Here is a 55,876-nt window from a genome sequence, read left to right as displayed (position 1 = left end):
CGCATCATACAAATCCCCAGCTAGTAATACGAAATCAACGCGCTCTTGAATCGCTTTATCAACAATACGCTCAAATGATTCAAACGTACTTTGCTTCATTCTCTCCCAAACAGACTGCGCAACATTCATCTCCATTCCTTTAAACGGACTATCCAAATGCAAATCAGCCGCATGTATAAACTTTACTTGTTTCACAAATAACGATCCTTTCTATCTTTCAAAAGTTTCATTTTATTAAAATTAACATCGCTGAAAACTAATCATCATCGAGAATGAAAATATTCTCGATGATTAAAGTTTCATTCTATTTTACCACGCAATGTCATATATTTCTTTGCATATTGTAGCGTTTTATGTCAAAATAATTATAAGATTCTGATTTTAATTATTGGAGGGAATTTTCATGGGAGTATACGTTCTAACAGTCTTTGAAAAAGATGGTTCAAAAGCATTAGACGAATCATTCGAGGCGACAACTGAAAAAGAAGCAAAAGCAAAAGGTGAATCTATTTTACAAGAAAAAGGATTGTATGAAAAAACACATCGCTGTACATCTACTGCAGGTAAGCTCGTTTTATTCCAGCGCTAAAAAAAAGAAGCGTCATCCGCTTCTTTTTCACTCTACTATATCTTCGTCACACCACGTAAACACCACATCTAGAATGCGATTACCAATACGTACGCGTTTATTCCATTTACCTGTTTGGATCTGATGTTGCAATTCAGCTTTCATCTTTTCCGTCCAGTCGTGAATCGTTTCACTACCGTCGTACGGATATACGCCTGGAAACTCTTCCTGCAGTAGATGCAAGCTCTCTGCATCAAAATGAAAATGGAAGAAGTAGTTTGCTGTAAGCGATGGTTCTTGCAATCGTAAAAAATGATCATCAATTTGCTTTCTATTTCTATAGAAAGTAAAGATATTCACTTTACCGCTAGTAATTTGGTCAATTTGAATTTCGTGCTTCTCTATAATCACGTCTTGTCCACCTCGTTGTATACTATCTTTAGTATATATGTCTTTTGCAACAAAGTTAACCATTTTCGCGCGAAATTCATTTCCTTCATTATATTACCTGTACCTCCATATGCAATCAGAACAAATAAAAACAAAGTTGAAGGGGAGCGATCACATGTATTTCGGAAGCAAAGGTTGGTATGTAAAAGAACTTAAAAAATTAGGTATCCGTACTTATGAAGGTAAAAAACTAGAATCGTATCGTACGCATGTGTTATCTAGTTTACTTGAGAGAATGAAGAAGGCTTCGGCTTAATAGAAAAACACCTCCCGAATTCGCATACTAAGTATGCAAATTCAATGGAGGTGTTTTTATCAGTTTTCATAAAAGATTTTTTGCTTCCGCTGGAACGGATACGTTTTAATCTCAACTGTATCTAAATTTTCATTGAATAAATGAATGGCTATAATTTGTCTACAATCGTAAGTATGGTAATAATATGTTCCAGACTCCATACACATTGCACTTGTATAGATAGTATTATCTAATATACCGTCTTCTGTTATTACTGCCCCCTTAGGAACCTCACAATTTGATAAGATATGAAAAATAGCCGATATCCCGTCTTCTTCGTTCTCTATACCTTGAATGTTTTGTTTGCCATATGCTGCCCGCACGAATCTTGATGGCGGGGTGAAATCTCCAGGAAGTCCCATCGATCCGGAACCTTGGCCAAAAGCACTTAATGGTACGTCTCCCCACTCGGTTGGTGCAAATGGCTGCGATTTAAGTCCAATATATTGTCTTAAATTTTGTAAATGCCAATTAAACTCCGGGCTATTAGTCATCACTCCTATTGGATTGTCATACATTTTTATTCCATCAGTTGTCGGCTCAAGTACAATACACTCTCCCCATTTATCTGCTAAAATCCAATGTAGTGGCGGAGTAATCCCTAAAACTGGTAATGGTACATCTATAAGGGAAATGTTATCAACAGATTTTTTTAACTCTTCAACAGAATTAAACTGCGTCAAGCTCCAAGCCACAAAATCAAATGGTGCTAAATTCGTTTTATGGTCATCTATGCTGTTACTATAAGTAGCGAATCCCGGGAAATAGAGAGTGGCACATGTCATACCAGCTTCATTTACTCCGTCCGCCATAATAACCCTTCCTTCATGATTAATTCCCATTCCGACAACAGCCTTTTTCGCTCGGATCGTTTCACCAGTTATATTTTTCCACTGATAACGCCGAGGAATGATTATTACTTCCTGATTCATATCTAATGTGAAATCCATTGTTCTCGCAAAAAGATGCTGGAAATTTTTTGTTTGTAACGTCAAACTAGTACACATGAAGAAATCCCCCCATTTTATAGTTATATACACATTTTATAAAATTCTGATAAATACGCAAATTAAAAAACCTATTTATCACTAACAAAATAACCACCTAAACCAAAAATGCTATAATAAACCCAATCAAACTAAGGGGGCAAATTACTTTGCTTGGAACATGCATTCAATTTCATAAGTTTGGCAATCCAAAAGACGTATTACAAGTTGAATATAAAAATATAGAACCACTGAAAGATAATGAAGTTTTCGTTCGTATGCTAGTTAGACCGATTAATCCATCTGACTTAATTCCCATCACTGGAGCATACGCACATAGAATCCCTTTGCCTAACATACCTGGTTATGAAGGTGTTGGTATTGTAGAAGATGTTGGCGCAGGCGTTACTCGAGACCTTATCGGTAAACGTGTGTTACCTTTACGCGGGGAAGGTACTTGGCAAGAGTATGTGAAGACGTCAGCTGATTTTGTAGTCCCTATCCCTGATTCCATCGATGATTTTACAGCAGCGCAAATGTATATTAACCCTCTTACGGCGTGGGTTACTTGTACAGAAACGTTAAACTTACAACGTAATGACGTTTTATTAGTGAATGCTTGTGGATCTGCTATTGGACATCTATTTGCGCAGTTATCACAAATTTTAAACTTCCAATTCATTGCCGTTACAAGAAATAATAAGCATACAGAAGAATTACTACGCCTTGGTGCTGCATATGTAATTGATACTTCCACTGCCCCGCTTTATGAAACAGTTATGACATTAACAAACGGCAGAGGTGCAGATGCTGCGATTGATTCTATCGGGGGGCCGGCTGGAAATGAATTAGCTTTCTCCTTACGTCCAAACGGGCATTTTTTAACGATCGGTCTTCTATCAGGAATACAAGTGAACTGGGCCGAGATTGTCACGAAAGCAAAAGTACACGCAAACATATTTCATTTACGACATTGGAATAAAGAGGTATCACCATATAAATGGCAAGAAACGTTTCGTCACTTAATTTGTTTAGTAGAAAATAAGCAATTACGTTTTATGAAAGTCCATTCTACATATGACTTAGCGGATGTGAAAGCGGCAGTTGATGTTGTGCAGTCCGCTGAGAAAACGAAAGGGTAACTAACTGTTACGATTTATTTAACCAATTATAACGAAAGTTAATTAAATATATCAGTAAGCCCTGCTAGTCAAGTGATTGGCTAGTAGTGAGGGTTAACTGCGGGCAATCCCTAAAGCTGATTGAACTACAACGTGGCTAGAAATGGCGAGCGTGAATGTTGCGAAAGCAGAAAAAATCAATCAGATGGTGCAAGGTTAAATCCTAAACACTAGAACAATGGGTCTTCCGCCTCGAATCATCTAAGTCAAAAGCGATAAGATGAACGTTCAACGACTATCTCGTATAACTGACGAGAGTACATCACAAGCCTATGGTGGTGGAAAAATCCTCTATCTCTAAAGAGATAAACATATAGTCTGCGCTCATGTGAAAACATGAGAAGTTCATAAGAGAACTGGCTAAGGAATTGCGCCCTTAGTTGAACAAGATAAATTTTATTGAATCTATCAAACTTTATTGATTTTATCGAACGTATGTTCTATGTTTAGTTCGATGAGGTGAGAATAATAATGAAATTTTCACGAGTTAGTCAAGTATCGGAATTAACAGGTTTGCATCCGAGTAGTCTTACGAGAATGCTGGTGGAACACGCTACGATTCAGAAGAACAAATCTTTCATTAAAGGAGTTACATTCTGATGATATTGGCGAAGAAAGTCAGACTAATTCCAACGCTTGAACAAGAAAAAGTGCTTAGAAACCATGCTGGAGCTGCAAGATTCGCTTATAACTATTGTAAAAGAATGAGTGATAGATACTATAAGCTATTTGGAAAATCTGTTTCACAGTTAGCTTTACAGAAACGATTTACAAAGATCAAGAAGCGAAAGAAATATGAGTGGTTAAAAGACATTAATGCACAAGTTCCTAAACAGGCTTCAAGAGATTTTGATGCGGCGAGAAAAAATTCGTTCAAAAAGTACAAAAATGGTTCTCACACTTCTTATAAATCCAAAAAAGATGTAATCCAAGGATTTTATGCTAATTATGAAAGACTGATTATAGGAAAGAAAGTAGTTCACATTCAGTCTATTGGAGAAGTGAAAACAAGCCAACAACTACCAAAAAATAAAAAACCATCCAATCCAAGAGTTACCTTTGATGGTCGTCACTGGTGGATTAGTGTAGGGTTCCAAGAAGACTTTGAATTACAAGAACTAACGAATGAGTCGATTGGTGTGGATGTTGGTTTAAAAGAGCTTTTTGTAGCTTCTAATGGTATGAAAGAACGAAATATAAACAAAGATGCCAAGGTTAAAAAACTTTTGAAAAGGAAAAAGTCAGCACAAAGAGATATGTCTAGGAGATTTAAAAAAGGTGCAAAAATTCAATCTGCCGGATATGAAAAAGCGAAAGCTGAGCACCTGCGATTATCTAGGAAAATTACGAATATCCGAACTAACCATATCCATCAAGCAACAGCTAAATTGGTGAAAACCAAACCAATGAGGATTGTTGTGGAAGACTTATCTATCTCAAACCTGTTAAAAAACAAAAAACTATCGAAATCATTTTCATTTCAAAAATTAAACTTCTTCTTTCAATGTTTATCATACAAGTGCGAGAAGTACGGCATTGCGTATGTAAAAGCTGATAAATGGTTCGCTTCAAGCAAGATTTGCTCATGTTGCGGCGTAAAATACGACCATTCAGTTCAACCAGAAGGACAGTGGAGTTTAAAAATACGTGAGTGGTGTTGTGTTTCATGTAATAGCCATCACGATAGGGATGTAAATGCTGCGATAAATTTATCAAGATGGGTAAAATAAATGCTTGATAATAGGAGGTAACAATACTGCCTCGTGTGGAGTGTTCTCGCAGCCCCTCGTCCCTTTGGGGCTGCGAGAACACTTTGAAGCACTAACTTGTGTAAATTTGATTGAATTGTATAGATTTAGTTAAGTTTATCGTATCGGAAAGTGTTTTTGACGAGTTATTAAATGCAAAAGAAGAAGTCTTTTGCATTTACCTTTTAAATAGACTAGATAGTACATTTAGCAGTCTATAATTGTAATTTTTTGGTACAATTATATTGAAAGGTGAAAGGAGCTTCTAACATGTGGCTAATTTCGGCAATTTGGCCTGTTATACTAGTTGGTGGAATTGTAGTATTTGTAATAAAAAGACTGGAACATAAATATAAGCATGGCAAATTGGGTAAGAAAAAATCAAAAGAGGCTCAACTGTTATTAGATAGTTTCATACCTGTAGGAATGCTTTTTGGCTGTATAATCGGTTTGGTTTTCGGCATGTTTTTCCCAGATTTCTCACTGCTTTCCATTAGTTTAGGATCCGGAATAGGCTATTTATTTGGTTTTTTTGCCTATGAAATTTATAGCAAGACAGGAAACAATTTTTGTTAATCCAAAAGGAATAAGCGGGACAGTACATAGTAATCATATAAAATATGTAACTGTCCTTTATTTTTGCATCAATGTTATCAATTTTTCTTCCACATCCTATACGCCTTTTTTATTGATTTTTCTCCCCTCTTTCTTTCGCATATTCGCTTTTTTGTTTTTCTCGGCTCTATACCCAAAGTAAAGTATCGCACATGTAGTAATAGAACCTACAATGTATCCTAAAAAGCCTCCTAACCAAAACATAATATAAATTGCCCCCAATCCATTATAAATTTTATGTAACAGACATCTGTAAAACGTTCTCGGTACCTCCGTTTTTTATTACAGATTGGAAAATCCCCTTAACCATTCCATCTATGAACACTCTGTCTTCTCTATTTTGATTATTATCTATAAAGTTATTTATACCACTAATTCTTCCATTATCTCAAATAACAATTTTATTATAAAATTCGCACTTACGTTACATATATGTAGCATTACTGTTTCTTTTTCATTTAGCCCTTAAAACTGTTCTATAATTTGAACGAGTTCGCTCTTTTGTACGAAATACCATTTATGCTACTGGCACTTCTATTTTTCTAAGAAATACAATCCCATTCTTTTTACTTTTACAACTTAAAAACAAAAAACCCCCTCAAAGCATGAACTTCAAGGGGTGAGCCTGTTTTTTATTTACTTATATACGTACAGCTGTACCACTGACAGCTACCATTAACATTCCATCACGAACAACCTCGTAATCTACGTCAATACCAACGATAGCGTTCGCACCTTTTTGTTTTGCAAGTTCTTTCATTTCGCCCATTGCGATATCACGAGCTTCTTTAAGCTTACTTTCATAAGAACCAGCACGACCACCGACAACATCACGAACAGAAGCGAATAAATCGCGGACAATGTTTGCACCCATAATAGCTTCACCATTTACAATATCAATATACTCAATAATCTCTTTACCTTGAATTCCAGAAGTTGTTGTTACAATCATGACTGACACTCTCCTAATAAGTTGTAGTTTTGATAAGCTTTCTTATGACTTTATTATGACATGGAAAAAGTATCTAATCTATTGAATTACCTTACAGGAATGTGACAGTTTTGTAATAATAAAACGCGCATTATGTTCCATTTTAATAAAGCGCTTTAATATTGGGATACATAAACGATTCTCTATTTTCTTTCCAATCTTTTTCTACTTCTTTAAAAGTTGGTCGTCCTAATTCTTTATTATTTTCATGTTTACTAAACCACTTTTTCACATACTGGTCTCCATTTTTATTTTGAACTGTACAAAGGAAGCTATTACTGCTATCCTTTAATATTTTTACAATCACGAAAAGGCACCTCTTCCCTTTTAAATAACATGATAGAACTTGATCTTTTACTATAAGCCCTTCCTCTCTTATAGTCATACGACTCCTCGGCCGCGCCAAAGTTGTAAGATCAAAAAAACGATATTCACTATGTTTATATTTTGCATAATTGATATGTGAAGTAAATATTATTTAAAGAAATCAGAGTTATAAGCATTATGCTTATCAAATATTTTATAAATTTCTAACTTATCATCTAATGTTGCATCTACTAAAATTAATATATTTCCATCGTAAATATATTCTTCATACTTTTTAGCATGTTCTTCTGGAATTCCTAATCCTATAAATGCTCCTATTAAACTTCCAGCTCCTCCGCCAATACCAGCTCCACCAATAGCTGCTGCGATTGGTCCTGCTGCTACAATTGGACCCATTCCAGAAATGGCAAGTATACCAAGGCCAGTTAATAAACCACCTAGTCCCCCTGCTACTCCTCCTGCTACAAGCCCTGTCGCTGAAAAGATATCTGCTTTATGTGCAGTTTCATTCTTAACTTTTTCACCCGATTTTTCTTCCAGGTGTTCAATTTCCTTTTGATCCTTCGCAATAGCTGAAATGTTATCTGCTGGGTATCCTTTATCATTTAATTCATTAATAACGAGTGCCGCATCATCAATTGTTCTAAAAACACCTACTATTTTTCTATATACATTCATAACTATTAACCTCCTAAAGTTTTATATAATGTATCTTTATTTTTCTTCATTTCTGTATACACTAACCTTCTTATTAACATAACCATTTACGAAAAATGCGAATAGTAAAAGCACTACAAGTGAACTACTTAACAAGTAAATTAAATCAAATGTAATATCAATCATCATTTCATTCATGTATACCAGGCTCCTTTTTATTTAAAGTAAAAGTATATTTTGATAGACTAATCTACTAAACATAGACATCTTACAATTCATCTTCAGTCAATCTCTTTATAGTATATGTATACCCTTCCTAACTCTTTCTAAACGTAAAAAACTTTAATTATATTTTTCTTATTTATACGTTTAACATCTTCTAAAACGGGTATGTTTATATTGTTATGCTCACTATATGGAAAGGAATATTACGATGAACGCCATTCACTCTACTACTATTTCTTATAATGAAACACCTACAATAACTCAGATTCATCATTTTTATGCTTTAATGACAACATTTCAAGCTAATTTGTTTATAAGTAAACATGGAACAATGACATCAATCAAAAATTTAAGCACTCTAGTATCCTTTTTCCTTACTGTAAAAAAGAAAGATCTTGTATTATTTATTTTTGAAGGAATAGATGCAAAAAAAGCTTTAAGAACACTCTTTCCTTCTTAGAATGTTTGTTATCCTCTATTCCCCCGTTTACTACCTTTCATATATGTTTTTATATTTCAAAATGATTTCCTCTATGAAAAAAGAACCCCCTAATACAGTAGGGGGATTTCTAGTTTGGCCTTATGAAAACTGATATAATATATATTACGTTTTTTATTCTTTAAAATAGAAAACTTTTAATAATCTTGAAGGTAGGAATTTTTGATGAAATCGAAAGCAAAATTTAGTATTCGTTACAAAATTATGGCTGGTTATTTAGTTATCATTTTGTTCTTGCTTATTTCTTTCATTATGTTAAACAATGGGATTTCCAGTTTACAAAAATCTCGTAATTTTATTATTGATCACGATTTTAAAGTTCTTAATTTAACGAATCAAGTGGAGAAAGATTTACTAACAATTGAAAATAAAGCAAAAGGATTTATCACTTCTAATGATGCAAATTACGTTCAATCCCTTAACGCTGCAGAAAAGGATTACGAAAAACATTATCAAGATCTTTTTTCTTTATTAGAGGATAACCCCTCTCAGCAAGAAAAATTAAAACAGATTAACGAAAACATTACTAGTTGGATTAATAAAGAGATTCACCCACTCATTACAAATAATAATAGTAATAATGTACAAACAATCGACACGACTCAAATTCAGTCATTACAGTCGCAGCTAACTAACTTCCGTAGCACTGAGGAGCAACTAACGAAAAAAAGAGCTGCACAATTAGATATTGAAAATAATAAATTAGAGATTTGGTTATACAGTTTATTGTTCTTACTTTCTTGTATTTCCATTATCGTTTCACTCTATATTTCGAATTCCATTACAAAAACGATTAAAAATGTAATTCAAGCTATTAAATCCATTTCTTCCAAAGAAAAAATTACGGAAAGAATTCATGTAAATACACATGATGAAATAAAAGATCTTGCTCATACAACAAATCACCTACTAGACGAAATATCGAAAAGAGAGTGGTTACAAACTGAGCTTGCAGAATTAATTTTAATGTATCAAGGTGTATCTTCTATTGAGATGTTAGGTAAAAAAATTCTGAGTGGAATTATACAAAAAACGCAAACTTCTTGCGGTGCATTTTATGTTCGTGAAGAAATTGAAGACACTGTCTACTATGTGAAGAAAGCTTCTTTCGCCGGTCAAGGTCCTGATGTTGGAAAACAGTCTATTAAAATGGGTGAAGGTTTCATTGGACAGTCTGCTTTAGAAAAGAAAAGTTTTATTCTCAGGGACATACCTGAAGAATTCCGTTACGTTACTACTGGATTATTAGAAATACGCCCTAAAAACCTACTAGTCATCCCTATCTTATTTGAGGATGAAGTGATCGCAGTAATGGAGTTAGTAAGTGTAACTGAGATTTCAGACTTACATCAAGATTTAATTCAACAAACCGTTGATAATCTAGGTTTAACAATCCATAGCATTATGGGACGTATGCGAATTCAAACTCTTTTACATGAATCACAAGCAATGACAGAAGAGTTACAAGTTCAATCAGAAGAATTGCAAACGCAAGCGGAAGAACTACAAATGCAAGCAGAAGAATTACGAACAACGAATGAACAATTAGAGTCTAGAACGGAAGAAGCTGAACAAAAGACAGCCGACTTACAAATTACTAAATTAGAATTAGAAGAAAAAGCAAGCGAGTTGTTACGCAGCTCAAAATACAAATCAGAGTTCCTAGCAAATATGTCACATGAATTACGCACACCGTTAAATAGTATTTTACTATTATCTGAAATGTTAAGAGAAAATCATGATAACAATTTATCCGACGATGAAATTGAATTAGCAACCGTCATTCATTCATCAGGGAAAGACTTACTTACTTTAATTAATGACATACTAGATTTATCTAAAGTAGAAGCAGGCAAACTAGACATCATTTTTGAAGCAACGAACATAAGTGACATGGCAGCCAATATGCATCAAAACTTTTTACATATAGCTGCACAAAAAAATGTCGAATTTACTATTGAAGACAGTGATACGATTCCTGATTTGTTTTATACAGATGCAAAACGGATTGAGCAAATTATTAAAAACTTATTATCCAATGCATTTAAATTCACGGAAAAAGGATCCGTTTCTTTACATTTCGATTCAATAGAAACAACCAATTTAAGTCATGATATGCAGTCTATAAGTAAAGATTGGATTACAATTTCAGTAAAAGATACTGGTATTGGTATCGCTAAAGAACAGCATCAACTTATCTTCGAAGCCTTTCAACAGGCAGATGGAGCAACGATTCGAAAGTATGGTGGTACAGGATTAGGTTTATCTATTTGTAAAGAGTTTGCTAGATTGTTAGGTGGTTGGATTACGTTAGAGAGTAATGTAGGAGAAGGTAGTACTTTCACGGTATATATTCCTAACCTTCCAAATGGATTACATGATATACAGTTCTCCAATTTAGAAGTCGCAGCAACGATAGAAGATGTTATTCCTGCTGAAGTTGTTGAAGAAACTATCGTTACTACCGAAACAAATAACGTCTTCCAAGAGAAAACCATTTTAATTGTCGATGATGATCATCGAAATATATTTGCGTTACAAAATGCATTAAAAAAACAAAACGCCAACATTATTACTGCCCAAAACGGCATAGAGTGTTTAGAAATACTAAAAAGCAATACAAATATTGACCTTATTTTAATGGATATTATGATGCCTAATATGGACGGTTATGAAACGATGGAAAATATCCGAATGAACTTAGGGTTACATGAAATACCTATTATCGCATTAACTGCTAAAGCAATGCCAAATGATAAGGAAAAATGTTTATCTGCTGGCGCTTCAGATTATATAAGTAAACCATTAAACCTACATCAACTCTATTCGGTAATGAGTGTATGGTTAATAAAATAAGTGAGGTTTAGTTGGAGTGGAAAATAAGTATTATAATTTTGATCCATCAGTAGATACGGATGAGCGCACGAACTTAGAAATTGAATTACTATTGGAAGCGGTATTTAAACTATCAGGATTTGATTTTCGCCAATATGCTCGCACATCTATTTATAGAAGGATTTGTAATCGAATGCAGCTCTCTAATATCCCAACCATTTCAAAATTAATTGAAAAAGTAATTCACGAGGAAGGGGTTTTAGAACAGTTATTAAATGATTTCTCGATTAATGTAACTGAGATGTTCCGTAACCCTGCCTTTTTTAAAGCGCTAAGAGAGCATGTTATTCCTGAATTGAAAAAGCAACCTGAAATTAGAATTTGGCATGCTGGATGCGCAACTGGTGAAGAAGTATTATCGATGTCCATCTTACTTCACGAAGAAGGATTAAGTGAAAAGTCGGTTATTTACGCAACAGATATGAATACAAATGTGTTAGAAAAAGCAAAACAAGCTATCCTCCCGTTAAATAAAATGCAAACTTACACGAAAAACTATTTACAAGCTGGCGGTACACAAGCATTTTCTAACTATTATTCAACAGATAATCGTTTTGCTTATTTTAATCCTTCACTGTTACAAAACATTATTTTTGCACAGCATAATTTAGTAACCGATCAATCTTTTAACGAGTTTCATATTATACTTTGTCGTAACGTTTTAATTTACTTTACAAGTAAACTTCAAAATCAAGTGCAGCAACTATTTTATGAAAGCTTAAGTCACAATGGATTTCTATGTTTAGGAAATAAAGAAACTCTTCGTTTTTCAAATATAATGCCGCATTATACCCAATTTAATCCTAGTGAACAAATTTATCAAAAAATACAATAAAGTGAAACTTTAATCAGTGGGGGTATCCCCCACTGATTATTAGTTGAACCAATCGGGCATTTACGGGCAGTTGATCTCCCACCTACCTTCTTTGCTTCAGACTAATTTTTTGGTAGGAGTCTTACTGCCCGTTAATGCGGGATAAAAAGCGTATGAAATCCTCTGTTTGGATTTCATACGCTTTTTATTTTGCATTCGTTTGTATCATAATTAGGCACATATCATCTGATTGTGCTTTCTTCTGTTCTCCCTTATAAAACCCTTCTATCTCGCCTTCTAAATCTCCCCATTTTCTTTCTGTAAAAGTACGTAATTTCTCTTCAGCCTCAAATTCATCATTTGCAATTGCTTCAAGAACACCATCTGTAAACAATACGATTTGAGCGTTCTTCTCAAAAGGTATAACTGTCTTTTCAACTTTTATTTCATCAAAAAATCCTACCGCACAACTCCCGCGATTTAGTTCAACCATATTTGTTTCATCAACTAAAACGTATCCAGAAGGATGCCCTGCATTTACATATTCAATCGTTCTCTTTTCTGTATCTACTACTAAATATATCGCTGTAAAATAATATGGAATATCGTCATTCTCATTATGTAAAAGAGTCATATATTTATTTAAGTCTTTAATGACAAGTTCTGGATCGATTAAAGATTTAATCGTTTCACGTAATACAGACGAAATAAACATACAAACTAATGAAGCAGATATACCATGTCCCATCACATCTAATAATATAATACCGTAGCGGTTTCCATCGATTTTATACCAATAATACATATCTCCAGCTAATTTAAATGAAGGTAAGTAACTTGCTTCAATTTCTATATAATCTTCTCTTAATGGGCTACTTAATAAGTTTCTTTGTACTTGCGTAGCTAAATCTAGTTCATTCCGAAGATTTTCTTCTTGTTCTTTATGCCAATTTAATTCCGATTTCAAGCGTAACGCTACACGCATACGTGCTAATAGTTCAACTTTATTTATAGGTTTCGTAATATAATCCATTGCCCCCATATCAAGAGCTTCGGCCAACTTATTTGCATCCTCTAAAGCTGTAACAAAAATAATAGGAATATCTTTAAACTTCTCCTCTTTTTGTAATCGCCTACAAACTTCAAGTCCATCAATTTCAGGCATCATAATATCTAATAGTATTAAGTCAATTTCATTATGCCTGGAAGAATCTTTTCCAAACTGTATGTATTCGAAGAGCTCTTGTGCAGAATTGAGCGATACAAGATCATGATATCCGGCTTGTTTTAAAATTTTCTCAATTACAAATATGTTAACCGGATTATCATCAACAATTAAAATGGACACAAGTTATTTCCCCTTTTCTTATTTAAAATGTAAATCTAATATCATTTTCTATTTTTCTAGTATTACATACTCAGTTACAAAATGAAAATTTCGTACTCAAACATATTTATACAACAAAAGAACAAACCCCTAGAAATAGGAATTTGTTCTTTCACTGTATAAATTTCTACTTTTAATTTAACACCATTGCTTTATCATTTAAAAGACGATCTAATTCTTCCATATGATTTGTTTCATCTGCAATCATATCTTCTAGTTTTACAACTAACTCTGTCATATTTAATTTCGCTGCCTGTTCTTTTCTCGTTTCATAACGCTTAATTGTTTCATATTCTGATTGTCTAGCGGATTCTAACATTTCTCTAACATCTTCTACTTGTTTCACTGGTAAAGGGATCGTAGTAGGTGTACCACCTAACGTCTTAATTTTCTCCGCTAAATATAGGGCATGTCCTTGTTCATCACTAATTTCAGATTCAAAGAAAGGTTTCAATACTTGTCTATATATACCAGAAACTGTAGCAGCATTATGGTTATACATAATAATTGCTGAGTATTCTCCTGCTAAATCTTCATTCAATCCTTCGATTAGTTCTTTCACATCGTGTGACATTTTTATATCTCCTCCTATACTTAATAAGTACCCCTTTCCTCATGTTTTAAACATAATTATTTAAAATTTTTATGTATCTAAAAATGCAGCTTGCTTCAATTTACTTATCGCTTGTCTTTTAATACGAGAAACGTGCATTTGCGAAATACCTAACCGTTCTCCTGTATCTTTTTGATTTAAATTTTCTCCAAATATATAATGAATAACACTCTTTTCCGTATCATTTAATACGTTAAAAATATCCTCTAAAACGAGACGTCTTTCTGTCTGTTCATATCCTTGCTCTACTTCACCTACAGATTCAATTCTCGCTACCGAACTTCCATCAGATGAATTTTCAACTACATCATCTAAGGAAGATACTCGATAATTATTTTTCGCATCCATAATCTCTAGAACTTCCTCTTCCGATAGTCCTAAATGATTTGCAATTTCTATTATCTTCGGTGAACGTTGCAGGTGATCTGTTAACTCCTCTATCGCAATTTTAATTTTCCCGCCTAAATCTTTAATTCGCCTTGGAACATGAATACCCCAAGTTTTATCACGTAAATACTTCTTTATTTCGCCTACTATTGTAGGTATTGCAAACGGCTCAAAAGCATTCCCTATCGAATAATCATACCTTCTTATTGCGCCTAAGAGCCCTAACATCCCTACTTGTATAATATCCTCATGCATCGGCCCACCTTTTGAATAGCGATATGCAATGGAATATACGAGATTTTTATAATGATCAACTAACCTTTCCTGCGCTTCATTACATTGGTTTTGTTGGAAGTCTGCAATTAGCTTAATAACGTCTTCTTTAGTAAGAGTTGTAGGTTGAGATTGGATTTCCATCATTCTCCACCTGCTCTCTTTGTATATATTTTGTCATTAAAACTGTCATGCCCTCATCATGCATGATTTGTATATCATCCATTAACGTATTGATTAAATATAAACCTAAACCATTTTCCGGCAAATGTTCTACTGGTTTATTAATATCATACGGACCGACTTTACTTTTTAAGCTACTGAAATCAAAGCTAACTCCATTATCCGCAGCCATAATTTCTAATCGATCTTCATATAGACCAAAGACAATTGTAATTTCTCCAACGTCTTCTTTATATGCATGTTGTACAATGTTTGTACATGCTTCACTAATAGCAATTTTCATATCTTCTATATCGTCATAAGCAAAGCCCATTCGATTCGCAACACCAGCCATTGTTAAACGAATAATAGCCACATATTCTGCTTTTGCAGGAATTTTCATTTCTATCTTTTCAAATCTCTCCATCATCCCTAGTCACCTTCTTTCTACTTTTTCAAAATCGGAATTCAAATTTAATATTTCTGTTAGCCCTGTAATATCAAATAATCTTTTTAGCCTTTTAGATACACCAATAAACTCTAGCTTCCCATCATTTTTCTTAACTGCTTTTAATAAAGCTATAAAAACTCCTAAGCCTGTACTATCCATATAATCTACGTTATGAAAATCTACTACAATATGAACCTCTTTTTCATTTGCAATAGGCATAATCTTACTTTTTAAATCTGATGCCGTATACGCATCAATCTCACCAGTAAGTTGTACCGTATAACCTAATTCATTTTGCAAGATGTTAATTTTCAAATTCATCATTTCCGCCCCCTCATCTCAAACTTTTACTATTTAATTACCCATAAAAATTAGTTTTAAACATATTTTTTAATTTTCATTATAAATAAATTTTCTACACCTTTCTCAGCTTAACACTAAAAAAAATACTACCGAATGTTTAAACCTTATAAATTTGTGTATGTATAATGTATAAACATTATTTTTAGGGGGATCTATCTATGGAAGAGCACAACTTTAAAAAGGGAGATTTCGTTCAATTTTCTTATCGACACGATCATGCTACAAAGTTAGTTGGTTCCATTATTAATATACTAACGAATACAATTGTAGTTGATATAGGTAATAACGAGGACTTATCTCATATAGAACCAAGGCAGGTCGTAAGGATAAATAATTGTAAAAGAGTAACGATGGTTTAATATGTAATATAAAGTGTAATCTCAATCAGTGGGGCCATCCTCACTGATTATTTATTGAATAAACATGATGATTGCGAGCAACCTTCATACAGATTACATTAAAAAAGCATCCAAATTATTTTAATTGGATGCTTTTTTATGTATATTTATCAGTTCATTAACCCTATCGCTATATATAACAAACTTAAAATTACTATTCATTATCATACTTACGCTTTCCGTAGCATTCTAGAGAAGAATGTGACGATTAAAATAAAGACGATTGCGCCTAATAAAGCTGGAAGAATAAAGATGCCTCCCCATTCAGGACCCCAGTGACCAAATAATGCACTACCAACCCAAGATCCGATTAATCCAGCAATTACATTACCAACTATACCTAAAGGAAAGTCTTTCCCTGTAATCATTCCAGCTAACGCACCAATAAGTCCACCTACAATACATGTAATAATAAGTCCCACAATTAAACCTCCTATATTATTTTTATATTGGATTCATCAAGCTTTGGTATGTAACCAAAGCTTGATGAAAATGTATTATTCTTTATTATCCAACTCATCGCTTATCTTTTGTTTCACTTTTCCGACTTTTTCTTTTATAGTTCCCTTCGTCTTCTCCCACTTCCCTTCAGTTTTCAACTCTCTATCTTCTGTAACTTCACCAATTCCTTCTTTTATTTGTCCTTTTTTCTTTTCAACTTTACCCGTAATTTGTTCTTTTAGCCCGCTCTCACTCATATTTCCCATCTCCTTTTCGTAATAGATTTATAGATGTAAAGGATACAAATTTAAATAGAATACATGCATCTTCTTTCTTGTAACCATTCACCGACTCTTTCTAAATCCTTAACGAATAACAAGATTTTCCCTTCATCCAGCTTTTCTTCATAAAAGTTCGCTTCTTCCTCATTAAGCCCTAACTCCTGCATCTTATTTCTTAACTGATCTCCTGTTTTTTGAAAGACGTTAATAATGCTTGTCCCAAGTCCCTCCTCTTTTATCCCAATTGTATTCACGTCTGCATTGTCTGCAATTCTATCTGTCCTATCTTTCTCATGTGTTAATACGTAAATATCTTTTTGTTCTATTCCTTTCTTCACTAGATCATTCGCTGCATTCATGACCTCTTTCTCCGTAATAAATTCATATACAAAAGGTTTACTATACTTCGTTTCCATCTTTAACTTCCTCCTTTAAAATGAATTATTTGTTATATTATATGTAGTACACCTATTTTCGAAATGTTAAACATAAAATTCAAAAAAAGTTATGTGAATTTTGATTTTAATAGAAAATAAACAACATCATTTACCACTTTAAAACATCTTCTACTTACAATAACCTCCTAAATTAACGGAAAATTGTTATAATTGAACGTAAGGAGGGATAATATGAAAAAAATCATATCTATATGCGCTCTAACCGCTCTATCTTTCACTTTAATAGGTTGTACAAGTACCTCGGTTACAGATAAAGCTTCACAAGTTAAGCAAGAACATACACAAAATACCTTTCAATTAAACTCCGCAAATATTACCGACATTGAAATACTGAAAACAACAAATCATACTACGTCCAAATCTCAAACAGATAATGAAGAAATGATAAAATCTATCGTTTCAGCAGTTCAAAATGGAACACCTAAAACTATCACTTTAGATCAAAAAAAGAAACAATCTGTGCATTCTACTATAACCGTTACATATAAAGATGACGAAAAAGAAGAGTTTCTTGTTTGGGTTGATAATAAGGAACAAATTACAATTGCCAAAGATGAGAAGAAAGATAAGGTAGAAAGTGTGATAGTGAATATTAAAGATACTAAAATGATGAAGGATTTCTTTTAAAATTCTAGTTAACATTAAAAAAAGAGTAGGATTACATCCTACTCTTTTGTTTAATCATACCCAATAAATAGACTTTTATAAGATCTATTTAAGGTCTAATTTTGCTAAATCATGTTGTAAAACATTATTTCCTTCTTGTGGGTTAAATACGATTGCACTAAGACCAAAAACATTCGTAACAACATCTCTATCTTTCGGACGAATGATTCTTACTTCATAAGCAAAAAGTGCTGGAGGAAGAGCTGCTGAACGAAAAGTAACATATCGATTAGGTGGCAATGTTTGCGTTGAAGGATCTATTAATGGTAACAATACCGGAGAACCAGATGACCAATCAAACATTTCAACAGTTACTCTACGAGTATCGTCGGGATCAACATTCATAGCATCCACAGTAAGAAATAACGTAGCGGAATGTCTACGTAATATACCCGTTGATAAAGTTTCATTATGATGTTCACAGCATTTTTTTGGAGGGTGACCATAGCCATAACTCATACCAATTCCCCCCTTTCATTTACAATTAAGGACAAGTATTCCTTATAATATATAATGCTAGTATTCTTTTATTGAAAGGTATAAAAGCGGATTTCTATCTATATTTTTGGATATTTTGTTTTTTATTTATTCGCTCTTAAAGAATAAAGTGAAACTTTAAATCAGCCCTCGCCAATAGAGGTCTTACTCCCCGACAAATAGCGGGATAAATCTATTTTGAAAAGGACCTGCTCCATTCATTCGTAAAAGCATAAAGTAAATGGAATCCGTTAAAACACATGAGTGACCCCTTGGTTTTCCCTTCCTATTAAAAGGAGGAACTGTTATGGGCTTTGGTGGTAGTTGTGGTGGCTGTGGCTTCGCTGGAGGATTTGCTTTGTTAGTTGTATTGTTTATTTTATTAATCATCGTTGGAGCTGCTTGCTTCTGCTAAAAAACTATCGGAAAAGACACCTTTATATGAGTGTCTTTTCTTCATAAAAAATACGCAATGTGCAGTTTAAGTGTAAGATGTAGTATTACATCCCCCTCCAAAATGAACTTCGATACTATAAATTTCGTTTAGGTGCAATCTTAAAATTTTAGTTTAATAGCAATATGGTGAAACTCTATTCCATATAATATTGCTATTGCAGAAAAGTAAAACAAGCTGGACAACCTAGATTTCAAACTGTAAGATTAGATGTTGGTGAAATTGGGCGGCAAAGCATATATAGAAAATAGGTGTTAATTTTGAAAATCAATAAAAAATTCGAACCAATAATTTTTAATATCTTTATGATTTTAGGTATATCTAGTATTATCTCTTTCGTCATGGTTTCAATGAATGTTGGATATACAGCTTTATTTCTCAAATCATGGATGAAAACATGGGGAATTGCTTTCGTACTTGCATTTTTAGCTTCTAAATTATTACCCTTTGTAGTTAAAAAGATAATGAAAATCTTCACTTTTGTTGAGAATGATGCTTAAGAATAAAGTGATGTACTACTCCGGTTCATTCCAATTAAAAGAGTTTATTATCACAAATACTTAACCTAGTAAAATGTTTCAAATCGGAGGAAGACACCTTACAGGTTGTCTTTTCTTTATAAGTAAAAAAAGCCCACCTATTTCCGTAGGCGGGCTTTATCTTTATTACACAATACGAAAGTATACTCTCTTTTTCACTGAAATTTTATGTAATTTTACATATTCATGAACATACATGTCTTGATGGACTTTATCTATATACTCATGGCAGTAATCCATTGAAAATGTATCTTCTTGAAAGCAAAACTCTCTTTTAGAAAAAAAAGACACCCTAAAGTTCATTCCTCCGACTTGAACCTCTTTAATTTTAATAATATGTATTGGACTCTTATCTAAAAAATAATCTAATGTATTCCAATAAGAGAAAGATAATGATAAAATAAAAGTGCAACAAGATGTTGCTTAGTTTTTAAATTTTATGGGAATAACACAAAAGCTAGGTTTGGTCGCCAAGTTTTTTCATTCCTATCGGTCATGAAATACCCCGGTTGGTCGCTGGGGTATTTCTTTTTTATTAACGTATATATAGGTCTATTATGGACAAAATAAAATATAATCTTAGTAGAAGATAGAACACTGACATCTTTGCCGCTTCTAAATCACTTTGGTCTTGTGCGAAGAAAGTATGGTCAGTACTTTCAGCTCAGTGTTCGATCTACTTTAGTTTTTGAGTTGAGTGTTGCTAATCATAGCAGCACTTTTTTACATTCCAATTTGTTCTTTGATGAATTGAATTATATGTTTTACAAACTGGCTTTGCGTGAAGAAGTAATGAATATTTCTCAGTACTGTCGTCCACGATGCTAGATTACTTACGAAAGACTGGGATTCTGTCTTTTTGGTCGCCTTTTTTTTACGTTTTTTCATTCCTGTCCCTCCCTTCATAAGGGAAGGGCAAAGATGGCACATTTTATATTTTAAAGAGTTATATAGAAGAGGACAAGCTATTCATTAGCAAAATAAAGAAAAGACACCCTAAGGTGCCTTCCTCCGACTTGAACCACTTTAATTTTAATAATATGTATTAGACTCCTATCCAACTATTATTTTACTATGTTAAGTTATTTTTTTTATTGAGAAATACAATAATTTATTTATGTTGGTCGTCTGTATGGTCCATGCAGCGATTAACAAGAGGACAATAGCAGTGATGACACCTAAAAGTCATTGCTTGAGCCAATGGCTAGAAACATAAGCATTACTGTGTATTTATGAAATCTCATTATAAGCAACCTCCTAGTGGAACTACACATTGGTAGAAAAATATATATACTTCTACTTGATAAGTTCTTATTTTAATCATATATAAAAGGAAATGAAACCGGCTATAACAATCAATGGAAGGATTACTGCGAGTTTATTTTTTAGAGGGACACGCTTGTCTGGGACGCCGGGGATGGATAACAAAAGCTAGTAAAACAATTACCCCAATAATACCTAAAAGTGTATGAATGATGATCATCCTCCTAAGTAATATTATTATTAAAATTATATCACATTCAAATGTTTATAAAGTAAATATTTTACAATATAACCCAGATGTTGCATTTTTAAATTCAAAAAATCCCCTCAAAGCATCAGCTTTAAGAGACCCCATCCTATCATCTTCTCTCTTCATACAATCGATTTGCTTTATACGAGCAAACGAAATACATACATGTCACAACGGGGATAAATGTCAAAAAAAGTCCTCTCATTAATGCAAATGGCGTTTCAAATAACAATGACCATAGAAATGATACACCTTGCTTATCCCATAATCCTGGCGTCAAGTATAGTTCTTTCGGATTTACAAAGGCTCCTAAATTCATTGTATTACTATACATAAATAAAAATAATATCGGCAAATAACAGATCGCTAATTCTAAAAATGTTTTAGATAGACGCTTATACTTCCCTGCTCGTGACATTGGATCTGAAAAAATGTCATCTTCACTTTCTTCATCTACCTTTTTAAAATATTGCGTACCTGACCACCTATTACCAGCTATATGCTCCCAGCCACTATCTTCAAATAATGTGCAGTAATTAATAAAATCACTTTTTCTACTAAATACTCTATGGTCTATTTTAATCGTCGCATCTTCCGGTTCTGTATATCTAAATGTATAACCAAATGTATTGCTTTCTAGTTGATAGCCTTTCCAAGCCATCTCCTCTAACCATTTTTCCTCTTTCTCAAAGTCTAAAAAGAATTTCAATCTCCACATCATCGTTTCCCCCTAACTATACGTGTAATAAACTTTTTGTAACCGCAATAATGTGCTGCATTCTCATAAAGTCTAAATGCAATACTTCTTTCCCTCGTTCCGTAATGACATACACTTTTCTGCGTTTATCTTCACTTTTTACCGATTCTATTAATCCTTGTTTTAATAAATTTTCAATCGCACCATACAGTGTACCCGCTGCAATTTTCACTTGATGATTACTAAGTTCCTCTACCTTTTGCATAATTAAATAACCATGGGCTGGTTCTAATAAAGCTAAAAGTACGTAATACGTTGTTTCCGTTAATGGTAAATTTTTATCTCTATTCATAAAGACCTCCAATGTAACGATAACTATATAGCCAAACTATATAGTTCGACTGTATATGTCAAATGTAGGAATAACTTTATAATCCATAAAAAAAACGCTACCTTTTTAAAAGATAGCGTTTTTGTATTACCCTTGCTTATTCTTCGCCTTCATTTGCTCTTCATAAACAAACTTCGTGGTCATAAAGTCGTTAGAAAAATCTTTCAATGCATTCTTCATTACATTTAATTCTTCTTGTGATTTAATTTCAATACTGTTTAAGAAATCAAATGCTTTTGATTGTTCCTCCGCAACAAAGTTTTGTGTCATATAGTCATCTTGGAAGTCTTGCTTCGCCTTTTCCTTTACTTTATTCATTGCCTCTGTTTTGTTTATGCTTTTCATAGGGTTTTCGAATGATCCAGTAGGTTGTTCCGGTTTTGGCTCTTCTTTCTTTTCCGGCTGTTGCGCTGGTGCTGGTTGTTGTGGCTCTTGCTTTGGTTGTTCTTGTTGAACCGGCTGCTGAGCTACTTGTTGCTCTTTTTTCGCTAACTCATCTTTTAACTTCTTCACTTGCTCATCAAGAGATTTTTTTTCAGTTTCTAACACACTCATATCACTTTTCAACTTTTGCGTTTCTTCAAAATGTTCATCTACTAATTTATTATATTCTTTCTCAGAGTACATTTTTTCACTGGTTGATGTCGTTTTCTCTTTCATAACAACTACATTAATAATTATAAATAAGGCTACAATTCCTATTAACGCAGCGGAAATCTTCTTTTTGTTCATGATTAATCCTCCAAAATGTAAAATTTAAAAAATTATCATAACAGACCAATTCGCTTTCAACTGTCATATTTTGTCGAATCAATATAATAAAAAAAAGCATCTGAAACAGATGCTTTTTCTCATTCTTAATACGTAAACGTAATCGTCACTAAAGAATACCCTTCTTTCGCATTGTAAGGCTCCGCTTTATAAGAAACTCGGTTTGCCCCTTGCGGATAATCGATTTCGCCAATTACCTTTTTCACATCTTGCAGTGCACCATTCATTGATTGCTTGTACAGCACTTCAATTTTCTCTGGTTTTGCACTATAACGCTGCTGCATTTTATTTTTTAATTCGGTATAGTTATTTGCAATATATTCATTTCCTAAATAGTTTAACTTTGTATCTTTTAATATTTGCTGATATGCAGGCGTTTTCTTACTACCTGCCGCAATTTTATTTGTCAGTGTACTATAATAGTTTGTTGTAGCTTGCGGGTAATCTCCGCGGTTCCATTCATGATTTCTTGTTATTTGCTCATCTGATAAGTTAAAATACGAATACGTTACGCGGCCCTGCTCATCTGGCACCGGATCATCGAATGTTGTATCAAGGTGATACCATTTGTTTTCGATTTTCACTAAATTCCAAGCATGAGGTTGTCCGTCCCCAGTTCCTGTCACGAAATGATTTTCAATTCCTGCTTCTTTTAACAATTGATAAGTTAATAGTGCGTAACCTTGGCAAACCGCAGAACGATTTACAAGTGCTTCATATGCTGTGTAAGCTTTATAAGACGTATCATAAGAAACATGTTTTACTACGTAATCATGAATCGCCTTCACTTTTTCGTGATCATCCATTCCAACTTGAGTAATAGAAGAAACGATTGCTTTCGCTTGTTTCATGACATATTCCGTCTGTTCTTTCGTTTCACGATATGTAATCTTAAGCGTAAATGTATAATTTCCAGGTGATCCAGAAAGTCCATATGAAACATTCGATCTATTATTATTTGTATACTCATTTTTACTTGCAACTTCTTTATATGCGTTAAAAAGTGTATTCATCACTTCGTTTGTATTATTGTTTTTCGTTTTATATGGAAGTGTAATATTTGTCTCGTATGTATTAATACGCTTTTGTACTTCCCCTTTAAACGCTGTTAATAATGCCGCATCTCCTGTATCTTTCACATCAGCATTTTTATACTTCAAAGTTTTATATAAAAACTGCGCATACTGTTCACGTGTTACTGTGCCATACGGTTCAAAATTCCCGTTCCCTGTGCCATCTGCGATTCCATTTGACTGCACCGCACTAATTGCGTTTTCTGCCCAAAATGGATTTGGAACATCCTTAAAGGTATGTTTTTGTTTTGCCGCAAGATGGAAAGCATTTGTAAGAATTTGTGCCATTTCCGCACGACTCACAGAAGCTTTCGGTCTAAATTGACCATTTTCATCACCTTTAAAAACTCCTAAATTCGTTAAAGTTAATACCTCTTCTGGGAACATTGTAGAACTTTGATTAATATCACCGTAAGGATTTTTAAACGTAGATCCATCCTTTAATACGTAACGAGTTCCATCATTACTAAACGAACCGCCTTGTTTATTCGGTACTAACACTCGATAAATTAAAGCCGCAACTTGCTCCCTTGTCGCAACATCTCCAAAACCAAATATCCCATTTCCATAACCGGAAATAATATTTTTACTCGCTAAATCTTTAATCGCAGGATATGACCAATGTGATGTCGGCACATCAGAAAAAACACCCACTTCAGCAGCTTTTACATCGCTACCATTTGTATATAACAACGCACCACCAATAAGTGATAATGATGTAATTGATTTTAATAGTTTTGTATACATAATGTCTTCTCCCAATACATTCTCTATTTTTGTTGGTTTATGTCGAAAAATCTAAAAATATGACAAAATATATTATACAATTAAAAGTTTTTGATGGATATATTGAATTTTAAAATATGCAAAAATTCATATTGTTATAAGGATTCATAGTAATATTATGTTATTTTACTTGCGAATATATAAATAAAAAAACGCTCATTTGAGCGTTTCATCTATATACCTAATAATTACTTTTTCTTCACTTAGAACTCTTCTTCGGTAATAATCCTTTGATATAACAACTCTTTATACTTCAATATTTCATCAGCCCGATGGCCCTCCATGCGTATATTGTATAACACTTGTTGTATTAACCTTTGATTGGTCTGTTGAAACATTTCATCCATTTAGAAATAGTTCTATTAAATTTTTCACCACTAGCCATAAAAATATCTTATAATCTTTATATAATAAATTATTGTATTAGGAGTAGATAAAATGCCAGTTACACTCGAACTTATTCTTTTCATTCTTATAGCAATTAGTGCTGTTGGCTATTTAATAAAAGAATTTCAAAAAACTAGGAAACGAACACTTGGAATTTCACTAGAATTTTTAATTCTTTTCTGGTCAATATGGAGAATATCAACTATCATAATCTAATTTATAAAACATGAATTCCTTTGAATAAAACTCAATATTATGTCCATAATGTTGATAGGCTGTATGCCAGAATCCATTTAGTCTTCTCTGTATCTCCTTGTATTAAGCAGTTAGCCTTTGCTAGCTGCTTAATACAAGGAAATATTTTTTATTTAAATTAACTATTTTGTTCACTTTTTTGATACATTTACGAAACATTCATATGTTACGTTATATAAGTCCTTTTTTAAATCATATTCATTCTAGAAAAAAGTCCTAGTCCCCCTAGGGCTTTTTTCATTCAAATAAAGAGTTTTATTGTTTCTCAATAACCGCAACTATTTAATGTGGTAAAATAATAATTGGATTGGCATCCAATACCATATTACGATGGATCAAATCGCAAGAAGGCACCTTAGGGTGTCTTTTTTATAGAAAATCAGTTTAAAAACTAAAAATAAAAGAACCTCAATAAATGAGGTTCAAAAAATCTACTATTTTAAATTACCTTCGTAAAAAGCAACTCCATTTTGAACATGTTTTAAATACCACGTAATCGTCCCGCCACAAACATTTTCATTAAAACTATTAGCATATACTCCATTTGAGTAATAAAGAGTTCTTTTGAACTTACCGTTAGAATACTCATAAGGAATTGAGCATGTTGCTTGTTTCGGAGAGCTCACAGCTTTTTGCGTATCAGCTGAAGCTGCCCCAATTCCTCCTGTTAATGCAATACCTGTTGCCAATAGCCCTACTACTAATTTCTTGAACATAATAAATCCCCCTTTAATAGTTTTTATAACTTACAACTTAAATGTATCACTTTTGTAATTTATGTAAATATCTTGAATATGTAGAAATATTTATTTAATTATTGGTAATATTAGGATTTTATTTTATCAAATGGAAAATAGAGGGGTTAGGAAGGTTTGTAAAAATCCATACTAAATAAACTAAATATCAAGATATACCATTAATGGGCTGATCCAAAATTTTTTCTGATTGGAAAACTATAGTCTCATATATCAATTGCGAGGATACCTTAAGGTATCTTTTTTGTACATATAAAAGTCTCAGCATCTTATTCCTTTAAAACAATAATTGCAACTATATTAATTTTACATTACATTAAGGTTAGGGAATATTCTTATATTAATAAAGTGAAAGTGCTAAATAGTAGGTGGAAGAATGGAATTTAACGATTTGGGTATTACCATTAAAGAACTTAGAATCAAAAAAAATATATCACAATCCGAATTATGTCATGGAATATGTTCACAAAGTCAAATTAGCAAGATTGAAAAAGGTATGATTTATCCATCTAGTATATTGCTATATCAATTATCAGAAAGACTTGGTATTGATCCAAATAATATATTTGCACTAACTCAAAATAAAAGATTAAAATATGTAGAAAATGTAAAATACGTAATAAAAGATTGCTTAAAGCAAAAACAATATAAAGAACTTTATGAAATAGTGAAAAAAGAGAAAAACTTAAATAATTTTCAAACAAAAGAAGAGAAACAATTTCTAATATGGCATGAAGCAATTGCTATATTTATAGTGGATAAATCATTAAAAAATGCTTTAGATTTTTTAAATAATGCATTAAAACTGACTTTAACTAATTCTGATTTTTTATCAGAAAGAGAAATAGATATTATGCAAACAATGGCTATATTTTATGCGGAAAATAAAGAATATGAAAAAAGTATTAATATATTAAAAAGATGTTTAAGTAATTTTAATAAGTTAGATTTTCCTAGAGATAAAGAAATTAAGTTGAAAATCATGTTAAATTTAGCAAAATCTTTGGACTTCACATATCAACATGAAGAGGCAATAAAATACATTGATAAGGGCATCAAATTAGCAATTAATCTAAATACGTTATACCTATTAGGTGAACTCTTCTATTTAAAAGGTCAGTTTTTATTAAAAATTAAACAACATAATGTAGAAGATGTTATTTATAACTGGAAAAAAGCATTATTTATATTTGAACTAACAGAAAAAGAATATTATACAAAAATGCTACCAGATGAACTTATTGAATTACAAAATAAAAAACACTCATAATTTCGTAAAAACTACTTACAAATCCCACAGAAAAAATCCCTATAGCTTTTAAACTTAGAACGATAATATTAAAATAATTTAAGTCGGCAGAATGCTCCTTTTGGTATCTTTTCTTTATTTTTACAAGTACCTACTCAATTAATTCTTAAAAACATAATAGGAAACATTGTTTTATTTATCCCATTTTCATTCATGCTATATAAAATTCTTTAAAAAATCCACCTCAAACATATTTATATGCATAGGAGTATGTTTGAGGTGGAACTCCTTCAAATACTAGTTCCTTTTATAAGTCGTTTTTTTGATGTAGCTGATATTATTCTCAATACAATAGAATTAATTATTGGAACATATTTAGCAATATATATCAAAAAACAATATTAAGAAAACCCCTCCACCTTAAGGTAGAAGGGATCTTTTAATTTCTATTTCAAACTACTCGCAATCTCCGTAAAGATAACCCCAAGTGCGTCAACAAGCGTTTTTTCACCAACTACCGCTCGATAGATTGTATGCCTTGTAGTGCTGCTTGCTACATTTCAGCGAACTCTTTCACTGTTAGCTCACGTTTTTCGCCTGCTGCATTTACGGGCAGCCCGTTAATACGGAATAAATGTTAAATCAACTCCTATTTAACATTTCAATTCAGATATACGACCGTAAAGAATGCATCATCACGGTGTCAGCAAGCAAAAGTGTATTCTGCATTTCTGAAAACAGTAGATGGCAGATTATGCCCTACTGAATCTGCTAAGAAAGAATATACAAGAACATCCTTAACATCATCTTTATTTCCACTAATGATGACATCAAGGAAATCTTCTATTTGGAATTCTGGAGTAAACAACACAATCTTAGTTGTTCTGTTTGGTTCTAAAGAAACAAAAGTACGAGAGATTTCAACTAATTCATTTTGAGTTGGGAAAAAAGTGTTTCGGCTTCTCTTAACAGTTACCGTTACATTACTAGTATGGCAGCGTGAATCATTGTTTAACATAATGTTGAGAGCAGTTGGAATAATCCCATTTTCAGAAACTGGAACTCGAAACACCCCAGTAGATTTATGAGCCATATAATCACATCCTTTCAAAATAAAATATATTTACAATATATTAGATGCAAAAAACGTTCATTTTGATATGGACAAATTATATGATTAATATATCTATAATAACCCTCGGTATTACTAAGCTAATGTTTTAAAAGATTAACAAATATCGCGAGAACCAATCGAATGTATATTAAAATTAAAAAGAATAAGATGTCTAACCCACCCCTATTTTGTGCCAATAATGAGACATTATGTTAATCTTATATGTATAGCTGCACAAAATTGAGAAACTTAAGGAGACAGATAAATTTTATGAGAAAATTATCTATATTACTTACTTTCATTCTAGTATTAGTCAGTGTTACGGCTGCTTGCACACAAGATAAAACAGATAGTGCCGTTGAAAATGCTCCAATAGAAGAACCAAGCGCAAAAAATGTAAATGAAGAATTAATAAACTTTGAAGAAAAGGAAGATATGAGCCGCTTGGAACAAGGTATTTTATTAGTTGGCGAGAGTGTTAAGGGAGGCTATTACTTGGCCGCTGTTCAAAGTGCATATTTAAATGCTAGCAACGATTCCGTCATGGTTAATGTCTCTGTAAAAAATGTACGAGGTCAAACGATTGGACTATCAGAATTAAAATATAACTTAAAAGATGAAAAAGACGGAAAGATCTATAAAGGAAAGGTGCTTGATCAAAACCCTTCTGATATACAAGTTAAACCAAATGAAACGGTAGAATTGAAAATAGCTTTTGAAGCACCAGGTACCGTAGATGAATATATGTTTTATATTGAAAGCTCTTTAGACCCTCTACAAACATACTGGAAAATTGATAAGCTGCAATCACAAAAAAACTAAGTCTAAAATACAATTTGATTGAAGAAATCTCTCAAATAAGCAAAAAGTACCGGAAAATTTGATATAGATACAAATGAATAATATATAAAGTGAAACTTTAATCAGTGGGGCGTTTACGGGCAGGTGATCCTCCACCTAACTTCTTTGCTTCCGCTGAATTTTGAGGTGTGGGTCTTACTGCCCGTTAATGCGGGATAAACATAAAACCATCGATTTAATGAATCGTTGGTTTTTTTCAAAAAATGCTCCATTAAAAATTAAGAGACAAAAAAGAACTAATCCCTAGAAGAGATTAGCTCAATACATCAAAAGCTATTATAGTACATAGTTTTATGAGCAAACGTTATATAATGTTGTATGGGATACATAACCTGTCATCCTTTTATATGTAACTTTTAACCACTGTTTAGAATTACTGTAATGACCTTGAACATATTCACCGGTTACCCATGTTCCAGTAATTTTCGTACCATCATTAAATGTATGTAAGACAGGTGATCCAACAGTGTAACCACTGCGCATCTTTGCACCATATACACCTACCGTACCTCCCTTTGCACAAGCTGCTACTACTGTTTCATTTTCAGTAGCATTCGTAGCCGCGAAAGCAGAGCCGTTAAATGTAAACAAAGTAAACATAAAAGCTGTTAGTACTGTACAAATAGATAAACGACGTAACAAAATAAATTCCCCCTTTTTTTATAATATATTTCTTCATAAATGATCACCTTGAATATTCTAACTATTTTCAATATATTAATGTTGAGAAATATTAGTTGTAGTTTTGAAATAAGATTTTATCAAAAATAGTAACAAACTCATATTTTACAGAGAGAGCACCGAAAGAAGTCTTCTACATATCAACTATATAAAAATCCCTCCACCTTAAGGCAGAGGGACTTGCTAATTCCTATTTCAAACTACCCGCAATCTCCGTAAAGATAACTCCAAGCGTTTTATCACCAACTATCGCTCCTCTACCGAAAGATCTTTCACCGATAGATTGTATGCCTTGCAGTGCTACTTGCAGTATTTCAGTGAACTCTTTCACTGTTAGCTCACGTTTTTCGCTTACTACAAGATAATCAAATGAATAGAATGCTTTTCATTAAAAATCCCCTTATATTCTACAAACTATAGTTAATAATAAACTTATTTAAATTACAGCCGTTATACGGATTAAGGATTTTTAACATACCAAAAGGTACAGGAAATCAATTGAAATATGTCAAAAACTTGCCTAAATTGTGACACAAGGTACAATTTTATACTTTTGATGACGTGAACCCTATTTACTTTATATCGTTATTTCTATATATTCTAATAGAGCTCTTATAAGTCGTATCAAAATAATAACATCCAAATTTGGTTTGTATTTTTTATGAGGAGGAAAAAAATGAAAAACAAAAAAAGATTTGCATTAGGAAGTAGTGTATTCGTGGCATGTCTACTAGCAGGAAGTCTTGTAGCTTCAGCTAGCTCATATTCTTCAAGTTTAGATATAAGCTCAAACTCAACGGTAACCGGAGCAAAAAGAAGTTTTTCTGCAGGAACTCATAATATAAAAATGACACCAACTAGTTATAAAGAAGGTGGAAATCATACTAGTGTAAGCACTAGTGTTCGCACTGGTGGTTCATGGTCACATACTACACACGCTAGCGGCATAGTAAATCTAACTGGATATTACACTAATAATAAAAATTTAGGATATGTAAAAAGCGGCAAATACTTCTACCACTTTAGTACATCCGATAGAGAAGGATTGACAGCTGATCCTGTAGTAATGTCTTCAAGATAAAATAAACCAAAAACCAAGTATTTGTGTTTTAAATACAAATACTTGGTTTTTAATCTATACTAAGGAGTATTTTATGAGTAATACATTAATTTATGCAAATAACATCTATAAAGAGTATAAAGATAATTTAGTCATACTAGATAATGTGAATTTAGAAATTAAAAAAAATAATTTTTATTCTATAGTTGGGAAATCTGGCGCTGGAAAAAGTACATTGTTGCACTTATTAGGATTACTCGATATCCCAGACAAAGGAGAAATATATATAAATGGGAAACAAACTTCTAACTTAAAACCTAAAGAAGCAGCATTTTTAAGAATGTCTACTATAGGGTTTGTTTTTCAATCATATCACCTAAATAATTTATTGAAAGCTAATGAAAATGTAATGTTACCAATGTATGTTAATCCAAAATACAATTATCATGATATGGAAATAAGAGCTGATGAGTTATTAAAATTAGTTGGTTTAGAGCATAGAAAACATCATTTCCCAAATGAATTATCTGGAGGAGAACAGCAACGTATAGCAATCGCAAGAGCATTAGCTAACGATCCAGATTGTATTTTAGCAGATGAACCAACAGGTAATCTAGATAAAGAAAATGAATCAAATATATTTAATATATTCAAAGAATTAGTGAATATAGGAAAATCAGTTGTTGTTATATCTCATAATGAAAGCGTGAAAAATTATACCGATACAATTTACGAGTTAAAAAATGGGGAATTGGAGGAAAAGCATTGAAAATAAAGCTTTATATAAAATTAGCTACAGTTAACTTATTAAGAAGAAGAAAAAAAAATACAATCAATATATTAATTACAACAATTGCTTTAATATTATTAACATTAACCACTTGTATATCAAACGGACTCAACAACTTCATACAAACAAAATTACTTAATACTGTTGATTTCAAAACTTTAATTGTAGAAACAGGAACACGCGATGATAACAAAGAGAAAATTTATGAAAAATTCAATAACCATAAAGATATTATTAAAATTTATCCTTGGATTAGTAATAATGGCGGAGAAGTTCAGATTGAAAAAAATCAAAATCTAACCAAGGGAGAGATATTCCTTAAACCCGCATTAGATAAAATTTCACCCAATATAGTAAAAGGAAATGGAATATATGAAAACTCCAAGAACGTTGCCCTTATACCAACTGAATTTTCCTTAGATCCTCTAGGTTATGAAATAGGATTAACTAAAGAAAAAAACAATTTTTTAAATGGTGCAGATTTTATAGGGGAATATATTACATTAAAATATAAAATATACAATCAAACTGGTCATACATATGGGGAATATAAATTCAAAGTAGTAGGTGTATATGATCCAACAACTACATTTGATACACCTGACACATTCTATATTCCTTATTCTGATTTACTAAATCTAAATACTAGTTTCCAAAAAGAAACTAATGTACAAAATATGGCTGTAGTAGTTAACAAATATGAAAATTTGAACAACATAAAAAGCATAATTGAAAAAGAAAAATTTAACGTTATTTTAAAATCAGAGCTTGGAGACATAAAAGATATTCATTCTTATATAAAGATGATAGGTTTCTTGCTTTTGTCACTAACATTAATAATTTCTATATTTAATATAATTTCAAATACTTTAGAATCAATACGAGAAAGAATGAATGAAATTGGTATCTTAAAGACCGTAGGATATTTAAATTTAGATATTTTAAAATGTTTCTCGATAGAAACTCTATTTATTAGTGGTTTAAGTGTATTGTTAAATCTAATTATTTCTGGGTCACTACTACTAATAATAAAATTTCTCTCAAATAAATTTCTTACTATATATTTTGCTGATTTTAAAATTGATATAAACGATTTTATATTATCTAATATCATCTGTCTTATATTAGGTATAACAATACCAATTTTAAGCAGTCTGATTTCCTTGTTTAAAATCGCGAAAATTCAACCGACTAAATTAACTAAGACGTAAGATTATGACATACAAAAAAATGTTTACGCTTATCAATAAACAAATCAAAAATTCATTTATAATCTCTAACGAATACATTTGGATTATTATATATAATACAATTGGAACGATTGGATTATATTTCAATTTTAAATTTATTCTATTTATACAAAATTATTTTTATCGAATACGCCATGAAGAAATAACAAATTTATTCTTAATAATTTTTATTATAGTTAAACTTTCAATAATCATAAGCTTATACTTTTTTATCCAAAGAAATATGCAAAAAAGAGTTAAAGAAATGATAATTTATTATATATCCGGGTTTATTTGGAAGGAAATATTTTTGACATTCTTAATTCAATATACCTTATTTGCAACTATCGGATTTCTTCTAGGAATTATTTTTTCAAACTTAATTATGAAATTAACAACAGTCTTTATCCCTATCACTTTGAAAATTATGAACTTAGGAACAATACCAACTTTTAATTTACCTCTATGGTTTAGTTTAACTTTAATACTAACAATCAATATTTTAGTACTGTTTATAATGGTATTCAGTAAAAAAAGAACAAAAATAATTGATCTATTAAAAAATTAATTAGCGAATGATCATTTTGGAGATGAAAATAATGGAATTAAAAAACACAGGTTTTATAACATTGTTTCTCATAATTTACTTTTTATTTATTAGTTATAAAATAATAAATAAAACTAAAATTGAACATAAAAAAGAGATTCTTAATTTCACTTTCTATAGTTCAATTATATTTATAATAAGTTTAACTATATTCCCAATAAAACTAGATCCAGAACTATATACTATAAATAGAATACATAACTATATACCTTTTTATAGTATGTTTGATTTTGTTGAAAACAAATCAATATTTATCTCTTTCAAAAATATAATAGGGAATATTGTTTTATTTATCCCATTTTCATTCATGCTATATATAAAATTCGTTAATAAATTAACCATAAACATACTTATATGCATGGGAGTAAGTTGTTCAATTGAACTTCTCCAAATACTAGTTCCTTTTATAGGTCGTTCTTTTGATGTAGATGATATTATTCTTAATACAATAGGATCAATTATTGGAACATATTTAGCAATATACATATCAAAAAACAATATTAAGAAGATCCCTTCTACCTTAAGGTAGAAGGGATCTTCTTAATCCTATTTCAAACTACCAGCAATCTCCGTAAAGATAACTCCAAGTGCATGTGCACCTGCATCTGGATAGCCTAAGCTTCTTTCACCAACTGTACCGGCGCGGCCCATGCGAGCTACGATTTCTTTCGTATACTCTGCTCCTTTAACTGCTGCTTCTGCTCCTTTTTCAAAAGCAGTTTTCATGTCTTCTTCGTTTGAAGCGCTATTTAACCAAGAATCTACACATGGAGCAAGCGCGTCAACAAGTGTTTTGTCACCAACTACCGCTCCTCTACCAAATGATCTTTCTCCGATAGATTGTATACCTTGAAGTGCTGCTTGCAACATTTCAGCGAATTCTTTCACTGTTAGCTCACGTTTTTCTCCTGCTGCTTTGCTAGCTGCGCGGAATGCACCACCCCAAATTGGACCAGATGCGCCGCCGCAATGTTCCATAATAATCATTGAACAACCGTCAAGGAATGACCCAATCGTTACGTTCTCTTGATTTACAATAGAATGCCACTCACGTTTTAATTGCTTAAATCCTTTTGCCACACTCATTCCGAAGTCGCCGTCACCTGCGTGTGTATCTAACTCACAGAACGGTACTTCGTTTTTAATAATAACGTCGCTCATTTTATCAACGAGATAAATCATGTTGTTTAATGTAATAACATTATCCTTAATCACAGCATGCTCTTCCGCTGTTTCTATTTCAAAGGAAACTTCCTTCTCTTCTTTCTCTTCAAGTACATTCACGTACTCTACACTTTCAACTGACCCATCTACTTTAAACGCTGGTGTATTACACTCTTTTGATAGTAATGTTTTTAACTCATCATCTAACTTCATCACTGTTAAAGACATGCCAGCCATATCGATACTTGTCATATAGTTACCGACGAATACTCTATTGATTTTAATGTTTCTAGCAGCTAATTCTCTCGTCACTGCGTTGTTAAATAAGTAAAGTTCTTGCAGTGGTGTTCCGCCAAAACCGTTAACTAGAAGTGCGATTTCCTCGCCATCTTTTACTCCTAAATCTTTTACAAGATCATTTGTCATACGGTTAGCTAGTTCATCTGCTGACAGCATTTTTTCACGCTTAATTCCTGGTTCGCCGTGAATACCTACGCCGTATTCCATTTCATCTTCCGCAAGTGTGAAAGTAGGTGATCCGCTCGCTGGAACTGTACAAGAAGTTAACGCTAAACCGATTGTGCGCACGTTAGCCGCTGCTTTTTCCGCTACAGCTTTCACCGCTCCTAAATCCATACCTTCTTCCGCTGCTGCGCCGGCAATTTTATGAACTAAAATAACTCCCGCAACGCCGCGGCGTCCTACTGTATATAGGCTATCTTCTACCGCAATATCATCATCCACTTTTACGTAGTCGACTTCAATTCCATCTTCCGTCGCTAAATGAGCTCCGTTTTTGAAATTCATAATATCGCCGCTGTAATTTTTAATAATTAATAACGTTCCTTTTTTACTAGCTGTCTCTTTAATCGCTTGATACACCTGAATTTGTGAAGGTGACGCAAACACATCTCCGCACACCGCCGCATCTAACATTCCTTTTCCGACTAATCCTGCATGTGCCGGCTCATGGCCACTACCGCCGCCACTAATTAATGTTACTTTGTTTTCGTTCATTTCTTTCTTCTTAATAACTTTATATTTTTTCAAAAGTTCAAGCTCTGGGTGAGCCATAACCATTCCGTTACACATTTCCATTACTAATGTTTCTGGTTTGTTTATAATCTTTTTCATTGTGATTATCCCTCAATTCCTTTAATATATTGTGATATATTTGAAATCTTCTTCTTACTACTCATGTTAAAATGAAAGCGTTTTATAGTAAACGGACAAAATGGACAATCTGTCTAAAGACACCGCTCTCATTTATAGATAGGATTTTTATATTACTAACATTCTAGGGATGATTCAGATGACCTCTTCTATAATTTCTAAAAAATTAATCGCGAACTCATTGAAATATTTAATGGAAACAGAGTCGTTTCATAAAATATCAGTGAGCGATATTATGTTACACTGTCAAATGCGTAGGCAAACTTTTTATTATCATTTTAAAGATAAATTTGAACTATTAAGCTGGATTTATAGAGAAGAAACGAAGGAAAACATTATCGACTTTCTCGACTATGAAACATGGGAAAATATTTTCGATTTATTATTTGATTACTTTTACGAAAATCAAAAATTTTACCGAAATGCTTTTAAAGTCATTGAACAAAACTCGTTTAATCACTATTTATTTGAGCACACGAAAAACTTATATATGAAGATTATTGATGAACTATCCGTGAACTGTGGCTTAACTCTTTCTATTGAAACGAAAAATACGATTGCCTCCTTTTATAGTCACGGCTTCGTTGGAACGATAAAAGATTGGATTGAAAGCAAGTGCGAAGTAAATCCATCCATTATGTCTTCTCTCATGAAAAATATGATAAACAATCAATTACTACTATTACTGGAGCAGTCAGCAAAGTAATTAAAGGGTGGCAAAAGCAATGAAAAAGATTATGAATGATGTACAAAATATTGTTCAAGATATGATGCATGGCTTTTATTTTGAACATAACGACAAAGTAAATTACGACGAAACAAATAACATCATTTATGTAAAAGATATTGAAAAACTGAAGCAAAACGTTGCTATAATAAGCGGCGGTGGTAGCGGGCATGAACCCGCTGATATTGGCTATGTAGGAAAAGGAATGCTTACGGCAGCAGTAAACGGAAGCATCTTCACTCCGCCTACAGTGGAACAAATTGTGGCGGCAACTCGCCTCATGCCGAAAGATAAAAATATTTTATTCATCATTAAAAACTTTAAAGATGACGTTGAAAACTTTCTAACGGCAAAGCAAATTGCTAAAGAAGAAGGAAGAAAAATTGACCACATCATCGTAAATGACGACGTTTCAATTGAAGATGATGCTTCTTTTAATAAAAGAAGACGCGGCGTAGCTGGCACTGTTTTCGTTCAAAAAATAATTGGTGCGGCCGCTCTTGAAGGACATTCTTTAGAAGAACTAACAGCACTCGGCCGTTCTATTACTGAAAACTTACACACATTAGGAGTTGCCCTTTCCCCTGCCAACGATCCAGTAAAAGGAAAAGCTTCATTCACATTAAACAATGATGAAGTGTTTTACGGCGTCGGCATCCATGGCGAAAAAGGTTACCGTAAAGAAGCGCTATCCTCTTCTGAAATATTAGCGATCGAACTGATGAACAAACTAAAAAGCATTTATCGCTGGAGAAAAGGAGACAATTTCGCTATCCTCATTAATGGACTCGGCGCGACACCATTAATGGAACAATATATTTTCGCGAATGACATTCGCCGTTTGTGTGAGCTGGAAGGATTACATGTGGAGTTCGTAAAGGTTGGTACGCTGTTGACTTCTTTAGATATGAAGGGTGTTTCGCTCAGTTTGCTTAAGGTAGAGGATTTGGATTGGGTGAAGTGGTTGAAGGCGGATGTTAGAGTGGGTAATTGGTAAGTAAAAATTATGATGATAAAAGCCTTTAACTATAACAAGTTAAAGGCTTTTTACAAATTGAAATATCGCTCGAGCGTTCAAAAGAAATTCATACTCACCTCACTGAATGATTACAGGTCTTCCAAATAAAGCTGGATAATAAATGAACATCGCACCTACAAATGAACACACTAAACAAAAAACAGCCTCGTATTTTATGACTAGAGACGAGTTTGTATCAAGCTTTTTTTCCTCTCTTTTCAATATCAATTTAAATAACGCTGTATATAATACTTTATATAAGACATACCCAATAATTGCCCCAAGGGTATTCGTAAATAAATCATCAATATCTGTAATTCTATTATTTAGTAATTGATTTAACTCAATTGCCAATGAAAAAAAGAATCCCGCGCATACGGTGTTTTTTATCTTTCTAAACTGCGGCCAAATAGTCGGTAATAAAAAACCTAACGGCATAAACAGTACAATGTTCAAAAGATACGTAGTACTACCTAGCGTATCAAATAGAGTCAAGTTGATTTGACTTACACGAATCCACGTTTCATATCTACTTATATCCCATACAGTCGCGATTTGCGTCACCTTATACACTAGCGAAAGGTAGAATAGAAAAACATACACCCATAAAAAATGCCGAATAGATATATTGTTTTTCGCTTTAAAATAAAATCCAATTTGAAACACAATACAAAAAATTATAGTAAAAAAATACGTATACAAATAACTAATCAAAACTCCTGTATGCATGTAGAATCCCCTAACTTTACATTTTCATCTATGACTTTGTCTTTTTTAGTCTCCTTCATGATGTAAGTCATTTATAGGATAGGAAAAACTTTTAAAATAAAGAGTGGGATAAACATAAAATTTTTCTTAAATCTTCAGTTGGGTTTTATTATTACTCTTCTTAGGAATCCGCCATTGATAGCTAGGCAACAACATGCTTAAACCTAACAATACTATCATTTTTGCCTGTAATACTTTAACCGATGCAGCATATATAAACTCATGTGAATCGTTTGTTCAGTTAACACATGAAATTAAGAAATATATGACGTACTATAATCACTCTTGCTATCAATAGAATTTAAAGAAAATGACTCCTGTTTGCATACAGAAATCATCTTTTTTAGGTTGCCTAACTTTTTTTAGAATGTCCTTTACAAAAGGTACAGATCAAGAGCACCCTGTTCCTATTCGAGGGGATCAACTATACCTTCTTCCCTTAAAATCACACAAACCCATTTACAAATCTATAAAAGTAGATATAATATCCTTATGGAACCTTTATTAATTTATAAAGCATTGTCAAATGAAACAAGATGTCAAATTTTATCATGGTTGAAAAATCCAGAAAACCATTTCGATGAAAAAGCTTATCTAGAGCAAGGCCTTAGTTTTCAAGTTGGAGTGTGCGTAGGAGATATCCAGCTTAAAACTGGCTTAGCCCAATCGGTTATTTCTAGTTATTTATTAACTATGAAAAAAGCAGGTTTACTACAATCTGACCGAATTGGAAAATGGACCTACTATCGCCGAAATGAAAAAACAATACGAGAGTTTTCTGAATACGTTCAAAACGAATTATAAAATGAAAGCAAATAATCAACCTACCAATCGATTATTTGCTTTCACACATTCTACTTTTATATAGCTGTCCAATACATTCTTTTTAAAACTTCGCTACCTATAAAAGTAAGAAACATAGAAAGGAGCATTTTTTTAACATATCATATCTAGTTATTTAGATATCTGTCTTTGTATTTAACATTACATAATTCTAATACTATTGACATCCAATCATGCTCATTTCTTTTTTAATAAATCGATTTTACTTTCAAAATAATAATAAGAATGGAGAGTTTTACAAATGAAAAAAGTAAGTCCTTTACTTATTCTTACACTAGCAATAGGGGTGTTTGGAATTATTACTACCGAGATGGGTATTGTCGGCGTATTACCACAAATCACTCAGAAATTTGGCATTTCAACTGCACAAGCAGGATTTTTAGTAAGTATATTCGCACTAGTCGTTGCTATTTCTGGTCCGTTTTTAATTCTGCTCATTTCTAGTATTAATCGCAAAATAATTTTATTAACAGTCATCTTTGTTTTTGTTATTTCAAATATAATCTACGCTTATACAACACAATTTGAAATCATGCTTGTTTTTCGTATTTTACCAGCAGCACTTCACCCACTCTTCTTTTCAATCGCTCTTGTAACAGCTGCTAAACTTGCCCCTCCTGAAAAGAGTGGTCAAGCGGTTACAAAAGTTTTCATGGGAATTACGGTTGGCTTTGCACTAGGTGTACCATTAACCTCTTACCTTGCAGATCAATTTTCATTAGAAATTGCTTTCTTATTCGGAGCGCTTATTAACGCCCTTGCATTCATTGGAATGCTAATCTCACTTCCTTCTATGCCCGTTAAAGAAAAAATGTCTTTCGGCAAACAAATTCGTATACTCGGCAAACCAGGATTATGGTTAAATATTTTAACCATCACATTCCTTTTTGCAGCTATGTTTTCCGTATACAGCTACTTCGCCGAGTACCTTGCAAAAGTAACTTCCATGAATGGATCTCTCATCAGTGTCATGCTATTCATATTTGGTATAGTTATGATTTTAGGCAATCATTTATTTGGTAGTCTCTTGCAAAGAAGCATAGTAAATACAGTAATATCGTTCCCTATTTTATATTCTATTGTTTACATATTGGTTTATTATTTAGGTTCTTATCTTGTTCCAATGATTTTTATGGTATTCATTTGGGGAATCGTGCATGCTGGTGGATTAATTGTTGGTCAAACATGGTTAATAAGTGAAGCAAGAGAAGCACCCGAATTTGGTAATAGCCTATTCGTTTCATTCTCAAATCTCGGAATTACTCTAGGAACAACTATTGGAGGCTGGTTCATTTCAAACTTAGGTATTCATCAACTTATTTGGAGTGGATTTATATTTACACTACTTTCATTTCTATTAATTATAATAAAACTAAAATTTTTCACTTCTAATAACCTAGCTTCATTATCAAGCTAGTACATTTTCAATTCCAAATTGGATAAAAAACATTATAAAGTGAAACTTTAATCAGCTCTCACCACTTGGGCGTTTACAGGCAGCCCGGCAAATAGCGGGATAAATTCTATATAAAATACTGGTTATTCTTCTTATAAGATTTTATAAACTATAAAGTATGACACTTAGAGCCTTTAGCTATAATTACAAGTTAAAGGCTTTTTATATAAAAACAGCTTTAAAAGGTGCTAATCTTATGGAACATCATCAAAATAGAATACTAAAAAAAGGCTCCATTGCTGGAGCACTCAAAAAATAATATAACTAAACGAATTAAAACAAGGAACAGACAATTAAAATATACAAATAAAATATAAATAAATCTATATATATGTAATATTACATATAAAAACCCTATTTATCGCTGCTATAATAAACTTACTCGATGATTGTTATATTATTCATAGGTTATACCTTCTTAACACCAATTTTACAAAGAAAAAAGGACATCTTAATTGATGTCTTTTTTCTTATATGATAACGACGCAATACAATTAAGATGATTCCAATCGAAAGAAGGCACCTTAAAGTGTTTTTTCTTCATTACACAATACGAAAGCATACTCTCTTTCGCCTTCAACTTTATGTAATTATACATATTAACAAAAAATACACTTAATGAATATTAAATATAGTAAAATATAAACTGTGGACACGTTCTATAAAGCAGATTCTTTTGATAGGCGTAACATATCAATCATTTTAGGGGATGTGGCGTTACTCCGATACTAATCTCAAATTTCTTGTATTTTATGAACTAACAATCTGGTGTATATAGATGATTCTGTTTTATAGGGTGTGTTTACATTTATAACAAAGGGGTAATACGGATAGATTCGTATTAAATGAAAATGGTTCAAGTCGAAGGAAGGCACCTTAGGGTGTCTTTTCTTTATTCCTCCGCATCCCTCATACTGTAATACCCCAAATTAATAATAACCAAGAAATATCCCCCCATGATTCCAGCAGCAAATGTCCACATGAATTCATGGTGTTCTATTTCATACATAATAATCGCACCTAGTATTGCGGCTGCGAACCGATTCATCATTCCGAGCATCGGTGCTTTTTCTTTTTTTACAATGCTATCTCCGAACTTTTCAATACGCCTTCCTAAAATCCAGGCGCAGTACATACTCACCAAAAGGCCAATACTTATCCCTACAAACTGGGCTGAAAAAGGTGTCATCAACCATCCCAATAACATTACGCCTAGCAAACAATACATTTGTATGTTGAACGATCTTAGTGCCATACGAATCATGTTATTCTCCTTTATCTTTCTCATTGTAGTTCCGTATCATCAATCCAATCTTTCAGGCTTCAAGCTTTCAGCTATATCTTTTTTAAAATGAGGAAATTTGATTTTGCTCACCATTAAATAAGCGAGTACGCATGTACCAAATGCCACGGAAACTGGATTATTTAGGCGGCATAAAATGAGGATACACATCGCCGCAAATGGAATGGGCATTCCGATGAATGTTGGGAGTTTGCTTTGCCGTGTGTTAAACCTCGCAAGCCGAAGCATTCCACAAATACTATACGCGAGGGCACATATCATCCCGATAGACTGTAAATCTTTTAACGAAGCACTATATGCAAGAATAGACGGTGCCACACCAAAAGTAACTAAATCCGCAAATGAGTCTAGCTCTCCGCCTATTTCCGAAACAGAATCCAATTTCCGAGCGACCATGCCATCAAACAGATCAAAGACCATACCTGTAATAATGAACATAACTGCACCATACATATCGTGAACGAAAACAGCGTGAATAGCCAAAAGTCCACACACAAAATTTGCTATCGTAATCATATTCGGTATGTAACTCATCACATGCTTCCCCTCCTTTCTACTAATTGCTCCATCTCGGGTCTTACTCATTACAATCAATATCCTTCTGCTTTTCTTCCAATATCACTTTATTTATTTTCGTTAACGTATCGGTCATTTGCTCTAGGGCATTTATATCGATTTTGGAAAAGTATTTCTCAATTAATACATCATCTAACTCAGACAACCGCTCTATATACTTACTACCTTTTGGACCAAGTGTAAGAAAATACTCCCTTTTATTATTAGGGTTTACTTGTTTTGAAATCATCTGTTGTTTTTCCAATTTCGATAAAACTTGGCTCACAGCACTTTTCGTTATATTAAACGTACTCGCAATGTTATTTGCTGTCGTGTTTTCATTTAAATGAATATGAAATAACATGCTCTCTTGCTGCCCAGTAAGACCGAACTCATCCTTTAAATCTTGAAATAGTAAAATATAGAGTTCCGTATAGGCTCGATTCATTTCATTAATTACTTCTTTATACGTTCTAGTCATAGCATCCTCCATGCTTTTATTTCATTTCACTTAATAGTTAAGTTTACTTAACTTAACTATATTATACCGTTATGTTCGTGTAAAGGGAAATATAACTCTACACTTTATCAGCTGTGCTTTAAATGTATGTAAAACTTTCTTTCTCTCTTCATAATCTTCTACATCAGCTTCTTCCCAAAGCCCACGATTTGCCCCTCGCTCGATTAATGCAAACCTCCCCTTTCTCCAGTTGTATTGCCGCAAGACCAATGTATAAGACATAGCATCTATATCCAGCTCATCTAAATACTCTTCTAAAACAAGCTTAGTTCCTTCATCTAAATACTTAACAAATAGTTATGAATCATCAAAATTAAAATCAACTAAATTCCATATAGACCCATTACTGGTTAAAATGTTATAATGGAGTTACCCTACATAGTTACTCATAGCCAGACTGAGGAACTAGCGTCTTATTAAGTAATGCGCATAACTAAAATAAAAAAGACACTTTTTAAAGTGTCTTTTTTATTTATATTCTATTCCTAGGAATTATCTCTTTTATAAACAGAATCTATCAAACAATAAAGGAGACTAACAGATGGAACATCCTGTTGCAAGAGAATTACGTTTTATACGTGTATGTCTTATCATTTTGATTGTTGTCATTGCATTCTGGGATCGTGAGAAAACTGTGGAAATCACTGATCACGGTAGTGAACCTATCGTAAACACGAGCAATATGACCCAAGTTGGCGATAATACATTTGCATACAAAGACGAATCTAATCAAATTAAAATATTTAAATTTAACCCAGATACAAATGAAATAAAGCTAATAAAAGAATTTTATGCTAACGAATATTAATGAAATGACATTGGACAAAAGGCACCTCAAGGTGTCTTTTTTATTTTCAAAAGGACCCGCTCATGTTTATACTTCAAAACATAAAGTAAATGGAATCCGTTAAAAAACACGAGTGACCCTTTGTTTTCCCCTCTTATTAAAGGAGGAACTATTATGGGATTTGGTGGTAGTTGCGGCGAAGGCTGCGGTTTTGCTGGAGGATTTGCACTATTAGTTGTATTGTTTATTTTATTAATCATCGTTGGAGCTTCTTGCTTCTGCTAAAAAACTATCGGAAAAGACACTCTTATATGGGTGTCTTTTCTTTGTAAACTAAAATGTATGTGAAATGAAAACATAGTAAGAATAGAATACTCACTTAAATTATTTTTCACTTCACAAACTACACCCAAAAAGTTGGATAGCTTCTTTTACTACTCATATTATTAAGGAATAAAGCAATAACTACAATAACAACGGAGCCAATTAAAACTGGTGTTACTAAATAACTCCAACTATTTGCCCCTAAAATAACGATAATCGGATCGGCGCCTGCTGGAGGGTGCGTCGTTCTCGTTAACATCATAACGGCTATTGCCATCCCCACCGCTAAAGCAATTGTCCAATATTCATTCCCAAACAAATGATATATTGATAGACCGATGAAAGTTGAAATCAAATGTCCTCCAATAATATTACGCGGCTGAGATAATGGCGCATTCCAAACTCCAAACGCCAATACACAACTCGCCCCAAATGGAGCCATTAATAATTCTGTAGAGGTTATGCTCGTTAAATATGTTAAGGTAAGAATTGTTAAAAATCCCCCTAGTAGTCCCGTTAAAGAGTCCTTTACATTTACTTGTAATGGGCTTCTTCCTTTCCCTTTCATTTTTGTAAAATATCGTACACTTATTGGTTGAGGATCTTTCTGCTTAGTTGCTGTTATATTATCCATCGTTCTCCTCCTTTATTTACCAACAATTATAACTCGACATAACTAACCTGTAAATATTAATTTAAGGGGTTAGTTTTAAAATACAAAAAAAGAATCAACTATTATAAGTTGATTCTCTAAACTTCTTCAAATTTTCGATCCTGAAATTTTGCTACCTTTTTCCGGTTCCCACATATTTTCATAGAACACCATTTTCGTTTTCCACTCTTATCTATAAATAATAAAACACAGTCAGGATTTGAACACCTTTTAAGGGAAATAAGCTTATTTTCTGCTATTAACGTTAAAGCGTCAAATGCAATTAACGATGCGAGTACATCCTCGATTTCTCCAACTGGGATAGATACTAGCTGCTGTTCAATGATTTTATATGTAAATGGTGCCTTCTCAATTTGTTTTTCTAAATACGTAATAAAATCATTAGAAATTTCTTGCTGATCAGCAATTGCCTCAAACTGTTTTCTCAATACTTCTCTTACCTCTAATATGCTAGATGTAACTTGATCCATTCGCTTCTGAATTCCTATAAGTGTTTTCTCATTCCAAAAAGGAAGATTAACCTTTATTACATGTAGCCATTCTAATACATCTTCCTCTGTTATTAATAAATCATAACGTTGTCCACGCCTAACTAGCTCTGTATTTACTAAATCTAATGAGGGATTTCCAGATATAAGCGGGAATTGTTTTGTTTCCTGCATGTACTCATCACCTTCTCTTTAAACAATCATATTCCAGATTAATACAGAAGTGCAACTTTTTTATAAACTACAAAGTATGAAGATTAAGGCCTTTAGCCATAATTACGACTAAAGGCTTTTTGTATGTAAGTAAATGAAAAAGGAGCTTATTTTATGGAACATAATAAAAATGGAATTCTTGCTTTAATTGTTTTATTTTTAGGATTAGTGTTTTTTGTTAGTGGAATGGTTTATCATTTATGGGGTTCATTTTAATTTCAACTTTTAGACAGATAAATAATTCGAATCAGAGAAATGTACAACACTTTCCCTTTTCCTTCCAAAATTAATATAATAAGATATAAAATGTAATACATATAAAGGCAAATATATATAGCACTCATTAAAAGTGCTTCTATTTTGGAAGGAAGAAACAAACGATGAACAAAAAGTTATTAGCATCATTATTATGTAGCACATTCTTGTTTGGAGTATCAGCTTGCAGCTCACATGATGCGCCTGCGAAAAATGAGCAGGCGACTTCTAAAAAAACAGAGAATGACAAACTTAGCAGCAAGGATCCGCAAAAAGAACTTCCTACCAATGTAGATTCCTCTGATGTATACATGTCAATGGGATCTGCCGAGTCATTAGATGTTCTAGGGACTGGAGAAGTTAAAGCACAAGGTGTCTTTAAAGTATTAGATATCGCAGTTTATAATCACAAAGAAGAACCCATTACACTAGATATCAACAACTTTAAATTAATTGATGGATTTGGAAGAGAATATCACATTTCCAATGAATATCAGTCAGTACTTAAAGCTGCAAATATCTCCACATTCAAATTTAATATTGTTAATCCTAATGAAAGTTCGGAAGGAAACATTGTATTTGATGTACCGAAAAACACGCAAGGATTAACTTTAAAAATTAATAATGATAAGTTAGATAAAGAACTCCAATTAAAAGTGGAATAGGCCAAATAAATACGTCTACCTTAACATTCTCTACTGACATAAAAAAGTACAGTCTTTTCTACAGCAGACTGTACTTTTTTACTTATCATTTCACATAACATTCCCTAATTTTTTTGACTAGATGCTCTCCAATCACGAAAAGATGTTGGGCGTCCAGAAAAAGCTCTTTGCTTTGTAACAGATGGTTTTTCTTCAGGAGTCATTGTTTTTTCTTTAAGAGTCGCTGGTTTTTCTTTAAGCGTCACTGATTTTTCTTCAAGAATAGTCACAGCTGTTTGCATTTTTTCTAACTGTTCTTTCAACAATTGTTGTTCAATCTTTAAATCCGTAAGTAAACGTAAAATCATCTCAGAATTAGCCATAAGATCCTCCTTCCCCCAATACACAGAATAAAATACAATATGTAGAAGACAAAATACCGGTGACAAAAATAAGGTCGTCAACTCTTTTTAACTTCCAAAATCCTTTTATTTTTTTAAGGACCTGCTCCATTCATCCTTAAAAACATAAATTAAATTAAATCCATTAATAAATGGTCTTTATGGAAGGAGGAGTTAATATGGGCTATGGCGGTAGTTGTGGTGGAGGCTGTGGTTTCGGCGGCGGATTTGCCTTACTTGTTGTGCTCTTCATCTTATTAATCATCGTTGGCGCTAGCTGTTGGGGCGGCGGATTCGGCTGCTAAGGAGAGGCACTCTTGAGAGTGTCTTTTTTTTGATATGCGGCTCGTATACATATTGTTCAAATCTATATATTTTTTAAAAATATAGATTTAAAACATATTTCTCAATGAATAAAATAACTTAACATGGTAAAATAATATTTGGATGGGAGTCCAATATATTATTAAAATTAAGATGGTTCAAGTCGAAGGAAGGCACCTTAGGGTGTCTTTTCTTTTTTATAAATAATTATAAATTAAAATCGCAAAAGATACTTACTACTTATAAGGAACATTTTGTTTAGTCCAACTATCCCCATATTTATTTGAAACTAATTACTATCATAAATATAAAGAAGTTATGGATAAAATAGTGAGGTAAATAAAACAAAATATAGATTTGATTCATATTTCTCAACGAGGTACCACCAGCGTTTTTTTTAAAATAAGCTAAGCAAAAAAATAATCAGCTGCCCATATGGACAGCTGATTTACATCATTACATTTCTATTATTTATCTTACCACCTGAACAGATGCTGGTTTCCACCCCTGATTTTCTACCCAATCAATATTAACCTTATATTTTTTATTATTTTGCTTATCTCGTACATTACCGTAGGCTTTATTATTACCATTATTCCCAATAAAATCGAAAATCAATTGGCTCTCTGGAACATCAACAGCATAAGAAATTGCTTTTTTCATCTCACTCCAATCTACTGTTCCTTCTTTAAATTTCATTTCAGGTTTTGCTCCTTGCTCGGTACCAATTGGCTTCCAAGAAGGATTAGTTTGAGAACCCTTTTCTTGAGATGCCGCTTTTTCTTCCTCATTATTTTCATTTCCGTTTGTTTTTACCGATTTTTCTGCTTTTGATTTCTCTTCTAGCTGTGCTGCTTCTTTATCTTCAGTTTTCTTCTCTTCTATCTTTGCTGTTTCTTTATCTTCAGTTTTCTTCTCTTCTATCTTTGCTGTTTCTTTATCTTCAGTTTTCTTCTCTTCTATCTTTGTTGCTTTCTTTTCTTGAGCAATTGCTTTCTTTGATGTATTAGAAGCGGTAAATAACTGGTATGTCACTATACCAACTGTCACTAATATTAAAGTAAATGCAATATTAAAAATTGCCTTTTGACGACGATTCTGTTGTTTTTCTTGAAATCTACTTACTTGTCCCATTCTTCAAACCTCCGCGTTTACTTTCTCCTCTACTCTTTATGTATTATCTCTATAATTTTCTTAATATTTTATTAAATAATAGAAATAAACTACACTTTCCTACAGGATCTCATATCATAATAAAATTTATTTTTTTCAAGCATCTGACATATGTCATTCAAAATAGTTTAATACATTAAAAATTGATAAGCTTCCGCACTTAAGAAACCTTCAATTTTATTCAAAGGTGATTCCGATTATGTCCACATTAGATCTCCTGTAGAAAGCTTTTTAACAATTAAACCTCTTCTTCCCTTATTTATAATTTTTAAATTAAATTTCCCTCTATAGTATAATAAAGATGTTTCGTTTTCTAATGGGGTATGTCGTAAAATCAAAAGGGATTTTATCTCTTTTACCTTCTTTTCAGAGTAAATTTCACCACTAGGAAATTCTATTATTCCTAATGTAATCTTTAATTCGCTCTCATCGAAAGGCCACTCCTTATTAAGTTCCCTTATCTTTTGTATAAAGCTTCTTTTGGTTTGTCCTATATATAGCAATGTTACATTCTTAGCACATACTCTAGAGATTGCAAATATCCCCTTCTTAGAAGCTTCTTCCCTATTATAAAAATCATTTATACTATACATTCCATACCATTTAATATTTACTGTTTCTATGAATCTCACCTCATTTTTAGACAATATTATAATTTCTGAATGTTCGAATTATAATAGACGCATAGTCCTGATTACTTGAATTATAAATTGTGCTTTTCAATAATACATTTTATTATTACTAATTTCAATAATACAAAAAAAATACAATATTATAGTTTAATTACAAAACTTTATAAAAAAACAAAGTGATGTCGTACCAAATATTATATTTTTTCAATATCAGACTATCGTGAACAAAAGTTAGAGAGTTATGGAATAAAATATAATTTGTATGTACATACATTTCTTTAAAAAGAAGTTTTGTAGTTTGCAACTGAATTAAAAAAACATAGATTTTTATGACTCTTTTTGGGGATATAGCAAAGTGGGATCTTTTATATGCACGTTACTATACCGAACTAAATTTCGGTATAGTATTTTTTTGCAGCTCCTTGATTTTTCACCAAATACGCATAAAAATCAATAGTATGAAAATAAACTACTGGCTAAAAGTTTACTTTCGATAAAATAAAAAAGAACCTGCTCCATTCATTCTTAAAAACATAAGGTAAAGTGAACCCGTTAAAATACACGAATGAACCTTAGTTTTATCCTCTTACCTAAAGGAGAAACTATTATGGGCTATGGTGGTAGTTGCGGAGAAGGCTGTGGTTTTGCTGGCGGATTTGCTTTACTTGTTGTACTCTTTATACTATTAATCATTATCGGATGCAGTTGCTTCTGCTAAAAAACTATTAGAAAGGACACTCTGATATGGGTGTCTTTTCTTTATGGAAAATATCTACTATCAACCTAATTAATTTTGCCTTATAACTTCTATCATCAACAAAGGGTGATACAAACTATTACATATGTTTGTACCACCCTTTGTTGATGCGTTTAGACTTCACAAGTGTTGAAGTTTTAGACTTCTCCCTTAGTGCACCCATATTATTAGAACATCCTGTAATCTGTAGACAAAATGTAGCTAATAAAAACAATATTAATAATTTCTTCAATAAATCCTCCTACATACATAAAACACCATATGTTACAAAACAAACATAACATCAACTCTTTATAAAAACAATATAATCCTCGGTCCTTAAGCTATCTCTTAACATAGGAGTACCGTCACATATCCATCAAGCTAAGATTTTAAAATATCCCCTGCTTAAGGAATTTGTAAGTATCAAGTAAGAAAAACGAGAGCTTTGTTTCCTATAATCAAAATAGAAAGTGAAGGAGAAAAGATTATTTCTGCGATTAATATGCATGTAACAAGAGAAGAAATCTACATTTTTTTAGAATAATAATATTAGTATGTCCAAGTTTTGGAGATTGCTTGCAAATATTTTGAAGTTTTCGCACCAGAATTCTAATTACCATACTTGTTTTTTGCCATCACATATTGGAGGTTAAAACATGATTAAAAAAAAGAAAATACAAAGATTAGCACTTACCTTTATCCTACTCTTTTCTTTAGGCATTTCATCTTTCTCGCTTACAACAACTATTCACGCAGATACAAGCGAGGAACAATCTGCTGAAAAGAAACTAGTCTCTTTAACGGAGCGTACATCATTATTTTTTGAATATCTCCAGCAAGGTAAGTATGCAGAGGCACTACAGTTGACGTCTACTACTTTTCAATCCAAGTTTACAGCAACCACATTACAAAACTGGTGGACACAAAGTGGTTGGAGCGGGATAAAAAGCATGGGAATCCCCGTGATAAAAAAACGAAACTTGGTCCATCAGACGGTGGAAATTCCAACAGATACCGAAGGAACTACCATACCGCTACTCCTTAAATTCACACCTGGCGGGAAAGTAGATGAAATTGGAGAAAGGCCACCCGAGGAATCTTATACCATCCCGCATCCTAGCTATGATCAACCTGACTCCTATCAAGAACGTGAAATCGTCATTGGAAATTCTACCTATCCGTTACCAGCGACATTAACAGTTCCGAAACATAAGCGTGGTGAAAAACTGCCCGTAGTTGTTCTTGTTCATGGTGCTGGCATCCATGATCGCGATAGCACATATATGGGAACAAAAATCTTACGAGACATTGCGGTGGGCCTTTCATCCAACGGAATTGCAGTGTTGCGCTATGAAAAACGCACCTTAGAACACGCATTAAAGATGAGTACAGAACCTGTTACGTTAGACCGTGATACTACAGATGATGCTATATTTGCAGCAAAATCAGCAGCGCAGCAGGAAGGCATTGATCCAAATAATATTTTCATTCTTGGACATAGTCTAGGAGCTGGTACAATGCCACGTATACTGAGCAAAGCGCCTTCCTCACTTGTCCGAGGAAGTATCTTACTCGCACCACCTGCACGCCCTTTGACTGACATTGCCATTGATCAGTATGAATACCTTGGGGCGTCAAAGGAAGAAATCACTGAACTAAAAAGACAGGTTGCTTTTATTCAGGATCCTACTTTCAATCCTGACCATCCTCCAGCTGACTACAATTTTGGGTCACCTCATTTTATGTATGATGTTTCTAGGTGGCGTCCAGTTGAAGAGGCAAAATTACGAAAAGAGCCTTTACTCATTCTGCAAGGAGCACGCGATTACCAAGTAACAGTAAAAGATGAATATACAAAATGGCAAGAAGGACTTTCAAACCGCGGAAATGTTCAGTTCAAAAAATACCCGAAATTGAATCATTTCTTCATGGAAGGTGGCGGTGAATTAAGTCTTCCTAGTGAATACGAAATCCCTGCTAATGTTCCCGAGTACGTCATCCAGGACATTATTACATGGATCAACGAGACAAAAAAATAAGAAAACATCAAAATCCTTCATGCAATCATCATTGCGTGAAGGATTTTTGAAACTAGTGATTCAGACATATCTATTATAATTATATTTTTCTACGCACTAAATAAAACGCTAAGGACCCCATAATGACAGGTGCAGCGAAGTCAAAGAAATGTGAAAAAGTAAAAGTAAAAAGAAAAAGAAATGGTATAAGTGTATAGATAAATGCTAGTCCTATAAATAAAGGAATTCCAAATTGAAACTCTCGACATCGTTTAATTTTCCTATATAAAACTTCCCCAAGTAAACAAGCTATGAGAGCTGGTATACTACCATAAGTGACGATAGTTTTTATGAATCCATGTAAAACGTCCGGGTGAATAAAGCTAGGATTAAAAATATATGAAATTAAGAACCACCCAAAAATAAAAGCAAACAGACTTGCAGCATAACTAACTACAAATTTTATCAAAGTAAGCAACGTAATCATCCCCATAATTTCCTAATATTATCTTCATTGTATCATTTTCTCTTAAAAAGACTCCAAAAGGATATACTTGCCCTTCAGCTTTCTTTTTTAATACTTGTTCAAGACGTATTTTTTGATGTTATTTTGTATAAAAAACTTTTGGGAGCAACCTGTTCGAAAAATTGATAAAGAATAAGCGATTGAAGGATGAAAACAGAAGACTACAAGGAAAACTGTATGAACAAATATAATGAAACAAGGCTCTTACTTTGTAGCGGTATCCACGAAGTAAGAGCCTTGTTTTTTCTACTCATTTTTTATATCAGTCTTGATTTTCCAATGGAAAGGCACAGAAAATCTACTACAGAAGTTGTGATACCTCTAGGATTAACAAATTCTTTAAATTTCTGTGTACTACGTACAAGCCCTCTACTTTTGGCATGTGCCTCTAATTCAGCTCGAACTTGTATTGTATCCGGAGCCATGCTTTCTAAAGCATGCGCAGAATATTTACGATCATTAATTTCGAGTTTTTAAAACTCATTTATTGTAACTGTAAAATGTGGTTTGAATTTTACTTCGATTGTTTTGTTTTCTACGCCACCTTGGACATATAATGAGTCATTACGGGTATAGATTCGTTTCGCCGAATGCATCTTGGTTTCAAAGATGCGTTTATTTTTATAATACAAATTTAATTCAACAGTTTCCTCGTAATAACACATAATCATTACTAATTCAAAGCCTAATTTATCTATTTTATTATATCTATATGCACCTGCACCTGGAATAAAATAATCTTCTGGTTCACTCTCGAATATTTCTAATAATTCATATTCATCATATTGTATATTCAATTTAACAACTCCTTACGTGAATGGGCTCAATCCACTTTATTTATAATATTCACGATTTATTAGGTACAACGGATACAACATCGCCATTATCATTCAATACGACTCTAACATCTTTCCCATCGTATTGCCATAGACCAGGTTTATTTCCAGGTTGTTTAGTAGCATGCTTAATTGTTTCTTCTACTACACTTGGTGTTACACCACGTGGATCAACTTTTTTTAATTCCTCCATGTATTCTTTTGATCCGAATGTGTAACCATTCCTTTCAGCTCTTTCACGTGCACGCTTTGTAAGTTCTGCTCGAACCTGAATTGTATCAGGCGCCATTCTTTCAAGCGCATGTTCAGTATACTTACGCCCATCAATGACGCCGCCACCTCTTGGCATACTCCATCCAATTTCTTCTGTTACCTTTGATACTTTCCCTAAATCCTTCGCTTTTTGTTCTAGTTCTCCATATTTACCAAACACACGGCCAACAACTTTAGGAGACCCACCTACTAGTGTAGAAACAGTTCCCCAAACATAATCATCTGGACCATATTCTCTCTCTGTGAAAAATTCTCTTCCGTTAATGAGTTGTAACCCTTGTTTGATTTGTCCTACAATTGGAAAGAAATCAAGTGACATGGATCCAAGCTCATTAGTACGTTTCTGCTCTTCCAGATATTCTTTCATTTTTTCAGGTGGTACACCAAAATCCTTAAGACGGGTTGTTAAACCATCCATATTACCAACATTTTTAACAACATTAGACGTATCTATTTTGTAGCTTGAAATTTTATTAGCAGAATCCATCATATTATTAGCAGCATCTAATCCAGACATAATATCTGTATGTAGTGTTGGAAATGCTTGTTGAGCTTCTGCAACATGCGTTGAAACACTATTAATTAGTCCATTTTTGGTCATATGATAGATAAATTAGATTACAAAGATTGTCAAACCTTTGAATCCCTTGAGCTCAACATAAAGGATTATATAGAAGAGTATAATTATAATCGTTATCAGTGGACATTAAAAAAGATGGCCCCCGATCGAATATCGGAACCATCTTTTAAGTGCTTGATTTTTTAGAGCTTTTTTATTAAACTGCCCATTTTATAGGGTACAGTTCACAAAATACCGTAGCTATTTTAAAAGCAACATAAGAATATCGACAGTTCTAAAAACACTGATAGTTAGCTGCCTCATTAACCCGTACTTATAAATGGGAGAAATGATCATTATTATAGATAGGGTTGAAAACCTTATTAAAGTTCACATAAAAAAAGTAGGGGAAGCCCCTACTTTTTTCATTCACTCCTTATTCTAAAATCTCTTTCTTATTACCAATACGTACTTCACCTTCATGATAAAACTCTATTGCATATCCTAGATTTGGAGAATAGAGCCAAGTATCAAAACTTACTGCTGTAACATCATCAATTACCTGTAGTATTTGATGTAAATTCGTTTTTATGATTGGTAAGGATGCTTCATCCCAAATAATATAAATGATATAAGAGTCTAAACCGTATTGTTTATTTAGATATGCTTCTATATCATCCAAATAAACGATATTTTGGAAATCACTGAATTTATCCCAATCAATTCTGGCCCAACTTGTAATTGGAAATGAGTTTTCAAAGCTATCTAAGATTTTTTCTCTCTCTTCACCTTCAAAAACTACTATATTTTCTCCTAATGCCTCGATACATTCGTCTAACAAAGTTGCCATTATATTTATCACCTTACTTGTTTAAATGTTTTAATAGTGATTTAAATAACTCTTCATCACCTTCTATTGGAATTGCATATTTAGTAGATTTACTTCCTTTACCGTTTCTAAAATCGTCTACATTCATATGTAGACCTTTTTCAGGATCATAATCTAATCGCCATCTTGCTTTTTTATCAGCAGTTTGTCTTCCAATTACTTTACCATATCCTGCACTTTTTTTCATTGTTCCAACCATTGGAATAGAGTCGCTACCTAAATTCCCTAAAAGATCCATTGCTTGATTTCTAGCTTGTTCATAGGTTTTGACTTTATCAAGAACAATTTCACCCGATTGAGCACCTTTTGAAACCTTGCCTAGTTTCTGTGCATTTTTCTCAAGATCGCCAAGTTTACCAAATGTACGGCCAATTATTTTTGTTGTACCGCCAGTAACTGCAGCAAGCGTTCCTGTTACAAATTCACTTGGACCATATTTTTCATGAGTAAACATATCCTCGCCCGTAAAGAGCTGGATACCTTGTTTTAGTTCTCCAAATCCAGGAGTAATATCAAGCAGGAATGAAGTTTGTTGAGCAGAACGTTTTTCTTCTTCCAAATACTCCTTCATTTTTTCAGGTGGCACACCAAAATCACGTAACGTGTTTCTTAGTCCATCCATATTCCCTATGTTTTTGGATGCCGCAGGCACATCAATTTTATAACTCGCAATTTTATTAGCAGAATCCATCATATTATTAGCAGCATCTAATCCAGACATAATATCTGTATGTAGTGTTGGAAATGCTTGTTGAGCTTCTGCAACATGCGTTGA

Annotated in this window: 72 protein-coding genes and 3 pseudogenes (1 of these 75 running past the window's edge); 32 read left to right on the top strand and 43 right to left on the bottom strand. The window is 32.8% G+C overall.

What is annotated here, in order from left to right:
- Positions 1-195, bottom strand: partial view of a metallophosphoesterase family protein gene (locus DOS87_RS05320; RefSeq protein ID WP_098578120.1) — the 5' portion only. 1,047 nt of this gene lie to the left of the window's left edge; the window shows 195 of its 1,242 coding nt (coding positions 1-195); it begins with the start codon at positions 193-195; its stop codon lies off the left edge, out of view.
- Positions 196-403: 208 nt separating this feature from the next.
- Between DOS87_RS05320 and DOS87_RS05315 the strand changes: the two genes are divergently transcribed.
- Entirely contained in the window at positions 404-589 is a 186-nt protein-coding gene (locus DOS87_RS05315) for a YhzD family protein (protein WP_000539558.1), read from the top strand.
- 27 nt (positions 590-616) lie between these two features.
- Here the strand turns inward: DOS87_RS05315 and DOS87_RS05310 are convergent, their stop codons facing one another.
- Positions 617-979 carry a hypothetical protein gene (locus DOS87_RS05310; RefSeq protein ID WP_000582776.1) on the bottom strand — a complete coding sequence of 121 codons (363 nt, stop codon included), beginning with the start codon at positions 977-979 and terminating at the stop codon, positions 617-619.
- A 154-nt stretch (positions 980-1,133) separates the two neighbouring features.
- Between DOS87_RS05310 and DOS87_RS05305 the strand changes: the two genes are divergently transcribed.
- On the top strand, positions 1,134-1,274 hold the full coding sequence (locus DOS87_RS05305; protein WP_000273536.1) for a YflJ family protein: 141 nt from the start codon (positions 1,134-1,136) through the stop codon (positions 1,272-1,274).
- Between the two features lie 59 nt (positions 1,275-1,333).
- On the opposite strand, the gene DOS87_RS05300 is transcribed toward DOS87_RS05305, so the two are convergent.
- A complete protein-coding gene (locus DOS87_RS05300; RefSeq protein WP_000337586.1) occupies positions 1,334-2,320 on the bottom strand; it encodes a choloylglycine hydrolase family protein in 987 nt (328 codons plus the stop codon).
- Positions 2,321-2,469: 149 nt separating this feature from the next.
- Here DOS87_RS05300 and DOS87_RS05295 point away from each other — a divergent pair, with 149 nt between their 5' ends.
- The 4 genes from DOS87_RS05295 (at position 2,470) to DOS87_RS05285 (ending at position 5,804) form a co-directional block, all read left to right on the top strand.
- Positions 2,470-3,441 carry a zinc-dependent alcohol dehydrogenase family protein gene (locus DOS87_RS05295; RefSeq protein ID WP_000901738.1) on the top strand — a complete coding sequence of 324 codons (972 nt, stop codon included), beginning with the start codon at positions 2,470-2,472 and terminating at the stop codon, positions 3,439-3,441.
- A 510-nt stretch (positions 3,442-3,951) separates the two neighbouring features.
- On the top strand, positions 3,952-4,080 hold the full coding sequence (locus DOS87_RS30030) for a hypothetical protein (protein ID WP_000672787.1): 129 nt from the start codon (positions 3,952-3,954) through the stop codon (positions 4,078-4,080).
- The gene (locus tag DOS87_RS05290) at positions 4,080-5,210 is read left to right on the top strand and encodes an RNA-guided endonuclease InsQ/TnpB family protein (RefSeq protein ID WP_151619249.1); all 1,131 of its coding nucleotides are present in this window, start codon (positions 4,080-4,082) and stop codon (positions 5,208-5,210) included. The genes DOS87_RS30030 and DOS87_RS05290 overlap by 1 nt, the downstream gene beginning before the upstream one ends.
- 288 nt (positions 5,211-5,498) lie before the next feature.
- Entirely contained in the window at positions 5,499-5,804 is a 306-nt protein-coding gene (locus DOS87_RS05285; RefSeq protein WP_000266260.1) for a hypothetical protein, read from the top strand.
- Positions 5,805-5,900: 96 nt separating this feature from the next.
- Here DOS87_RS05285 and DOS87_RS05280 read toward each other — a convergent pair whose 3' ends face one another.
- The 5 genes from DOS87_RS05280 to DOS87_RS05260 all read right to left on the bottom strand — a co-directional run bounded on the left by DOS87_RS05280 (position 5,901) and on the right by DOS87_RS05260 (position 8,016).
- Complete coding sequence (locus DOS87_RS05280) at positions 5,901-6,047, bottom strand: hypothetical protein (protein WP_000498641.1); 147 nt, start codon at positions 6,045-6,047, stop codon at positions 5,901-5,903.
- Between the two features lie 436 nt (positions 6,048-6,483).
- Positions 6,484-6,795: a YbjQ family protein gene (locus DOS87_RS05275; RefSeq protein ID WP_000637513.1), complete on the bottom strand. Its 312-nt coding sequence runs from the start codon at positions 6,793-6,795 to the stop codon at positions 6,484-6,486.
- 142 nt (positions 6,796-6,937) lie between these two features.
- Entirely contained in the window at positions 6,938-7,141 is a 204-nt protein-coding gene (locus DOS87_RS05270) for a DUF4028 family protein (protein ID WP_000635853.1), read from the bottom strand.
- 167 nt (positions 7,142-7,308) lie between these two features.
- On the bottom strand, positions 7,309-7,839 hold the full coding sequence (locus tag DOS87_RS05265) for a general stress protein (protein WP_098578405.1): 531 nt from the start codon (positions 7,837-7,839) through the stop codon (positions 7,309-7,311).
- Between the two features lie 36 nt (positions 7,840-7,875).
- On the bottom strand, positions 7,876-8,016 hold the full coding sequence (locus DOS87_RS05260; protein ID WP_001004568.1) for a hypothetical protein: 141 nt from the start codon (positions 8,014-8,016) through the stop codon (positions 7,876-7,878).
- A gap of 235 nt (positions 8,017-8,251) precedes the next feature.
- Here DOS87_RS05260 and DOS87_RS05255 point away from each other — a divergent pair, with 235 nt between their 5' ends.
- The 3 genes from DOS87_RS05255 to DOS87_RS05245 all read left to right on the top strand — a co-directional run bounded on the left by DOS87_RS05255 (position 8,252) and on the right by DOS87_RS05245 (position 12,272).
- A complete protein-coding gene (locus DOS87_RS05255; protein WP_000991351.1) occupies positions 8,252-8,503 on the top strand; it encodes a hypothetical protein in 252 nt (83 codons plus the stop codon).
- A gap of 204 nt (positions 8,504-8,707) precedes the next feature.
- Positions 8,708-11,398: an ATP-binding protein gene (locus tag DOS87_RS05250; RefSeq protein WP_000836707.1), complete on the top strand. Its 2,691-nt coding sequence runs from the start codon at positions 8,708-8,710 to the stop codon at positions 11,396-11,398.
- A gap of 16 nt (positions 11,399-11,414) precedes the next feature.
- Positions 11,415-12,272 carry a CheR family methyltransferase gene (locus DOS87_RS05245; RefSeq protein ID WP_000429043.1) on the top strand — a complete coding sequence of 286 codons (858 nt, stop codon included), beginning with the start codon at positions 11,415-11,417 and terminating at the stop codon, positions 12,270-12,272.
- A gap of 184 nt (positions 12,273-12,456) precedes the next feature.
- Here DOS87_RS05245 and DOS87_RS05240 read toward each other — a convergent pair whose 3' ends face one another.
- The 5 genes from DOS87_RS05240 to DOS87_RS05220 form a co-directional block, all read right to left on the bottom strand.
- A complete protein-coding gene (locus tag DOS87_RS05240; protein ID WP_000025521.1) occupies positions 12,457-13,599 on the bottom strand; it encodes a fused response regulator/phosphatase in 1,143 nt (380 codons plus the stop codon).
- 172 nt (positions 13,600-13,771) lie between these two features.
- Complete coding sequence (locus DOS87_RS05235; RefSeq protein WP_000017755.1) at positions 13,772-14,212, bottom strand: ferritin-like domain-containing protein; 441 nt, start codon at positions 14,210-14,212, stop codon at positions 13,772-13,774.
- A gap of 69 nt (positions 14,213-14,281) precedes the next feature.
- Positions 14,282-15,058, bottom strand: a complete 777-nt coding sequence (sigB, locus tag DOS87_RS05230; RefSeq protein WP_098578404.1) for an RNA polymerase sigma factor SigB — start codon at positions 15,056-15,058, stop codon at positions 14,282-14,284.
- Positions 15,021-15,503, bottom strand: coding sequence for an anti-sigma B factor RsbW (rsbW, locus tag DOS87_RS05225; RefSeq protein ID WP_000970581.1), 483 nt, complete (start codon positions 15,501-15,503; stop codon positions 15,021-15,023). The genes sigB and rsbW overlap by 38 nt, the downstream gene beginning before the upstream one ends.
- A 6-nt stretch (positions 15,504-15,509) precedes the next feature.
- Positions 15,510-15,848, bottom strand: coding sequence for an STAS domain-containing protein (locus DOS87_RS05220; RefSeq protein ID WP_044783546.1), 339 nt, complete (start codon positions 15,846-15,848; stop codon positions 15,510-15,512).
- Positions 15,849-16,045: 197 nt separating this feature from the next.
- Between DOS87_RS05220 and DOS87_RS05215 the strand changes: the two genes are divergently transcribed.
- Entirely contained in the window at positions 16,046-16,246 is a 201-nt protein-coding gene (locus DOS87_RS05215; RefSeq protein ID WP_000390996.1) for a hypothetical protein, read from the top strand.
- 209 nt (positions 16,247-16,455) lie between these two features.
- Here the strand turns inward: DOS87_RS05215 and DOS87_RS05210 are convergent, their stop codons facing one another.
- The 3 genes from DOS87_RS05210 to DOS87_RS05200 all read right to left on the bottom strand — a co-directional run bounded on the left by DOS87_RS05210 (position 16,456) and on the right by DOS87_RS05200 (position 17,423).
- On the bottom strand, positions 16,456-16,707 hold the full coding sequence (locus DOS87_RS05210) for a GlsB/YeaQ/YmgE family stress response membrane protein (protein WP_000522902.1): 252 nt from the start codon (positions 16,705-16,707) through the stop codon (positions 16,456-16,458).
- Positions 16,708-16,782: 75 nt separating this feature from the next.
- Positions 16,783-16,983, bottom strand: a complete 201-nt coding sequence (locus tag DOS87_RS05205) for a CsbD family protein (RefSeq protein ID WP_000004260.1) — start codon at positions 16,981-16,983, stop codon at positions 16,783-16,785.
- 50 nt (positions 16,984-17,033) lie between these two features.
- Positions 17,034-17,423, bottom strand: coding sequence for a YflT domain-containing protein (locus DOS87_RS05200; RefSeq protein WP_000448818.1), 390 nt, complete (start codon positions 17,421-17,423; stop codon positions 17,034-17,036).
- Between the two features lie 213 nt (positions 17,424-17,636).
- On the opposite strand from DOS87_RS05200, the gene DOS87_RS05195 reads away from it, so the two are divergent.
- Positions 17,637-18,092 (top strand): hypothetical protein, encoded by a 456-nt coding sequence (locus tag DOS87_RS05195; protein WP_000720866.1) that lies wholly within the window; start codon positions 17,637-17,639, stop codon positions 18,090-18,092.
- A gap of 84 nt (positions 18,093-18,176) precedes the next feature.
- Here the strand turns inward: DOS87_RS05195 and DOS87_RS05190 are convergent, their stop codons facing one another.
- A complete protein-coding gene (locus tag DOS87_RS05190) occupies positions 18,177-18,590 on the bottom strand; it encodes a hypothetical protein (RefSeq protein WP_000120208.1) in 414 nt (137 codons plus the stop codon).
- 325 nt (positions 18,591-18,915) lie between these two features.
- Between DOS87_RS05190 and DOS87_RS05185 the strand changes: the two genes are divergently transcribed.
- Positions 18,916-19,023, top strand: a complete 108-nt coding sequence (locus DOS87_RS05185; protein ID WP_000505670.1) for a YjcZ family sporulation protein — start codon at positions 18,916-18,918, stop codon at positions 19,021-19,023.
- A gap of 299 nt (positions 19,024-19,322) precedes the next feature.
- Positions 19,323-19,562 (top strand): DUF2798 domain-containing protein, encoded by a 240-nt coding sequence (locus tag DOS87_RS05180; RefSeq protein ID WP_000700210.1) that lies wholly within the window; start codon positions 19,323-19,325, stop codon positions 19,560-19,562.
- Positions 19,563-20,324: 762 nt separating this feature from the next.
- Here DOS87_RS05180 and DOS87_RS05175 read toward each other — a convergent pair.
- The 6 genes from DOS87_RS05175 to DOS87_RS05150 all read right to left on the bottom strand — a co-directional run bounded on the left by DOS87_RS05175 (position 20,325) and on the right by DOS87_RS05150 (position 26,190).
- Entirely contained in the window at positions 20,325-20,489 is a 165-nt protein-coding gene (locus DOS87_RS05175) for a hypothetical protein (RefSeq protein WP_000746319.1), read from the bottom strand.
- Between the two features lie 734 nt (positions 20,490-21,223).
- Entirely contained in the window at positions 21,224-21,835 is a 612-nt protein-coding gene (locus DOS87_RS05170; RefSeq protein ID WP_002162900.1) for a DUF2812 domain-containing protein, read from the bottom strand.
- 13 nt (positions 21,836-21,848) lie between these two features.
- Positions 21,849-22,163 (bottom strand): PadR family transcriptional regulator, encoded by a 315-nt coding sequence (locus DOS87_RS05165; protein ID WP_098578403.1) that lies wholly within the window; start codon positions 22,161-22,163, stop codon positions 21,849-21,851.
- A 126-nt stretch (positions 22,164-22,289) separates the two neighbouring features.
- Positions 22,290-22,934 (bottom strand): hypothetical protein, encoded by a 645-nt coding sequence (locus DOS87_RS05160; protein WP_098578402.1) that lies wholly within the window; start codon positions 22,932-22,934, stop codon positions 22,290-22,292.
- Positions 22,935-23,059: 125 nt separating this feature from the next.
- The gene (locus DOS87_RS05155; protein ID WP_098578401.1) at positions 23,060-24,793 is read right to left on the bottom strand and encodes an S-layer homology domain-containing protein; all 1,734 of its coding nucleotides are present in this window, start codon (positions 24,791-24,793) and stop codon (positions 23,060-23,062) included.
- A gap of 1,115 nt (positions 24,794-25,908) precedes the next feature.
- Entirely contained in the window at positions 25,909-26,190 is a 282-nt protein-coding gene (locus DOS87_RS05150) for an LCI fold-containing protein (protein ID WP_000473837.1), read from the bottom strand.
- 415 nt (positions 26,191-26,605) lie between these two features.
- Between DOS87_RS05150 and DOS87_RS05145 the strand changes: the two genes are divergently transcribed.
- Complete coding sequence (locus DOS87_RS05145; protein ID WP_000395471.1) at positions 26,606-27,499, top strand: helix-turn-helix domain-containing protein; 894 nt, start codon at positions 26,606-26,608, stop codon at positions 27,497-27,499.
- 682 nt (positions 27,500-28,181) lie between these two features.
- Here DOS87_RS05145 and DOS87_RS05140 read toward each other — a convergent pair.
- On the bottom strand, positions 28,182-28,571 hold the full coding sequence (locus DOS87_RS05140; protein ID WP_000940658.1) for a hypothetical protein: 390 nt from the start codon (positions 28,569-28,571) through the stop codon (positions 28,182-28,184).
- Positions 28,572-28,862: 291 nt separating this feature from the next.
- On the opposite strand from DOS87_RS05140, the gene DOS87_RS05135 reads away from it, so the two are divergent.
- The gene (locus tag DOS87_RS05135) at positions 28,863-29,414 is read left to right on the top strand and encodes a hypothetical protein (protein ID WP_001228900.1); all 552 of its coding nucleotides are present in this window, start codon (positions 28,863-28,865) and stop codon (positions 29,412-29,414) included.
- Between the two features lie 330 nt (positions 29,415-29,744).
- On the opposite strand, the gene DOS87_RS05130 is transcribed toward DOS87_RS05135, so the two are convergent.
- Positions 29,745-30,095: an SH3 domain-containing protein gene (locus DOS87_RS05130; RefSeq protein ID WP_000946196.1), complete on the bottom strand. Its 351-nt coding sequence runs from the start codon at positions 30,093-30,095 to the stop codon at positions 29,745-29,747.
- Between the two features lie 229 nt (positions 30,096-30,324).
- Positions 30,325-30,465, bottom strand: a complete 141-nt coding sequence (locus tag DOS87_RS05125; RefSeq protein ID WP_000657807.1) for a hypothetical protein — start codon at positions 30,463-30,465, stop codon at positions 30,325-30,327.
- 345 nt (positions 30,466-30,810) lie between these two features.
- Here DOS87_RS05125 and DOS87_RS05120 point away from each other — a divergent pair, with 345 nt between their 5' ends.
- The 5 genes from DOS87_RS05120 (at position 30,811) to DOS87_RS05105 (ending at position 34,349) form a co-directional block, all read left to right on the top strand.
- Positions 30,811-31,215 carry a hypothetical protein gene (locus DOS87_RS05120; protein ID WP_000791393.1) on the top strand — a complete coding sequence of 135 codons (405 nt, stop codon included), beginning with the start codon at positions 30,811-30,813 and terminating at the stop codon, positions 31,213-31,215.
- Between the two features lie 73 nt (positions 31,216-31,288).
- Positions 31,289-31,963 (top strand): ABC transporter ATP-binding protein, encoded by a 675-nt coding sequence (locus DOS87_RS05115; RefSeq protein ID WP_000072424.1) that lies wholly within the window; start codon positions 31,289-31,291, stop codon positions 31,961-31,963.
- Positions 31,960-33,195, top strand: coding sequence for an ABC transporter permease (locus DOS87_RS05110; RefSeq protein ID WP_002162901.1), 1,236 nt, complete (start codon positions 31,960-31,962; stop codon positions 33,193-33,195). Before DOS87_RS05115 ends, DOS87_RS05110 begins: the two co-directional genes overlap by 4 nt.
- A 4-nt stretch (positions 33,196-33,199) precedes the next feature.
- Positions 33,200-33,781 (top strand): FtsX-like permease family protein, encoded by a 582-nt coding sequence (locus DOS87_RS30460; RefSeq protein WP_000221338.1) that lies wholly within the window; start codon positions 33,200-33,202, stop codon positions 33,779-33,781.
- 31 nt (positions 33,782-33,812) lie between these two features.
- Complete coding sequence (locus tag DOS87_RS05105; RefSeq protein WP_000421102.1) at positions 33,813-34,349, top strand: VanZ family protein; 537 nt, start codon at positions 33,813-33,815, stop codon at positions 34,347-34,349.
- Between the two features lie 17 nt (positions 34,350-34,366).
- Here DOS87_RS05105 and dhaK read toward each other — a convergent pair whose 3' ends face one another.
- Positions 34,367-36,118, bottom strand: coding sequence for a dihydroxyacetone kinase subunit DhaK (gene dhaK, locus DOS87_RS05100; RefSeq protein ID WP_000720766.1), 1,752 nt, complete (start codon positions 36,116-36,118; stop codon positions 34,367-34,369).
- Positions 36,119-36,296: 178 nt separating this feature from the next.
- Between dhaK and dhaS the strand changes: the two genes are divergently transcribed.
- Positions 36,297-36,863, top strand: coding sequence for a dihydroxyacetone kinase transcriptional activator DhaS (dhaS, locus tag DOS87_RS05095; RefSeq protein ID WP_208730219.1), 567 nt, complete (start codon positions 36,297-36,299; stop codon positions 36,861-36,863).
- Between the two features lie 19 nt (positions 36,864-36,882).
- Positions 36,883-37,881, top strand: coding sequence for a DhaKLM operon coactivator DhaQ (gene dhaQ, locus DOS87_RS05090; protein WP_000723390.1), 999 nt, complete (start codon positions 36,883-36,885; stop codon positions 37,879-37,881).
- 99 nt (positions 37,882-37,980) lie between these two features.
- Here the strand turns inward: dhaQ and DOS87_RS05085 are convergent, their stop codons facing one another.
- The gene (locus DOS87_RS05085; protein WP_000556847.1) at positions 37,981-38,631 is read right to left on the bottom strand and encodes a VanZ family protein; all 651 of its coding nucleotides are present in this window, start codon (positions 38,629-38,631) and stop codon (positions 37,981-37,983) included.
- A 235-nt stretch (positions 38,632-38,866) separates the two neighbouring features.
- Between DOS87_RS05085 and DOS87_RS30025 the strand changes: the two are divergent.
- The 3 genes and pseudogenes from DOS87_RS30025 to DOS87_RS05075 form a co-directional block, all read left to right on the top strand.
- Positions 38,867-38,968: pseudogene (locus tag DOS87_RS30025) on the top strand (TetR family transcriptional regulator); the annotation flags it as partial.
- A 194-nt stretch (positions 38,969-39,162) separates the two neighbouring features.
- Entirely contained in the window at positions 39,163-39,474 is a 312-nt protein-coding gene (locus DOS87_RS05080; protein WP_000433538.1) for an ArsR/SmtB family transcription factor, read from the top strand.
- Positions 39,475-39,754: 280 nt separating this feature from the next.
- On the top strand, positions 39,755-40,930 hold the full coding sequence (locus DOS87_RS05075; RefSeq protein WP_000757913.1) for an MFS transporter: 1,176 nt from the start codon (positions 39,755-39,757) through the stop codon (positions 40,928-40,930).
- A gap of 931 nt (positions 40,931-41,861) precedes the next feature.
- On the opposite strand, the gene DOS87_RS05070 is transcribed toward DOS87_RS05075, so the two are convergent.
- The 4 genes and pseudogenes from DOS87_RS05070 to DOS87_RS05055 all read right to left on the bottom strand — a co-directional run.
- Positions 41,862-42,233 carry an ATP synthase subunit I gene (locus DOS87_RS05070; RefSeq protein WP_086396963.1) on the bottom strand — a complete coding sequence of 124 codons (372 nt, stop codon included), beginning with the start codon at positions 42,231-42,233 and terminating at the stop codon, positions 41,862-41,864.
- Between the two features lie 39 nt (positions 42,234-42,272).
- Complete coding sequence (pssA, locus tag DOS87_RS05065) at positions 42,273-42,857, bottom strand: CDP-diacylglycerol--serine O-phosphatidyltransferase (RefSeq protein ID WP_142330516.1); 585 nt, start codon at positions 42,855-42,857, stop codon at positions 42,273-42,275.
- Entirely contained in the window at positions 42,850-43,308 is a 459-nt protein-coding gene (locus DOS87_RS05060; RefSeq protein WP_000198951.1) for a MarR family winged helix-turn-helix transcriptional regulator, read from the bottom strand. Before DOS87_RS05060 ends, pssA begins: the two co-directional genes overlap by 8 nt.
- A gap of 69 nt (positions 43,309-43,377) precedes the next feature.
- Positions 43,378-43,641: pseudogene (locus DOS87_RS05055) on the bottom strand (hypothetical protein); the annotation flags it as partial.
- A 247-nt stretch (positions 43,642-43,888) separates the two neighbouring features.
- On the opposite strand from DOS87_RS05055, the gene DOS87_RS05050 reads away from it, so the two are divergent.
- A complete protein-coding gene (locus DOS87_RS05050; protein WP_000400972.1) occupies positions 43,889-44,155 on the top strand; it encodes a YmzC family protein in 267 nt (88 codons plus the stop codon).
- Positions 44,156-44,308: 153 nt separating this feature from the next.
- The gene (locus tag DOS87_RS05045) at positions 44,309-44,419 is read left to right on the top strand and encodes a YjcZ family sporulation protein (protein ID WP_000505669.1); all 111 of its coding nucleotides are present in this window, start codon (positions 44,309-44,311) and stop codon (positions 44,417-44,419) included.
- A 118-nt stretch (positions 44,420-44,537) separates the two neighbouring features.
- Here the strand turns inward: DOS87_RS05045 and DOS87_RS05040 are convergent, their stop codons facing one another.
- Together DOS87_RS05040 and DOS87_RS05035 are read right to left on the bottom strand one after the other, a co-directional pair.
- On the bottom strand, positions 44,538-45,092 hold the full coding sequence (locus DOS87_RS05040; RefSeq protein WP_000368845.1) for an HPP family protein: 555 nt from the start codon (positions 45,090-45,092) through the stop codon (positions 44,538-44,540).
- Between the two features lie 116 nt (positions 45,093-45,208).
- Positions 45,209-45,793, bottom strand: coding sequence for a CGNR zinc finger domain-containing protein (locus DOS87_RS05035; RefSeq protein ID WP_079245138.1), 585 nt, complete (start codon positions 45,791-45,793; stop codon positions 45,209-45,211).
- A gap of 419 nt (positions 45,794-46,212) precedes the next feature.
- On the opposite strand from DOS87_RS05035, the gene DOS87_RS05030 reads away from it, so the two are divergent.
- A complete protein-coding gene (locus DOS87_RS05030) occupies positions 46,213-46,752 on the top strand; it encodes a DUF4352 domain-containing protein (protein WP_098578202.1) in 540 nt (179 codons plus the stop codon).
- Positions 46,753-46,856: 104 nt separating this feature from the next.
- Here the strand turns inward: DOS87_RS05030 and DOS87_RS05025 are convergent, their stop codons facing one another.
- Positions 46,857-47,114 carry a hypothetical protein gene (locus tag DOS87_RS05025; RefSeq protein WP_000013694.1) on the bottom strand — a complete coding sequence of 86 codons (258 nt, stop codon included), beginning with the start codon at positions 47,112-47,114 and terminating at the stop codon, positions 46,857-46,859.
- Between the two features lie 197 nt (positions 47,115-47,311).
- Between DOS87_RS05025 and DOS87_RS05020 the strand changes: the two genes are divergently transcribed.
- Positions 47,312-47,437, top strand: coding sequence for a YjcZ family sporulation protein (locus DOS87_RS05020; RefSeq protein WP_000540377.1), 126 nt, complete (start codon positions 47,312-47,314; stop codon positions 47,435-47,437).
- Between the two features lie 490 nt (positions 47,438-47,927).
- On the opposite strand, the gene DOS87_RS05015 is transcribed toward DOS87_RS05020, so the two are convergent.
- Together DOS87_RS05015 and DOS87_RS05010 are read right to left on the bottom strand one after the other, a co-directional pair.
- Complete coding sequence (locus tag DOS87_RS05015) at positions 47,928-48,590, bottom strand: YrrS family protein (RefSeq protein WP_043333439.1); 663 nt, start codon at positions 48,588-48,590, stop codon at positions 47,928-47,930.
- 236 nt (positions 48,591-48,826) lie between these two features.
- Positions 48,827-49,261, bottom strand: a complete 435-nt coding sequence (locus tag DOS87_RS05010) for a hypothetical protein (RefSeq protein WP_002162905.1) — start codon at positions 49,259-49,261, stop codon at positions 48,827-48,829.
- 607 nt (positions 49,262-49,868) lie between these two features.
- On the opposite strand from DOS87_RS05010, the gene DOS87_RS05005 reads away from it, so the two are divergent.
- On the top strand, positions 49,869-49,979 hold the full coding sequence (locus DOS87_RS05005) for a YjcZ family sporulation protein (protein WP_000540371.1): 111 nt from the start codon (positions 49,869-49,871) through the stop codon (positions 49,977-49,979).
- Positions 49,980-50,656: 677 nt separating this feature from the next.
- Complete coding sequence (locus DOS87_RS05000) at positions 50,657-52,039, top strand: alpha/beta hydrolase family protein (RefSeq protein WP_098578203.1); 1,383 nt, start codon at positions 50,657-50,659, stop codon at positions 52,037-52,039.
- A gap of 79 nt (positions 52,040-52,118) precedes the next feature.
- Here DOS87_RS05000 and DOS87_RS04995 read toward each other — a convergent pair whose 3' ends face one another.
- From DOS87_RS04995 to DOS87_RS04985, 4 genes and pseudogenes are all read right to left on the bottom strand, one after another.
- On the bottom strand, positions 52,119-52,505 hold the full coding sequence (locus tag DOS87_RS04995; RefSeq protein WP_025988997.1) for a hypothetical protein: 387 nt from the start codon (positions 52,503-52,505) through the stop codon (positions 52,119-52,121).
- A 25-nt stretch (positions 52,506-52,530) separates the two neighbouring features.
- Positions 52,531-52,686: pseudogene (locus DOS87_RS29865) on the bottom strand (N-acetyltransferase); the annotation flags it as partial.
- Positions 52,687-53,017: 331 nt separating this feature from the next.
- A complete protein-coding gene (locus tag DOS87_RS04990; RefSeq protein WP_001025898.1) occupies positions 53,018-53,341 on the bottom strand; it encodes a hypothetical protein in 324 nt (107 codons plus the stop codon).
- A 49-nt stretch (positions 53,342-53,390) separates the two neighbouring features.
- Positions 53,391-54,254 (bottom strand): hypothetical protein, encoded by an 864-nt coding sequence (locus DOS87_RS04985; protein WP_000164570.1) that lies wholly within the window; start codon positions 54,252-54,254, stop codon positions 53,391-53,393.
- Between DOS87_RS04985 and DOS87_RS30585 the strand changes: the two genes are divergently transcribed.
- Entirely contained in the window at positions 54,255-54,419 is a 165-nt protein-coding gene (locus DOS87_RS30585; protein WP_139213188.1) for an IS3 family transposase, read from the top strand. It begins immediately after the preceding gene.
- A 229-nt stretch (positions 54,420-54,648) separates the two neighbouring features.
- Here the strand turns inward: DOS87_RS30585 and DOS87_RS04975 are convergent, their stop codons facing one another.
- Both DOS87_RS04975 and DOS87_RS04970 read right to left on the bottom strand, forming a co-directional pair.
- Positions 54,649-55,062: a CDI toxin immunity protein gene (locus DOS87_RS04975; RefSeq protein ID WP_000212599.1), complete on the bottom strand. Its 414-nt coding sequence runs from the start codon at positions 55,060-55,062 to the stop codon at positions 54,649-54,651.
- Between the two features lie 13 nt (positions 55,063-55,075).
- On the bottom strand, positions 55,076-55,876 hold an 801-nt coding region (locus DOS87_RS04970), incomplete at its 5' end, for a pre-toxin TG domain-containing protein (RefSeq protein ID WP_257145944.1).

Origin of the sequence: Bacillus sp. CR71 (assembly GCF_003429245.1) — a bacterium.
GTDB classification, from domain to species: domain Bacteria; phylum Bacillota; class Bacilli; order Bacillales; family Bacillaceae_G; genus Bacillus_A; species Bacillus_A thuringiensis_S.
Note: the sequence above shows the minus strand (reverse complement) of the source record. Positions and strands in the feature narration are given on the sequence as shown.

Excerpts from the sequence above, each read along its gene's own strand:
- DOS87_RS05315 (WP_000539558.1), top strand. The coding sequence starts at position 404 with ATGGGAGTATACGTTCTAACAGTCTTTGAAAAAGATGGTTCAAAAGCA.
- DOS87_RS05305 (WP_000273536.1), top strand. The coding sequence starts at position 1,134 with ATGTATTTCGGAAGCAAAGGTTGGTATGTAAAAGAACTTAAAAAATTA.
- DOS87_RS05300 (WP_000337586.1), bottom strand. The coding sequence starts at position 2,320 with ATGTGTACTAGTTTGACGTTACAAACAAAAAATTTCCAGCATCTTTTT.
- DOS87_RS30030 (WP_000672787.1), top strand. The coding sequence starts at position 3,952 with ATGAAATTTTCACGAGTTAGTCAAGTATCGGAATTAACAGGTTTGCAT.
- DOS87_RS05290 (WP_151619249.1), top strand. The coding sequence starts at position 4,080 with ATGATATTGGCGAAGAAAGTCAGACTAATTCCAACGCTTGAACAAGAA.
- DOS87_RS05285 (WP_000266260.1), top strand. The coding sequence starts at position 5,499 with ATGTGGCTAATTTCGGCAATTTGGCCTGTTATACTAGTTGGTGGAATT.
- DOS87_RS05280 (WP_000498641.1), bottom strand. The coding sequence starts at position 6,047 with ATGTTTTGGTTAGGAGGCTTTTTAGGATACATTGTAGGTTCTATTACT.
- DOS87_RS05275 (WP_000637513.1), bottom strand. The coding sequence starts at position 6,795 with ATGATTGTAACAACAACTTCTGGAATTCAAGGTAAAGAGATTATTGAG.
- DOS87_RS05265 (WP_098578405.1), bottom strand. The coding sequence starts at position 7,839 with ATGAATGTATATAGAAAAATAGTAGGTGTTTTTAGAACAATTGATGAT.
- DOS87_RS05260 (WP_001004568.1), bottom strand. The coding sequence starts at position 8,016 with ATGAATGAAATGATGATTGATATTACATTTGATTTAATTTACTTGTTA.
- DOS87_RS05255 (WP_000991351.1), top strand. The coding sequence starts at position 8,252 with ATGAACGCCATTCACTCTACTACTATTTCTTATAATGAAACACCTACA.
- DOS87_RS05250 (WP_000836707.1), top strand. The coding sequence starts at position 8,708 with ATGAAATCGAAAGCAAAATTTAGTATTCGTTACAAAATTATGGCTGGT.
- DOS87_RS05235 (WP_000017755.1), bottom strand. The coding sequence starts at position 14,212 with ATGTCACACGATGTGAAAGAACTAATCGAAGGATTGAATGAAGATTTA.
- sigB (WP_098578404.1), bottom strand. The coding sequence starts at position 15,058 with ATGATGGAAATCCAATCTCAACCTACAACTCTTACTAAAGAAGACGTT.
- rsbW (WP_000970581.1), bottom strand. The coding sequence starts at position 15,503 with ATGATGGAGAGATTTGAAAAGATAGAAATGAAAATTCCTGCAAAAGCA.
- DOS87_RS05220 (WP_044783546.1), bottom strand. The coding sequence starts at position 15,848 with ATGATGAATTTGAAAATTAACATCTTGCAAAATGAATTAGGTTATACG.
- DOS87_RS05215 (WP_000390996.1), top strand. The coding sequence starts at position 16,046 with ATGGAAGAGCACAACTTTAAAAAGGGAGATTTCGTTCAATTTTCTTAT.
- DOS87_RS05205 (WP_000004260.1), bottom strand. The coding sequence starts at position 16,983 with ATGAGTGAGAGCGGGCTAAAAGAACAAATTACGGGTAAAGTTGAAAAG.
- DOS87_RS05200 (WP_000448818.1), bottom strand. The coding sequence starts at position 17,423 with ATGGAAACGAAGTATAGTAAACCTTTTGTATATGAATTTATTACGGAG.
- DOS87_RS05195 (WP_000720866.1), top strand. The coding sequence starts at position 17,637 with ATGAAAAAAATCATATCTATATGCGCTCTAACCGCTCTATCTTTCACT.
- DOS87_RS05190 (WP_000120208.1), bottom strand. The coding sequence starts at position 18,590 with ATGAGTTATGGCTATGGTCACCCTCCAAAAAAATGCTGTGAACATCAT.
- DOS87_RS05185 (WP_000505670.1), top strand. The coding sequence starts at position 18,916 with ATGGGCTTTGGTGGTAGTTGTGGTGGCTGTGGCTTCGCTGGAGGATTT.
- DOS87_RS05175 (WP_000746319.1), bottom strand. The coding sequence starts at position 20,489 with ATGAAAAAACGTAAAAAAAAGGCGACCAAAAAGACAGAATCCCAGTCT.
- DOS87_RS05170 (WP_002162900.1), bottom strand. The coding sequence starts at position 21,835 with ATGATGTGGAGATTGAAATTCTTTTTAGACTTTGAGAAAGAGGAAAAA.
- DOS87_RS05165 (WP_098578403.1), bottom strand. The coding sequence starts at position 22,163 with ATGAATAGAGATAAAAATTTACCATTAACGGAAACAACGTATTACGTA.
- DOS87_RS05160 (WP_098578402.1), bottom strand. The coding sequence starts at position 22,934 with ATGAACAAAAAGAAGATTTCCGCTGCGTTAATAGGAATTGTAGCCTTA.
- DOS87_RS05155 (WP_098578401.1), bottom strand. The coding sequence starts at position 24,793 with ATGTATACAAAACTATTAAAATCAATTACATCATTATCACTTATTGGT.
- DOS87_RS05150 (WP_000473837.1), bottom strand. The coding sequence starts at position 26,190 with ATGTTCAAGAAATTAGTAGTAGGGCTATTGGCAACAGGTATTGCATTA.
- DOS87_RS05145 (WP_000395471.1), top strand. The coding sequence starts at position 26,606 with ATGGAATTTAACGATTTGGGTATTACCATTAAAGAACTTAGAATCAAA.
- DOS87_RS05140 (WP_000940658.1), bottom strand. The coding sequence starts at position 28,571 with ATGGCTCATAAATCTACTGGGGTGTTTCGAGTTCCAGTTTCTGAAAAT.
- DOS87_RS05135 (WP_001228900.1), top strand. The coding sequence starts at position 28,863 with ATGAGAAAATTATCTATATTACTTACTTTCATTCTAGTATTAGTCAGT.
- DOS87_RS05120 (WP_000791393.1), top strand. The coding sequence starts at position 30,811 with ATGAAAAACAAAAAAAGATTTGCATTAGGAAGTAGTGTATTCGTGGCA.
- DOS87_RS05115 (WP_000072424.1), top strand. The coding sequence starts at position 31,289 with ATGAGTAATACATTAATTTATGCAAATAACATCTATAAAGAGTATAAA.
- DOS87_RS30460 (WP_000221338.1), top strand. The coding sequence starts at position 33,200 with ATGACATACAAAAAAATGTTTACGCTTATCAATAAACAAATCAAAAAT.
- DOS87_RS05105 (WP_000421102.1), top strand. The coding sequence starts at position 33,813 with ATGGAATTAAAAAACACAGGTTTTATAACATTGTTTCTCATAATTTAC.
- dhaK (WP_000720766.1), bottom strand. The coding sequence starts at position 36,118 with ATGAAAAAGATTATAAACAAACCAGAAACATTAGTAATGGAAATGTGT.
- dhaS (WP_208730219.1), top strand. The coding sequence starts at position 36,297 with ATGACCTCTTCTATAATTTCTAAAAAATTAATCGCGAACTCATTGAAA.
- dhaQ (WP_000723390.1), top strand. The coding sequence starts at position 36,883 with ATGAAAAAGATTATGAATGATGTACAAAATATTGTTCAAGATATGATG.
- DOS87_RS05085 (WP_000556847.1), bottom strand. The coding sequence starts at position 38,631 with ATGCATACAGGAGTTTTGATTAGTTATTTGTATACGTATTTTTTTACT.
- DOS87_RS05080 (WP_000433538.1), top strand. The coding sequence starts at position 39,163 with ATGGAACCTTTATTAATTTATAAAGCATTGTCAAATGAAACAAGATGT.
- DOS87_RS05075 (WP_000757913.1), top strand. The coding sequence starts at position 39,755 with ATGAAAAAAGTAAGTCCTTTACTTATTCTTACACTAGCAATAGGGGTG.
- DOS87_RS05070 (WP_086396963.1), bottom strand. The coding sequence starts at position 42,233 with ATGATTCGTATGGCACTAAGATCGTTCAACATACAAATGTATTGTTTG.
- pssA (WP_142330516.1), bottom strand. The coding sequence starts at position 42,857 with ATGAGTAAGACCCGAGATGGAGCAATTAGTAGAAAGGAGGGGAAGCAT.
- DOS87_RS05060 (WP_000198951.1), bottom strand. The coding sequence starts at position 43,308 with ATGACTAGAACGTATAAAGAAGTAATTAATGAAATGAATCGAGCCTAT.
- DOS87_RS05050 (WP_000400972.1), top strand. The coding sequence starts at position 43,889 with ATGGAACATCCTGTTGCAAGAGAATTACGTTTTATACGTGTATGTCTT.
- DOS87_RS05045 (WP_000505669.1), top strand. The coding sequence starts at position 44,309 with ATGGGATTTGGTGGTAGTTGCGGCGAAGGCTGCGGTTTTGCTGGAGGA.
- DOS87_RS05040 (WP_000368845.1), bottom strand. The coding sequence starts at position 45,092 with ATGGATAATATAACAGCAACTAAGCAGAAAGATCCTCAACCAATAAGT.
- DOS87_RS05035 (WP_079245138.1), bottom strand. The coding sequence starts at position 45,793 with ATGCAGGAAACAAAACAATTCCCGCTTATATCTGGAAATCCCTCATTA.
- DOS87_RS05030 (WP_098578202.1), top strand. The coding sequence starts at position 46,213 with ATGAACAAAAAGTTATTAGCATCATTATTATGTAGCACATTCTTGTTT.
- DOS87_RS05025 (WP_000013694.1), bottom strand. The coding sequence starts at position 47,114 with ATGGCTAATTCTGAGATGATTTTACGTTTACTTACGGATTTAAAGATT.
- DOS87_RS05020 (WP_000540377.1), top strand. The coding sequence starts at position 47,312 with ATGGGCTATGGCGGTAGTTGTGGTGGAGGCTGTGGTTTCGGCGGCGGA.
- DOS87_RS05015 (WP_043333439.1), bottom strand. The coding sequence starts at position 48,590 with ATGGGACAAGTAAGTAGATTTCAAGAAAAACAACAGAATCGTCGTCAA.
- DOS87_RS05005 (WP_000540371.1), top strand. The coding sequence starts at position 49,869 with ATGGGCTATGGTGGTAGTTGCGGAGAAGGCTGTGGTTTTGCTGGCGGA.
- DOS87_RS05000 (WP_098578203.1), top strand. The coding sequence starts at position 50,657 with ATGATTAAAAAAAAGAAAATACAAAGATTAGCACTTACCTTTATCCTA.
- DOS87_RS04995 (WP_025988997.1), bottom strand. The coding sequence starts at position 52,505 with ATGATTACGTTGCTTACTTTGATAAAATTTGTAGTTAGTTATGCTGCA.
- DOS87_RS04985 (WP_000164570.1), bottom strand. The coding sequence starts at position 54,254 with ATGACCAAAAATGGACTAATTAATAGTGTTTCAACGCATGTTGCAGAA.
- DOS87_RS30585 (WP_139213188.1), top strand. The coding sequence starts at position 54,255 with ATGATAGATAAATTAGATTACAAAGATTGTCAAACCTTTGAATCCCTT.
- DOS87_RS04975 (WP_000212599.1), bottom strand. The coding sequence starts at position 55,062 with ATGGCAACTTTGTTAGACGAATGTATCGAGGCATTAGGAGAAAATATA.